We start from the raw sequence: 57,671 nt of genomic DNA, 5'->3' as shown, positions 1-57,671 counted from the left end.
GGTGACGATCGCGCCGGCCTTGCTCTTCTCCAGAAACGGCATGGCCGCGTTCACGAGCCGCACTGTGCCCATCATGTCGGTCGAGAACTCCTTCTGCCAGCTCTCGTCGTCCTGTCCGATCGCAAGCGCGCTGACATTGGCGACGACGACATCGATGCCGCCGAGCTTCGACGCCATATCGCCGACCCAGCTCTTCAGAATCGCGGCGTCGGCGACGTCGACCGCACCACCATAGGCCGCGACGCCCTTGGCCTTGAGCGCGGCGACCGTGCTTTCGACCTCGGCCAGATTGCGCGAGCACACACCGACGTCGGCACCCTCGGCGGCAAAGGTTTCGGCGATCGCCCGGCCGATTCCCTTGGTGCTTCCCGTGACGAGAACTTTGGCGCCCTTGAGTCCCAGATCCATGGTCCGCATCCTTCTTCTTGGTTCAGTAGTTGCTCGCAGCCGTTTTGACCAATCCGCGATAGCTGTGCGGCATGCGCATCGACACCAGATCCTTTCGCCGCACCACATTGGTCGGATAGACGCTGTCGAGATTGGTGGTGTCGACCAGCGCGGTTGCAAGCCCCGTGCCTCCGGTCGCGATCGCCTCCTGCCGCGGGAACGCGAACGTGTCAGGGCCAAACACGCCGCTGAGTCCAGGATAGCCGCGCTTGGGATCGACGACATTGGCGAAGGCAAAAAACAGGTTGTTCTCGCCCGCGCGAACGCGGAAATGATGCCAGTGGAGCGGATCCGGGCCGGTCGGAATCGGCATCGGCTGTTCGACCTCCGTGCCGGCATGCGACGAACTGAAGCGCCCCTTGATGGCGGCAGGACAGACGATGAGATCGCAGCCGCGCAGCGCCAGCACCCGGCCCGCCTCCGGAAACGAGGCGTCGTGGCCAATCAATAGCCCGATGCGGCCGATCGGCGTGTCGACGACGGTCCAGCCTTCTCCGGCCGTTGCCCAGCTTCGCTCATCGGCGGTGAGATGCGTCTTGCGATAGACCGAGATGTCCCCATCCGGCGTGACAAGGCAGGCGCTGTTGTAGAGCACGTCCCCGGCGCGCTCTGCGAGGCCACAGACCAGATAGAGACCCAGCTCCGCGGCGAGTGCCTTGAGGCGATCGGTCGCCCGGCCAGGTATTGGCTGCGCCGATGCCGCGGGATCGCCGAGACCGGTCACTGCAAGCTCCGGGAACACGACGAGATCCGCGCCTTCCGCGCGGGCCTTGCGCGCAAGTGCTGCGATCTCCGTGAAGTTCAGGTCGACGTCATCGCGAGGCGAAAATTGCGCGACACTGACCTGCGACGTCTTTCCGGCTGGCCATGGCTCGTGGCCGTAGAGGCCGAAGAAATCACGCGGGTTCCAGCTGAAGGTGTCGGTCAAGAGCTCCGGATAGAGGTCCGGCCGGCGTTGCGCGAAGACGGCCTCCCCAAGCACGCGGCGCGCGCGTGCGGTGTCGAGATCGATCTCCGACAGCAGCACGCCGTCACCCTTGTCGAGCACGGCGATCACCTGCCCGTCCGGTGCGATCACGCAGCTCCCGCCGCTGAACTGCACCGTGCGCTCGAGCCCCCACCGGTTGCTCTCGATGACATAGCAGCCGTTCTCGAAGGCGCGGCTGATCCAGTAAGGCGCGGGCGTACGCTCCGCCAGCCAGTTCGAGATGTGGCAGATGACATCCGCACCGCCCAGCGCCATCAGCCGCGCGGTTTCGACGAAATGGATGTCCATGCAGATCAGCAAAGCGATGCGCCCGATCGGGGTCTCGAACACCTGGTTGTGCAGGTCGCCGGCCGCGGCCCATTTCGGCTCGGAAATGTAGGGATGCGTCTTGCGGTGACGGCCGACGATGCCGTCAGGCCCGATCAGGACGGCAGTGTTGAAATAGATGTTGTCCTCGTCGACCTCGGGCATGCCGACCACGATGTAGCAGTCATGCTTGCGCGCGAGCGCCGCGAAGCGGCTCGTGGTCGGTCCCGGGATGGTCTCGACGAACGGCGCAATCTCGGCACGATCGAACCAGCAATAGCCGGTCGTTCCCATCTCCGGCGTGACGATGAGCTTTGCACCGGCCGCCGCCGCCTGCTCGCAGAGCTCGAGCAGGCGCGCGATGTTGCGCGCCTTCTCGAACATGGTCGGCTCGAACTGAACGGCGGCGACCTTGTGAATGGTGGACATTCCGATCGGCCTCAGGCGAGATAGGACTTCTTGATGGAGGCGCCCAACGTGTATTTGGGATCGACCATGTTGCCCAGCCTGACGCGGCCGGCCTGGGTCAGCAGCATGTAGGCGTCGATCTCGTCGAAGCCGTAATCGGCCGCCATCCAGCGGCAGAGCTCGCGATAGGCGATGCGGGCCGCATCCTCCATCGGCCGGGCCGAGCCGATCGTCATGATGACGTCCTTCGTTTCCAGCCGCGGCCAGGCGATGGTCCAGTTCTTGATGAGGTCGACCTGCACCGTGGTCACGGTCGGATGCTCGATGGCGACGCCGCAGAGCTCGCCATCGCCCTGCGCGGCATGGCAATCGCCGAGATAGAGCAGCGCGCCCTTGGTGTTGACCGGCAGGTAGATGACGGCGCCGACGCCGACATCCGGCAGGTCCATGTTGCCGCCGTAATAGTCCGGAACGAGCGAGGAGATCGCCTCGATCTCCGGCGAGGTGCCGATGGTGCCGATGAAGGGCTCATAGGGCAGCGTGATCTTGTCGTTCCACTTGGTGCCGGTCTTGGCGTCGATCTCCAGCTTCTTGACGCGCTCGGGCAGCGCCGGATTGAGCAGCGCCGTGTTGCCCGTGCTGACCAGGCCACCAAACTCCGGCATGATCACCGTGGTGCCGCGCGGCTGCGGCCCGCGCGGCACGATGCTCTCGATATAGACCGCGAGCGTATCGCCCTTCTCGGCGCCATTGACGTGGATCGGCCCGTTCTGCGGATTGAGGAACGGGAAGTTGAGAATCTTCGACGGGCTGTCGGTCTCCTTCTTGATGGCGCCCTCGAACGCATCATGGGTCTCTGCGGAAACGACGGCGCCGGGATCGACGGTCAGCACCGGCTTCACATAGGGGCCATAGACATAGTGGTACTTGCCCTGCTCGCTCTCCGTGATGGTGTACGTCGTGCCGCGCTCGCCTTTGGCGAGGCCTTTGCGGGCCATGATGGAGTCTTTCTGCCAGGACATTTTCTTTTCTCCTTCTGTCGTTGGCGTGAGTCTTCAAACCGCGAGATGACGGCGCATCTCGGCCGCGTCGTCGAGTGCCGCGCGGTCGAGATTGGCGACGATGCGGCCCTTGTCCATGACGTAGCAGCGCTGCGCCATGGCTCGGATCATGTCGAGATTTTGCTCGACCAGGATGATGGTCACTCCGGTCCTGTGGTTGAGCTCGACCATGTTGCGCGCGATGTCCTGGACGATGTTGGGCTGAATGCCCTCCGAAGGCTCGTCGAGCAGGATCAGGTTGGGATCGGCGATCAGCACGCGTCCGATCGCGAGCTGCTGCTGCTGGCCGCCGGACATGGTGCCGGCGCGCTGATGCCAGCGCTCTCTAAGGATCGGAAAGGCCTCGACGATCCTGCGCCGGCCGGCTTCCGGAATGCCGCCGCCCTTGATCGCGGCGCCGACGGCGACGTTCTCGCCGACCGTTAGGCGCGGAAACACGTCGCGCCCCTGCGGCACATAGCCCATGCCGAGGCGCGCCCGCTTGTGCGCGGGAAGAGACTCCACCGCCTCGCCGCGATAGACGATCGAGCCGCTCATCGCCGGCACGAGCCCGATCAGGCTCTTCATTAGCGTGGACTTGCCAACGCCGTTGCGACCGATGACGGCGACGATCTCCCCTTCCCGTACCTCGATCTCGAGCCCCTGGAGCACGGGCTTACCGCCATAGCCGGCACGCAGGGCCAGGGTCGACAGGATCACTTCCTTGCGCGGCTGATCAAGCATGGGCCTGCCCCAGATAGATCGCCGCCACGCGTTCGTCGGCCACGATCTCGTCGATCGAGCCCTGCGCGAATACTTGGCCAAGATGCAGCACGGTGACGCGGTGCGCAACCTGCCGGACGAAGGCCATGTCGTGCTCGATCGCCAGCACCGTCATGCCGTCGGCATTGAGCCGCTGCACCATCTCGCCGGTCATGTGGGTTTCCTCGGGCGACATGCCTGCCGTGGGTTCGTCCAGCAGCAGCAGGCGCGGCTTCAAGCTGACCGCCATGCCGATCTCGAGCCATTGTTTCTGGCCATGGCTGAGATTGCCGGCGATCTGCGCCTGTTCGGACTCCAACCCGAGGAAGGCCAGAAGCCGCCCGATCTCCGCTTCGAGCTCCCTCCCGCGATGCCGGCTCTGCAGCGCGATCTCGAGATTCTGGCGGACCGACAGGCCCTTGAAGACGCCGGGCACCTGGAATTTGACCGAGAGGCCACGGTGGATCCGCGCAAAGGATTTCAGCGCCGTGATGTTCTCTCCGGCGAAGAGAATGTCGCCGCTGCCGGGATGATGCTCGCCTAGGATCAGGCGGAACAGCGTGCTCTTGCCGGCGCCGTTCGGGCCGATCAGGCAATGGATCTCGCCCGCGCGCAGCGTGAGGTCCACGGAGTTGGTGACGTGCAGTCCGCCGAAATGCTTGTTCAGCTTGCGCAATTCGAGCAGCGACATCAACCGGCCCTCTGCGTCAGGCGGGTGGCGATGCGGCCAAGCCAGTTCATCACCCCGAGCACGAGACCGTTGGGAGCGATCAGCACCGTGAGCACCAGCAGAACGCCCATGAAGACCAGCGCGTATTGGCTGCCGTAGATCGTCAGCGCCTGGAACGCGGCGAGCACCACCAGCGTGCCGATCACGGTCGATGTCAAATCGCTGCGGCCGCCGACTGCGACCCATATCAGCGGCAGTGCCGCGGCCGTCATGCCCATGCTCGACGGCGTGATGTACTGCCCCCAGACGGTGTAGAGCACGCCGGAGAGCCCTGCGAGCGCGGCGCCGATGACGAAGGTGATGAGCTGGTATTTGCGGATGTCGTAGCCCAGCATCTCCGCCCTTTCAGGATTCTCGCGGATCGCGACGATGACGTTGCCGAACGACGAATTCATCAGGATACGCAAGGCCAGATAGACGAAGACCAGAAGGCCGAGCACGAGGTAGTAGAGCCCGACATCGGCGAACAGCACGATGGGCTCGCCCGGCCAGGGGATGGTCAGCGGCGGCATCGCGCTCATGCCGTTGAAGCCGTTCAGCCGCGCAGTCCCGATATGCCATTCCGGCCCCGCGGTCTGTGCCATGAAGCGTTCCAGCATCAAGGTGACGGCGAGCGTGACGATGCCGAGGAAGACGCCGGCGATACGGCCGAAGAACATGAAGTAACCGAGCAGGACCGCGAACAGCGCGGCGATCGCCACCGCCGCGACCAGCGCCACCAGCGTGAAGCCGTAGGCCGAGCCGAAATTGATGGTGAGGATGCCGTAGCCGTAGCCCGCAATCCCGAAAAAGGCGGTCTGGCCGAAGGAAAGCGAGCCGCCATAGCCCCAGATCAGGCACAGGCTGAGCGCGATGAACACCCAGACGAAGAAATAGACGGTGTTACCGACCGTGTAGCCGTCGCTGAACAGCGGATAAGCGAGTGCGACGGCGAGCACGAGTGCGAACAGGCCCCAGAAGGCCGGACCACGACCAGCGGTCTGCGGCCCTTCGAGACGGCGAAACATTGCGAGAAGACCGGTCACGACGCCATCACTCCGTCAGGTGCGCTCGCGCAGCACGAAGCCGGAGATGCCTTTCGGCAGCACCCGGACCACGATGATGACGGCGACCAGCAGGCCGATCTGACCGAACAGCTGCCCCTGCCAGGACGTCATCGCCGACTTCACCACCGCAAGCACGGTGCCGGCCGGCGCGGTGCCGAGGAAGACGTCGGCGCCGCCGATCACGACGGTGACGAAGGCCTCCATGATGAAGGTCGCCCCCATGGTCGGCACCAGCGTCATGGTCGGCGCGTAGAGACCGCCGGCAAGGCCGGCGAGCCCTGCCCCGCAAGCGAAAGTGAGGCTGTAGATCAGGCGGGTGTCGACGCCGAGCGCCGCCGCCATGTGCGGCACTTGAATGGTCGCGCGCGCCAGCACGCCGAACCGCGTCCAGTTGAACAGCGCATAGAGCGCGGCGAGCACGCCGAGGGCGGCGCAAAACAGCACGATGCGGTAGATCGAATAGGAGTAATCGCCGACCTGGAAGCTGCCGAACGGCGTGCCGACGCCGGCCATGGTCGAGCCGACCATGATCAGCGTGCCCTGCGTCGCGATCAGGCTGAGTCCCCAGGTCGCGACGATGGTGTCGAGCGGCCGGTCGTAGAGATGACGGATCACCGCGAGCTCGACCACGACGCCGACCAGCGCCGACACGAGGGTGCCGGCCAAAATTCCCAGCGGCAGCGGCAGGCCGGCATGCACGGTCGCAGCGGTGACGTAGGCGCCGCACATGATGAATTCGCCATGGGCGAGATTGATCACGCCCATCATGCCGAAGATCACCGCAAGCCCGCAGGCCGAGAGCACCAGGAACGCGAAGGCATCGCCGAATTGGTAGAGCGCCGAGAAGACGTGGGTCGCAATGTCCATGAATCAACCAGGATGTGGGAGGATGCGGCCTCGCCGCCGCGGGCAATCGGTGATCGCCCCGGCGCACCGGCAACGCCGGAGGCGTGCCGGAAGCCCCGGAGCGATCGGCCGCCGGTCAGGGTTTCGGCGGCGGATTCGACGGCGTGTACTGGGCCATCGGATCCTTCTTGGTGAGATCGCAGCCGGCCTCACCCAGCCAGTACGGCTTGATGTCCTCCCAGACCTTTGGGAAGGAGATCGAGTGATCGGCGCCGACCTTGGCGAGATAGATCGTGTGCGACATGTGCTGGCTCTTGGGATCGATGCAGACCTTGCCCTCCGGCGCGTCCATGCAGACGTCGCCCAGCGCGATCACCTTTCGGATCTCCTCGCGCTTGGTCGATTTCGCGCGCTCCACCATCTGCTTGTAGAGATAGACCGCGAGATACGAGTTCTCCGCCTCCTGGTTCACATAGGGCTCGCTCGGGAACTTGGCCTTGAACTTGGCGTAGAACTCCTTGCTCTTGGGCGAGTCGATCTCCTCGATGTAGTTGGTGGTGACGAACATATCCTTCAGGCTCGGCGGCTTGAAGCGCTTGTGCTCGTAGCCCTGCCCGACGTTGACCGAGGACGCCATCGGCAAGTTGACGTTTGCGGAGGCCGCCTGCTCGTAATAGGAGGCCTGCGCGGTGCCGACCAGCAGCGTGACCACGAAGTCGGGCTTGGCCTTCTGGATATTTTGGATGCTCTGGGAGAACTGCGACACACCGAGCGGGATGAACTCCTCGCCGGCCATCTTGCCGCCGTTCTCCTTGACGATCTTGCGCACCCACTCCGCCGAGATCTGGCCGAAATTGTAGTCGGCGGCGAGCGTGTAGACGTTCTTGCCGTACTTCTCCATCATGTAGGGGATGAGCGTGGAGAACTGCTGCTCGGGCACGGCGCCGGTCACGATCATGTGGCCGTCGCAGACGCCGCCTTCATACTGGTTGTTGTAGAAGGCGAAGCCGTTGAACTGGTCGACGATCGGGCGATATGCCTCGCGCGAGGCCGAGGAGAAGCCCGCAAATACGACGTCGACCTTGTCGCGCTGGAGCACGCGCCGCATGAACTCCTGATAGCGGGTGTTGTCGGACTGGGTGTCGTAAGCGACCAGCTCCAGCGGCCGGCCCATGATGCCGCCGGCCTTGTTGATCTCGTCGGCGGCGAGCTGGATGGCGTGGACCTTGCCGATCGTCGCCGCGGCGAAGTCGCCGGACTGATCCTCCAGCACGCCGAGCTTGATGGGGTTTTCCGCCGCGAGCGCCGGGTGCGACCCGAGGGATGATCCGAGGACAAGCGTCCCCGTGAGGGCTGCGGCGCGCAGCCCCCGCAATACAGACTTGCTCATTTTGCTTCTCCTAGATGGCCTGCTTCTTGCCGCCTTGCAGCGTGATGCCGGTCGTGCGGCCGGACGTATCGGGCGGCTTCGCCCGCCTGCTTAGAAACTCCTCGCAATAGAGTTCCATGTTCTGCCGCGCGTGCATGCTGTCGCGACGGAGCTGGGAATAGGCACCTTCCTCGTCGAGGCCGTCCTGCTGCATCAGCAGGATGACGGCCCGGATCACCGCGCGGCGGCCGCGGCGGCGCTCCTCGAGGTCCTGCAGGCGCTCGTACATTTCGGCGCGCAGCAGGAACTGGTTGATGCCCATGAACAGAGAGGTGTAGACCGCGCCGCCATGCACCGGCTTGCGCAGGAACGAAGTGGCGCCGAGATTGACCAGCGCCTTCAGCCGGCTCGGCGCCTCGACGCCGACGAGACCGATCACCGGCACCGGAGGCAGCCGCGAGGCTGGGTTGACCTCGATCGCGACCGCGCCTTCGAGATCGCCGTCGACGAACAGGATGTCGCGATCGGCCTGGAGACACGCAACATCGATCTGTGCACGACCGTCGATGATTTCCGGATATTCCGTGGAAACGCCGAGCTTGGCCAGTGTCGTTTCGAGGGTGCTTTCCCAGCCTCCTCGCCTGGTGACGACGATGGCACGGCCGCCCTTGAAATTCTGCAGCAGTCGAGAGCTCATGATTGCACCACCTTCAAAAGCGGAGAGCGCATTGCGCTGGCAAAGCGCGGCGACGACTGAACGAGATAGGGATCCGGCGCGATCGGCTCGCGGGATTCCAGCAGCACTTCGAACTGGCCGCTGCCGGTCGACCGGCCGATCCGAGGCGTGAGCCAGGCGTGGAAAGTTTGGCGGTCAATGCGGACCTCGCCTTGCGGCGCGTGCAGTCGCTGGTCTGCCACGGCGGCGCGTACCGTGCGGGCGTCGTCGGTGCCGGCCTGCGACAAGGCTGCTCCGAGCAGCTTGACGGCGATGTAAGACGCTTCGGCGTCTGCCGACGAGACAGGTCCGTCCGGAAAGGACGTGGTGTAGGCGCGAATGAAGGCGCCGTTTTCCGCAGAGGTCAGCGAAGAAAAATAGACGCTTGACGATAGATGTCCATCGATCGCATCCGGGCCGATCTCCGGCAATTCCGGTTCCGACAGCGTACAGCTCGCGACCGGGATTTCTCCAGCCTGATCGATGCCGCGCGCGCGGCAGGCGGCCCGAAACGCCCGGAAGAAGGCATAAGCGCTGGTGCCGATTAAATTGTTGAACACGAAGTCGGGGCGCTGGTCGATGATTGCCGCGATTACCTGGTCGACCTCGGTATCGCCGACCGAGAGGTAACGTTCGGCGAGCACGGTGCCGCCGCGCGCAGTCAATGCCTCTCGGAAGATGCGATTGTTTTCCCAGGCCCAGATGTAGTTGGAGCCGACGCAGAAGGCGCGCGAACCAAGGCGGGATGCCAGGTAGTCGACGAGTGGCAGCACATGCTGGTTCGGCGCGGCGCCGGTATAGATGACGTTATCGGAACTCTCGAATCCCTCGTAGTGAGACGGATACCACAGCAGTCCGTCGAGCTTCTCGAAGCACGGGATCACCTCCTTGCGGCTCGATGAGGTGTAGCAGCCGACCACATGGCGGATGCCGGATCCGAGAAGCTCGAGGCTGAGCGAACGATAGCGCGCGAGGTCACCGGACGGATCGACGACGACCGGCTCCAGCGCAATGTCGCCACCACTCGCGTTGATCTCGCGAAAGGCGAGCAGCGCCCCGTTCAGCATCGAACGCGCGACAACGCTATAGGACCCCGTCGTCGAGAGCATTACGCCGATCCGATATTTCGTCCGCGCCATCACTCGTCCCAAAATAAAAAAGGCGCCCATCGGCCGTTAAGCCGAGGGCGCCCTCGCCGCCAACCGAGCACGCAAAACCCGCGTGATGTTGGAAATGGTTGAAGCTCGCTGCGTTGACGGGCTGAACTGCCCAACGCTCGCGTAGCACGGTCGTTGAGATCGGTTACGAAGTCAAGCGCGTTATTGCAGCGAAAGCTGCCGCGATTCGTATCGTGTTGCAGCAAAACTGTGCAGCCGAGCGCGGCACCGCCGCGATGCAGCGGAGACATCAGGGCACGCCGGATGTCCTGTTTTCAGGCCTGGCGCGTGAACCTGGCGATGGACCAAACCAAGCCGATGCATTGGCACTTCCCAACACGAACGACAGGCGTCGCTGCTGGCTGTCGGATTCGTCGGAGAGTGAATTCCAGCCGACAGAGCGTCATCTGGCATCAAGCAGGCCCGGCACGATCTCATCCTCAGTCTCAGGTTCATGCGCCGCCGGCATTTAAGAATTTGGTAACGATACGCACATGGTTGAACGCATTAATGCAAATCGCACGCTGCCGGTGTCCGACCCGTAACGACCTTGCTATAAGCGCAGCTACGGCTCGATCGACGCTCGCGAATGACCTGGTTTCCCCGATTGCTCATGAACAAGCTTAGCAACACGTTCGACATCGTCATCGAGCAGTCGTTCGACTTTCTGTCTCCGGAATATGCAGAGCTGTTTGATCGCTCGGCTGCCACTGCTTTCCAGCATCCGATCTGGCTGCATAGCCTCTACACCAGGCTCGCGCCGGAAGCGGTTGCAACAGCTCTGGTCGTCGTGGTCCGCTACCGCGCGTCGGGGGCCCTTGCGATGGTGCTGCCCCTGCTCCGGATCCGGCGTGGTCCGATACGAACCGTCGAGTTCGCCGACCTTCGCGTTTCCGACTATCTGGCGCCGGTTTGTAGTCCAGAGGTGTTTTCGCAACTGCTCGACGACGCCGCTGCATGCGCGCAGATAAGGCGTCTTGTCCGCCCGTTCGATCTGCTCCGAATGGCCAAGCTGCCTGACGCCCGCCTTCCGATCGAAAACCTTCTGGCCACGTCCCGCCGCGTATCGATGGACACCAATGCCTACGCCACGGTTCTCGTTGCACCGTTCGAGCAATGGCAGGCTCGCGCGATGGATCGCTCCTATCAGAAGGAGCTCGCAAAGAAATATCGTCAGCTCCAGAAGAAAGGCGCGCTGAGCTTCTCATGCTGCGGCGACAGCGCCTCCGTGCTCGATGCGATGGACGTCATGAGGAAGTTTCGCGGCCCACGCTTTCACGCACAGGGCGACGGGGATCTGCTGCAGCGCCCCGAATACTACGGCTTCTATTCCGACGTCGCCCTTCGTGGCCTGGGCTCCTTTGTCCGCCTCTATGCCATGAAGATGGACGGCGAAGTGATTGCCGCCGTGCTCGGGCTGTGTCATCGGGGCAGCTTCCTCATCATCATGAGCGCCTTCGACATCGCCGGTTACAAGAGCCAGTCCCTCGGCGCGCTGACGTTCGAGCAAGTGGCGCGGGATTGTATCCAGCGCGGAGATCAGATGCTCGATTTCACGATCGGCGACGAGCCATACAAGAAATTGTTCGGCGGGCAGCCTTCGCCGATGTGGGAGGTCACGCAGGTCGGCAGCACCATCGGCGCCATCGCCCTCTTCGCGCTGAAGCAGGCGCCTTGGCTCAAGCTGGCGGCCAAGCGGCTATCGGATTTGAGGCTCCAGCCCGCCCGCCCCCCAACTCCCACGCGCTGACCGACGCCAGGCGCAGGGGCGCAGAACCTCAAGCGCGCAAGGCGCCGCGGACACGCCCGAGCCAGCCCGGATGCATCTGATCGACGCGATGTGCCAGACTGCGCCGCAGGAAATGCAACCGTCGCCGAACGTCCCAGCCGATATCGTTGCGGGATGTCAGCGCCTGGCGGAACCGCGCCATCTTCAGCGACTGCTGGTCCGCCGCGATCTTGTCGCGGTCGGAATAGAACTGCGAGATCTTCTCTCGGCCCATGCCTGCGGTCATGAGCCACCGCGGCACGTATTCGGTGCAAAGACGGTCGACGTCCATCAGCAGGCGGGCGACGCCCGTGCCGGCGGCGGGACAATTGGTCTGGAACGCATCGCCGATGAGCACGACGCCGGGCTGGAGATGTCCCTCGACGACGGTCAGATCCATCACCCAATTCTGGACCCGGTCGGTCACGCGGAAATCGCCGAGGTAGGATTGCAGTCCCGGCAGCAGGCGCAAAACGGTTGCTTCCGGTTCGCGACGCAACTCGCGCATGATCGGATCGGTCGGATCGCGGAACATGAAGAGATTGGCCCGCATGCCGGCACGAACGGGAAACAGGCTGAGATAGTCGATGCCATCGGCCGTACGTTCGCCGTAGCAGGTCAACGCCTCGAAATCGAACGGGCTACGGTCCTTGCGAGCGATCGTGAAGCCGAACGAAACCGAATGGCGCTCGGCCAGCACGCGCCGCCTGATGCCGAGCTTGTAACCCAGGACTCCCGCCATGCCCGTGGCGAGGACAACGAGGCGAGCCGTCACGCGCCGTCCGGAGGCCAGCTCGAGATGCTGGACGTCGTCGCTGTTGCTGATCGCTGTGACCTCGTCGACGATCAGGCTGGATGGATCGGGTATCTGGCTGCGCGCCATGGCGACGAGATCGGCATAGGGAAATCCGTAAGCCTGGCCGACGCTGACATCGACCACTTTGCCCTCCCGGATATTGAGCACCCGATCATATCGGCAAGCGACACCGTCGAGCGCGCTGAGGAAGTCCAGCTTGCGGAGCAACTCCAGCTGATGGCCGCCGATCTTTTCGACCCGGAACTCGTCCGGATAGACCGCCCGCTTGTCGACGAGAGCAACGCGATGCCCTGCCCGCGCCAGCACGGCCGCCGCAAGCGATCCCGCAAGGCCGCCGCCGACAATAGCGATGTCCGAGACGATCGTTGCGGTCTCGCCCCCATCGATCGGTTCGGTCACGGTTCTATCCGTCGTCATGGCTCCTGCTCCCAGGTTAACGGCGCTTCCAGTGCAATTCTCTCGCCTGATGTCGCATCGCAGGGCCAGGTGCGAACATTTCCGAAGATTGAGGTTAACGACCGGAAGCGCCGGGCCCGCCGCCGCCATCGCGGCACGCGTCTTGCTCGGGATGCTCTGCAAATTCCGGATTCCGACGTCTCGGCGGCCGATCCCCGCGAGCCATTCCGCACTCAAACGGCTGATCTCGCCTTCTTCGGTCGTCGATGCGGCGCTATGCCGTCAGTCGCGCGAGCCGGATTTGCACTGTTTGGGACAATGGGGACGGCGATGTTCCAGAGTGAAGCAACCTGCGTAACCGCGATATCGTCGCGACCGGCAAGATCTTGCAAGCCGTCCATTAACACTCACGATTTTTCGGCATGCTAGGCTGGCGCCGGTATCGGAACATGTCCCCCTCCATGATCGACTCCATCCTCCAGTTCATGCGGCGCGATGTCACGCGCGGTGTTGTCGGGACCATCCTCCTCAAGGTTGGCAGCGGCGTGCTGGCGTTTGCATTGTTCTCGCTGGCGGCACGGACGATGTCGCCTGATGGCTTCGGCATCTTTGCGACCTGGCTTTCGGTGGCCCAGATCGCAGCCGTCGTGGGACTGGTCGGCCAGGAATCCCTGCTGGTGCGATTCCTGAACGAGTATCAGGTCGGCGAAAGGCCGGACCTTACCAAAGGCGTCCTCCTATCAAGCTTGAAGATCGCCTCGGTCGCAATGCTGATCGTGATCGGCGGGATCGCCGTCGCGGCGAGCGTGAGAGGCGACTGGTGGCTGCTGATCCTTGCGGTGTCAGCCTACACGGCCGTCAATGCCGGAGTGATGCTCGGAAGCCAGATCGCACGCTCGCTGGTCAGCATTCTCATGGGCGAAGGAAATCGCGAGTTCTTCTGGCGGGTCATCGTCGTTCTGTTCCTGCTCACCATGCTGCTCGGGCATCGGCAACTCGATCCCGCCGAGTTGTTCGCGGTGATGACAATGGCCATGTCGGCGGGCCTGGTTGCACAGATCGTTTCGATCGCGCGAGTGCTGCCGGATTTGCGCGGTACGCCGGCGCGCTCCGAGACGGCCCGCTGGCGATCGAGCGCCCTTCACTTCTGGCTCGCATCCATCCTTGAAGTCGCCAACCAGTATTTCGACGTCATTCTGGTCTACTGGATGCTGGATCCGGCGACTGCAGGAATCTACTTTGCCGCCTCGCGCCTCGCCAACATCTTCGCCATGCTGTCCGCAGCGCTGTACACGTTCGGCGCGCGCCGGCTTCCTTCGCTGTACTTCAGCAAGAACCAAAAGGAGTTCGAGCGGACTTTGCAGTTGATGGCGGAAGTGACCGCGCTTTGCGTCATCGCCGGTCTCGCCACGATCTGGATCGGCGGCCCCTATCTTCTCAACCTGTTCGGACCTCATTTCACCGCGCAGCACTCGGTCTTGATCGTGCTCGCAATCGGAACGGCCATCCAGGCGGCAGGCGGCCCGTCTGCTGCGATCCTGCAGCTGACCGGTCATGAACGAATCTATGTCCCCGTCGTTGCCGCCAACGTCGCGCTGCGGCTCGCGGGATTTCTCGTTCTCATTCCCTGGCTCGGCGTGCTCGGCGCGGCGATCTCGGCGACCGTGTCGCTCGCGCTCGCAACCATTGCCCTGAACGTCCTCTGCCGCCGGCGAACCGGGGTGGATCCTTCCGTTCTCGTGCTCTTGCGCTTCTCTGCATCGAGGCGCGGCACCTATGCAGTCCGCAGTGCGGACTCGCGTGACTAGGTGTCATCGCGCCGTCGCTCGGGTCCGCAGTCACGCGCCCGCAGCGCGCAAGGCCGATTGGTTAACGCGCCCGCTGTGCGCCATCCGGGAACCAGCGGAAATGCTGCGCGAACGACGTCGTAGCCATAGCCTCGCATTAACTCCGTTTGTTGCTAGTCGGTGTCCACGCGATGCCCGCATGATAGGTACGGAGTTAAGAAGGTGAAGATTTCGTTTCTTTAGCGGGTCGGGATCCGTGCTCCACTATCAGCCGAACAAGGACTTGGGCAAGACGAGCGCGACGGCACCCGCGCGGCTGGACAGCGGCGGGCCGAAGCTGCACGTGCTTCTTGCCCAAACCCAGGCCGAGAACGCCGGCGCGCAAGAGATCTCCCGGCTTCTCGGCGCCGGGCTGACCGCTCGCGGCTACCGGGTCACCAATCTATTCTTCTTCCGCAAATCGGACTCCTTCGATGAGCCGCCCGATACGCTCTACTGCGCGCCGAGCCGGCCGGGCAATCCGGGGGCGCTGCTGCGGATGCTGTGGACGCTCGGCCGCCATATCCGGACCACCAGGCCCGACGCCGTCCTGACATTCCAGCATTTCGGCAATGTCATCGGCGCTGGCGTCACGCGCCTCGTCAGCCGTGCACCGGTCGTCGCAAATCAGGTCTCATCCGCGCTGTCGATGAGCTGGCCGATCCGCTCCGCCGACATCGCCATGGGCAGCCTCGGCTTCTTTGACTGCATCACGCTCAATTCGCAGGACATGCAGCGCGAATATTCGCGCTACCCCGCGGCCTACCGGTCGCGCATGGTGCATGTGCCGCACGGCTTCGACGACAAGGCCCTCACCCTGTCGAAGGAGGCTGCACGACATCAATTCAATCTGCCGCCGGATCGCATATTGCTTGGCTGCGCAGCAAGGCTGCATCCGCACAAGCGGCTCGATTTGGCGATACGTCTGCTGCCGGATCAACCGTCCTGGCACCTTGCGCTCGCCGGCCAGGGAGCCGACGAGACCCGGCTGAGGCAGCTCGCGCATGACTTGAACGTCTCGGACCGACTACATTTGCTCGGGGAAATCGCCCCCAGCCGGATGGCGGCGTTCCTGGCCTGTCTGGACGTGTTCGTATTTCCGACACAAGCCGAAACCTTCGGTTTGGCTGCGGTGGAGGCCGCGAACGCCGGGGTTCCCTCCGTCGTGACCGATCTTCCCGTCCTGCGCGAAGTGTTGTCCTACGAAGGAAGACCGACTGCACTCTTCGTCGACGCCTCCGATCATGCAAAGCTCTCCGCAGCCGTCTCCAAGATGCTGACGGACAAACCGCTGAGCGACGAGCTGCGACAAAATGCCAAGGGCCTGAGATTGCGCTATTCGGTAGATGCCATGGTGGAGGAATACGTTCGAATTCTCAACCAGGTCATTTGACCTGATACGTTGAAATAGATTGGCTCGACATGATCATCGAGTTTCGCTGTGAACGCGAGTATGCGCGGCAGTGGATGGGCCGCGAGACGCTGACGATCGACGGCCGGGACGTTCCGGTTCAAATCGTATGGGTGCCAACGGCGGAGCCGCGGCCCGCGGGTCTCGACGCCCTGTTCGAGCTCGAACGCGTGGTGTTGCACAAGGGCAAACATAGCGGCGCCGGCAAGCTGAGCATCATTCCGGAACGGACGCAGGTTCGTACCGAGACGGCCGACGTGATCGTCGATTTTACGAGCGCCGCGCGGGATCCGAACTGCTCTGCCCGGCTGTATCTTCGGCCGCTGTTCAACGGAATTGCGGGCGAGAATGCCGCGCTCGCCGCCATTCTCGCCGGCGACCTGCCCGTGATCGACATCGTTAACGAGATCGACGGTTCAATCCTCGACCGCGGCCATCCATCCGGAGAAATTGCCGCGGGCCTCAGCGGCGCGTTCGAAACGGTCATGGCGCGGACGCTGACCATGATGGCAGCGATCCTGTCGGGAAGGCCGCGCATCGTGCCGCAGCTGGCGCGCCCCGCTGGAAGTGGCCCGCGCCGCGGACCCGCTGGCTACGTCGCGCGAGGCCTCGCCGTATCGATCGCGAAGGAGATCTATCGCCTCTGCTGCTATGCCCCGCATTGGCATGTCGGATGGCGCTTCAATGACGGCGCCGGCGTCTGGCAGACCGGAGATCTGTCGGGTCCAAGCTGGAACGTTCTGGGAGATCCTGGAAACCACTTCTACGCCGATCCCTTTCCCATCACGTGGCAGGGACGGACATTCGTCTTCTTCGAGGATCTCGATCACCGTATCGAAAAAGGCATCATTTCGGCGATCGAGTTCAACGACACGGGGCCGATCGGCGAGGTGATACCGGTGCTGGAGGAGCCCTGGCACCTCTCCTATCCGTTTCTGATCGAGGACGGTGGCGAGCTGTGGATGATCCCGGAGAGCTCGATCCGCGGGGACGTCGCCCTCTACAAATGCATTCGGTTTCCGGACAAATGGGAGCGATACGCAACGCTCCTTTCCGGCCTCGAGCTGGCCGACGTCACGATCACGCGGCACAACGGCCTGCATTATCTGTTTGGCGCCTGGCGCGACGGAACGGGTGGCTATTCGGATTCGCTGGCGATCTATTACGCCGATCGCCTCTTGGGGCCCTGGCTGCCCCACGCCAGCAATCCGGTCTTGATCGACCGCGCCAGCACGCGGCCGGCGGGGAATTTCGTCACCCTCGATGACAAATTGTGGCGACCGGTCCAGGACTGTACCGACGGATACGGCGCAGCGCTCGCCCTGGCGGAGGTGGTCGAACTGTCGCCCACGGCGTTCAAGCAGATCGTCCGCCACTCCTTGAAGCCGGGACCGGCATGGCCTGGCAGGAAGCTGCATACCTTGAACCGCTGCGGCCGGCTCGAGGTGATCGACGGATCGCGTGTCCAACCCAAGACCAGTGCCTTCGCGAGCAGAATTCCAGCAGCCGTGTTGCCCGCACGAACCAATCCCTCCACCGCCCGCTAGCGCGGGTGACTGAAGAGATCCGTCGTGGCGTCGTCGACCGCGATGTCGACCAGCGCGGGACCGCGTGAGGCCAACGCTTCGCTCAAGATGCGGTCGACATCACCGACATCGCTCACGCGCCACCCCACGCAACCCATTCCCCTGGCGAGCGCCACGAAATCGAGCCCGGGCAGGTCGATTCCGGGCGGGCGATGTGCCTGCATGAGCCGGCTGAAAGCACGCATCGCGCCATAGCCCGAATTGTTCATGATCACGAAGGTGATCGGCAGAGCGCGTTGCGCGGCGGTCCAGATCGCCTGAACGCAATACATCGCCGACCCGTCGCCGATCAGGGCGACGATGCGGCGGCCGGGCCGCGCCAATGCCACGCCGACCGAGGCCGGCAGGCTGTAACCAAGCCCGCCGCTCGCCATGGTGTAGAAACTGTCCGCGCCCGGCCGCGGCAGGAAGCGTTGGATGGCGGGACGATGCGACGGCGCCTCCTCGACCACGATCGCGTCGCGCGGCATCAGCGCGGACAGCCGGCTCAGCGCATAGGCCGGCGGAATCGGATTTTGTGCAGCAGGCGAGGCAGGCTGCGCCCGCGCGGCGGGCACCTCGCGCTCCGCGGCGTCCGGCAGCGCCGAAGACAGCGCAGCGAGCGCCTTGGGGAGCGTGCTGATGATGGTGTCACCGACGGCCGCGGAGGCGGCCTCGGTCGGATCGTCGGTGATCTGCCAGACCGGCGGTCCGTCATCGAGCAATTCGCATGGCCCTTCGACATGGAAGGTGAACACTGGCGCGCCGATCACAACGATCAGATCGGCGCCACGCAGGGCGCCGGCCAACCCTTCCGGCGCTGCCGGAAGGAAGCCCGCGAATTGCGGATGCAATTCCGGAAAGCTCGAGCGGCTCGACATCGGACTTGCCCACACGGCCGCCCTCGCCTGCTCGGCGACCGCGACCATCGCCTCGACACAGCCATTGCGATCGATCTCGGGCCCGACGACAAAGACAGGTCTGTTGGCCGCTGCAATCGCTGCGCCGAGCCGGACGATCGCCGCCGGATCGGGCGCAAACTCCGTTGCAATGTGGCGGACCGGCGGCGCGACTGCCGGCCGTGCCCAATCATCCGATGGCACCGACACGAATGTCGGGCCGCGCGGATGCTGCATGGCGGTGAGGAAGGCCTGCGCGATGGCCGCCGGGACATCCTCGGGCCGCGCGGGTTGCGCGCTCCATTTCACATAAGGCTTTGGAAATTGCTCGGCATCCTCGGCAAAGAGATAAGGCCGCATCCTGAGCAGGCTGCGCGCCTGCTGCCCCGCAGTCACGACCATCGGCGTCTTGTTGCGGAATGCGGTGTAGAGATTGCCGAGCGCGTGGCCGAGCCCGGCCGCCGAGTGCAGGTTGACGAAGGCGGGCCGGCCCGTCGCCTGCGCATAACCATCGGCCATGCCGACGACGCAGCCTTCCTGCAAGCCGAGCACGTAGTCGATGTCGTCAGGCCAGTCGCCGAGAAACGCAAGCTCGGTCGAGCCTGGGTTGCCGAAGACGCGATCGACGCCGAAGGAGCGAAGCACACCGAGGGTCGCTTCCCGAACCGAGAGAACTTTCGCATTCATGAACTGACGTCCTGGTAGGCTTCGCTTGCCGGCTTAGAACGGATAGTGCTGCGGCTGCGTCTCGATGGTGATCCAGCGCAGATCGGTGAACTCGGCGATCCCGGCCTGCCCGCCGAACCGGCCGTAGCCCGATCCTTTCACGCCGCCGAAGGGCATCTGCGCTTCGTCGTGCACGGTCGGTCCGTTGACGTGACAGATGCCGCTTTCGATACGCTGGGCCACCGTCAGCGCCCGCGCGACGTCGCGGCCGAACACAGCGGCCGAGAGGCCGTATTCGGTGTCGTTCGCGAGCCGCACGGCCTCGTCCACGCCACGTGCGCGGATCACCGAGACGACGGGGCCAAAGCTCTCCTCGGCGTAGATGCGCATGCCGGGCGCGACACGGTCGAGCACGGTTGCCGGAACGACCGTACCGGCGCGGTCTCCCCCTGCGAGCTTGACCGCGCCCTTGCCGATGGCGTCGTCGATCAGCGCGATGACATGCTTGGCCGGCGCTTCGTCGATCATCGAGCCGACCACCACCGGGCCTGAGCGCGGGTCACCGGCCGGAAGCGCGCTCGCCTTCTTCGCGAGCTTCTCGACGAAGGACGCGGCCACCGCCTCGTCGACGATCACCCGCTCGGTCGACATGCAGACCTGGCCCTGGTTGATGAAGGCGCCGAACGCCACCGCCGCGACGGCAGCATCGAGGTCGGCATCGTCGAGCACGACCAGCGGTGCCTTGCCGCCGAGCTCGAGCAGCACCGGCTTGAGGTGGCGTCCGGCGAGCTCGGCGATGACGCGGCCGACGCGGGTCGAGCCGGTGAAGTTGATCCGCCGCACCGCAGGATTGGCGATGAGGCGTTCGACCAATGCGGGGGCATCGGCCGGCGCATTGGTGACGACGTTCACGACGCCGGGCGGGAAGCCGGCATCCCTGAACACCTCGCCGACGAGCCGATGTGTTCCCGGGCAGATCTCGGACGCCTTGAGCACGACGGTGTTGCCGCAAGCGAGCGGCGTCGCCACGGCGCGGACGCCGAGAATGATCGGGGCATTCCACGGCGCGATGCCGAGGCACACGCCGGCCGGTTGGCGAACGGACATCGCAATGCATCCCGGCTTGTCCGACGGGATCACCTCGCCGGCGATCTGCGTCGTCAGCGATGCCGCCTCGCGCAGCATGCCGGATGCGAGCTTGACGTTGAAGGCCGACCAGACCTCTGTCGTGCCGATCTCGGTCATCATGATCTTGATGAAGGCGTCGCGCTTGGCATCGAGCGTATCAGCCGCTTTCAGCAGCAGCGCACGCCGCGCGTTCGGGCCGAGCGCCGACCATGCGGGAAACGCCGCGGCAGCCGCCGCCACCGCGGCATCGGCGTCGGACACCGTTGCGGCGACCGCGCGACTTGCGACCTCCTGCGAGAGCGGATTGCGCCGCTCGAACACCTTGCCGCTGGAAGCGGCCCGGTCCTGCCCGTTGATGAGAAGACTGACGTCCATGAGAACCTCCCTGATGTTTGTGGCTTGGCTCAGCCGAGCAGCCGCGACTTGCTGGTTTCGTGCGCGAAGCCGAGCGCGATCATCGCCGCGAGCGCGAGCGCGACGTAGTATCCGGTGATCGCGTAAGTGGAGCCCGTCTGCGCAAACAGGCTGGTGGCGACGAGCGGCGCGATGCCGCCGCCGAGCACCGTCCCGAGCTGCTTGCCGATCGACACACCGGTGAAGCGGATGCGGGTCGGAAACAGCTCCGGGAAATAGCTTCCTTCCGTGCTGAACATCAGCGGATGGATGATGCCCGCGGCGAGGATCACCGCGCCCGTCACCAGCAGCGTGTCGCGGCTCGCGACCACGCCGTAGAATGCAAACATCGAGGCTGCTGCGAGCATGACGCCGGCCAGGAACAGGCGCTTCCGCCCGATCCGGTCGGACCAGGCGCCGATCAGGGGCATGGCCACCAGCCCGACGAGATTGGCGAACAGCACGGCCTGCGTGATCACGTCCTTCTGGACCCCGAGCTGGCGCGTCGCGAAGGAGATGGTGAAGATGGCCGTCAGGTAGAAGTAGGACGTCTGCGCCATCTCGGCGAAGAACACGATGAGAATCGGCCGCCAATGTCCCCTGATCGCCTCGACGGCCGGCACCGTTTCGGACTCTCCCGCATTGCGGAACGTCGCGCTCTCCTCGATGCGCCAGCGCATGTAGACCCCGAGCGCCACCAGCACTGCGCTGATCAGGAATGGAACGCGCCACCCCCATGACAAAAGGTCCGCCTCCGGTAGTCGCGAGATCGCGAGCGCCGCAAACGAGGCGAGCACGACGCCGACGGGGCCCGCAGCCTGGATCACCGCGGCCGAGAAGCCACGCCGGTGGCCGGGCGCCGTCTCGATCGCCATGAGGATCGCCGCGGTCGACTCGCCGCCGAGCGCAAAGCCCTGGAGGAAGCGCAGCACGACGAGCGCGATGGTCGCGGCCACGCCGGCACTGGCGTAGGTCGGCAACAATCCGATCGACATGGTCGCGAGCCCCATCAGGAGCAGCGTGGACAACAGTACGGATCTTCGGCCCACGCGATCGCCGAAATGGCCGAACACGAGCCCGCCGAGCGGGCGTGCCAGAAATCCGACGGCGAACGTCGCAAACACCGCAATGCTCGCTGTGAGCTGGTCGAATTTCGGAAAGAACAGCTGATCAAACACCAACGGCGCGATCAGGCCATAGATGAAGAAGTCGTACCATTCGATCGCGGTGCCGATGGTGCCGGCGATCAGAATGCGCCGACGGCTGCTCGCGGTCTGCTCGGCAGGGGCGACGGTAACAGCATGATCGCCGTAGTCCTCGAATGCTCTTGTGGTCACGGTTTCTCCTCCGGTGTCATTGTCGTCTTGTTGTTATTGGCCGCGCCGCCGCACTGAGTGCGGCGGCGGAAATCGTTCAGCTTGCCAGACGCGCGCCGTCGCTCGCGCCGTGTCCGAGCGCGCGGGCAAGGACGCGTCCGATCGTCCCGGCCTGGGGCGCGCTGCCGCGCCAGGCCACGATCTGGTCGGGGCGTATCAAGGCGAGGTCTGCCTCATAGAGGTCGCGCAAGGATGCCGGTAGCGTGACGAGCTTCACGTCGACGCCGAGCTTGTGGACGGCATCGGTGACCGCCGCGCGAGCCGACGCCACCTCGCTGAACTGAAGCAACGTCCATTCGAATCCGAACAGGTCGTACAGGGACACGCCGTCGTCCAGCCACGCATGCGGTGCGCGGCCGCCGGGAGAGGCACTCGGGATGTAGACGTTCGCAGCATCCGGCGGCGGCTGGCTGCCATCGGAGACGATGATCGGCGAGCCGTCGTAGCGCCCGCCAAAGGTGACGCCGGGGATGTTGAACTCGGCACGGGCATGCTGATCAAGGTAGATGCCCGCGATCCGCCGCGCCTCGTGGCCCTCGTCCGTGGCGTCCTCGATCTCCGGCGCGGGCGCGAACAGACCGAGGGAGTCGGCAAAGCGCCGCGCATAATCGGTGTTGCGGAGCGCCACCGGACGCCGCTCGACCTCGTAGCTGTCGAGCAGTGCCGCCGGGCTCGTGCCCTTGACGACGCTTGCGAGCTTCCAGCCGAGATTGACCGCATCCTCGATCGCAGTGTTGTAGCCGAGCCCGCCGGTCGGCGTGAACAGGTGCGCCGCATCGCCGCCGAGGAACACCCTGCCCCGCTGCATGCCGTTCGCCACCAGCGCGTGACCGGCGGTCCAGGTCAGGAACGACAACACCTCGCAATCGATCTGCGCGCCGCAGGCGCGCTGGAATGCAGCTTTGGCCTCGTTGACCGTGATCGCACTCTCGTCTTCGCCCGGCCTAAGCTGCGTGTGGAACGCGAATTCGTCGCGTCCGTTCACCGATGCCATGAAAGCGCGGCGGTCGCCGTTGAAGCAATTGTACATCCACGCCTTGGCGTGCGGGACGCTGGCGTAGAACTCAGGTGAACGAAGATAGACCGCCAGCATGCGGCCGCCCATGAAGTCACGCTGCGTTCCCGTCTCGCCGCCGTAGTTGATCCCCAGCGATTGGCGAACCATCGAGCGCGGCCCGTCAGCGCCGACCAGGAAGTCGGCCCGGACCTGAAAGCAGCTGCCATCGTCGAGGCGTTCGATCTCGCCAACGACGCCGTCATCGCTTTCGGTGTAGCCGATCAGCCGGTGACCGTAGTTGAGCTTGATTCCGGCGAGCCGTTCGGCGTGACGGCGCAGCACGGCCTCCACATATTTCTGCGAGACCCGATGCGGCAGCTCCGCCGCGCTCCAGGAGCCCGACATGCCCCTAATCAGTTCGCCCGCGCGCGACGATGACGGCAATGCAAAGCGCGCCAGCTCGTAAGCGGTATAGCGCGTGAAATAGGCAACGTCGGTTGGGTAGTCTGCCGGCAGACCTTCCCGCCTGATCTCGTCCGCAAATCCCAGCCGCCGATAGTGCTCCATCGAGCGCGCCTGCGTCGCATTGGCTTGCGGATTGAATGCCGTGCCCGGCTTTTCATCGACCAGGATCGCGGACACGCCGCGCCGGCCGAGCTCGTTGGCCAGCATCAGCCCGCAGGGCCCCCCGCCCACGATGAGCACGGCGGCCGTCAGACGTGTTTCCAAGACGCTTCTCCCTACCAGCATTATCTTGCATGGTAAGGTTGCCTGACGATATCGTCAAGTCACCTGACTAATTGGTGTTATCGAGCGTGTCGAACTTCGCGCCATAGACCGCGAGCCCCTTCAGGATCGCGTCCATCGTCGTCTTGCCGAGCTCCGCGCGCATCTCCTGCTCGGCGATGTCGACGGCATCGCGGAACGCATCCAGCCATTTTCGCCCGGCCGGGGTGAACATGACGATGCGCGCGCGCCGGTCGGTCGGATCGGCGATGCGGTCGACGAGACCGAGCTCGGCGCATTGATCGACCAGCTCGCCCATCGCCTGCTTGCTCATGGACGCCCGGCGGGCGAGCTCGGTGAGCCGCGTCCCCTCCACGTCGAGATTGCGGGTCAGACTGACATGGGCAATGCGCGTCTCGTCGTGCCCCTTTTCGCTCATCAATTCGAGCACGCGGCCTTCGAAGCGCCGCACGGCGTTGTTGAGCAGGCGGCCGATATTGGCATGCCGCCACGCGGTGCCGGATGTCCTGGATTTCACGAGATTTGCTTTCCGAGTCGACCGATCGAGATCGTGCGAGGCTAGCACAACGGGCAGCCCGCCGCGCTCGAACGGCCGATCAGCGCACCTGCGTTGGCGGCGGGCGGCGTCGATCAAAACGCCGCCTGTCGTCTCGTGTTTCGCGCGCCCTGGCGGACCGCGACTTACTGGGAGCGATCCGAGGTCCAGCCCTTGTACTCGGCGACGTTGTCCCTGGTCACGAGCTTGGACGGCAGGAGCTCGACGGTCGAGGCCGGCTTCTGGCCGTTGAGAATGCCGACACCGACCTGCACGGCCCGCCGCGCCATGAAGAACGGGTCCTGCGACGCCGAGGCCTGGATCTGCGGCGACTGCGGATCTTTCAGCGCGGCCTCGATATCAGGCGCGCCGTCGACCGCTGTGATCACGATGCCGCTGCGGCTCTGCTGGCGCGCCGCAAGGTCGGTGCCGATCGCCTGCGGATCGTTGATGGCGAAGATGGCGTCGATCTTGGGGAAGCGGGTCAGATAGCCCTGCGCGACGGTGAGACCGCCTTCGCGCGAGCCCTTGCCGTCCTGGTCGCTGGACAACACCTTGATGCCGGCATTTTTCGCGAACACGTTCTTGCAGCCGACGACGCGATCGATCACGGCGGAGACCTGCGGCCCGTTCTCGATGATGACGTCACCCTTGCCGCCCAGCTTGTCGACGATGTACTGGCAGGAGATCTCGCCGGCCTGCACGTTGTTCGTGGTCACGGTGGCGTCGGCGCCTTCGGCCGCGGTGTCGACGGCGACGACGACGATGCCCGCGCCTTGCGCCTTCTTGATCGCCGGCCCGATCGCCTTGGGATCGCCGGGGTTGAGCAGGATCAGGTCGACGCCGGCGGCAATGAAGTTGTCGATCTGGGTAACCTGCTTGCCCAGATCGTATTCGAAACCGACCGCCGTGATCTTCACGTTGGGGTTGGTCTTCTTGGCCTCGAACTCGGCCCCCTTCGAGAGCGCAACGAAGAACGGGTTACCCATCGATCCCAGCGAGACGCCGATCGACTTGAGCTCCTTGGCAAAGGATGGCGCGGTGCTTAAGGCAAGCGCCATCGCGGCGCCGGCGAGCATGATCGTCTTCAACATTGGCTTCCTCCCTGGTCTGTCTTCATGTCGGGCACGGCAGACCAGTGGCCGCACCGGAAACTTTCACGTTCTGGCCGAACCTTGCAGCCGGTAACGATCCAGCGCCACGGCGCCGATGATCACGAGGCCCTTGATCACATATTGCCAGATGTCGGACACACCGATGAGGATGAGGCCGTTCGACAGCACGGCGATGATCAGCGCGCCGACCAGGGTACCCCAGATCGAGCCGATGCCGCCGACGAACGAGGTGCCGCCGAGGATCACGGCGGTGATGGCGTCGAGCTCGTAGGACTGGCCGAGCTGGAGGCCGTTGGCCGCATAGAGCCGCGCCGCCTGCATGGCGCCGCCGAGCCCGGCGAAAAGCCCGGAGACGCCGTAGACGAAGATCAGCACAGCCCAGACCTTGATGCCGGCAAGCCGTGCCGCGCTCTCATTGCCGCCCACCGCATAGATGTGCACGCCGAGCACGGTCCGGCGCAGCACCAGCCACGAGACGAGGATGACGAGCAAGGCGATCACCGAGAGCCACGGGATCGAGGCCACGCCGGGAACCAGCGTCAGCGAGCCATTGCCGATGAAGGCATAGGGAATGGATGGATTGAACACGGTGGTGTCGGCCCCGAGCAGTCGCGCCAAACCGCGCACCGCGGTGAGAGAGCCGAGCGTGACGATGAAAGGCGGCAGGCGCAAGAGCGCAATCAGCGCGCCGTTGACGACGCCGAAGCCAAGGCCCGTGAGCAGCGCGGCCGGCAGCCACAGCATCCCGAGCTCCGGCAGCTTGGAGAGCGTCAGTCCGGCCATCGCGGACGCCGCCAGGATCGAGCCGACCGAGAGGTCGATGCCGCCGGTAAGGATGACGAAGGTCATGCCTGCGGCGAGCACCGTGTTCACCGCGGCCTGCTGCAGCACGATGCCGAGATTTTGGCCGGTGAAGAAGCGGCCCTCGGACAACACGTGGAAGCCGATGCAGAGGATCAGCAGCACCGGCAGCATGCCAAGCGCGCTGATCAGCACCCTCATCCGCTGGCGCCTCGTCTCCGCGGCAGCGCCGTTGGTCGTCGTCACAGCGGGCTTGGCCTCCGAAGCAGCATTGTCAGGCATCGAGATGTTCCGTCCCCGTAGCTAGCGTCATGATGTCTTCCTGGTTCAACGGCGAATTCGGGCCGCGAGTGACCTCGCCGGCGATGTGCCCGCTACGCATCACGACGACGCGGTCGCAGATGCCGATGATCTCGGGCAGATCGGACGAGATGACGAGGATCGCGGTGCCGGCCTTGGCCAGATTGTCGACGATCGAATAGATCTCGGACTTGGCGCCGACGTCGACGCCGCGCGTCGGCTCATCGAGGATCAGGACCTTGGGCGCAATGGCGAGAAGGCGCGACAGCAGCACCTTCTGCTGGTTGCCGCCGGAGAGACCACCGGCGGGGACGCCAACATTGGCGGCGCGGATGCTGAGCCCTGCGAACGCCCGGTCGGCGCGCTCGCGCGCCTTGTCGCGATCCAGCACCCAGCCGAGCTTCGCATCGCGCCCGAGCACGGCGAGATTGATGTTGTCCAGGCACGACATGTCGAGAAACAGGCCGAGCGCCTTCCTGTCTTCCGTCAGATAGGCGATGCCGGCCTCGAGCGCCTCGCCCGGCGTGCGGATATCGACCGGACGACCCTCCAGCTCGAGCCGGCCGGAGGTTTTGGGCGTCGCACCGATGATGAGATGCGCAAGCTCGGTGCGGCCGGCGCCGATCAGGCCGGCGAGCCCGACCACCTCGCCTGCATGCACGGTGAGCGAGCAGCCCTTGACGCGCTGGCCATCGGCCATGTCGATCGCTGCGAGCACGGGGTGCCCCCGCCCCGCCTCCGGATCGTGATCCTTCTTGTAGAACGAGGAGACGTCGCGCCCGACCATCAGCCGGACGATGGTGTCGGCGCGGATGTCCGGCTTGTCGAGCGAGCCGACCAGCCGGCCGTCGCGCAGCACAGTGACGCGGTCGCCGAGCGCGTAGACCTCGTCCATGCGATGCGAGATGTAGATGATGGCAAGCCCCTCGGCACGAAGCTGGCGGATCAGCGCGAACAGCCGCTCGCTTTCGGCAGCCGACAACGACGTGGTCGGCTCGTCCATGATCAGGATCTTTGATCTGGCGTGCAGCGCACGCGCGATCTCGACCAGTTGTCGTTGGCCCATGGACAGATTCGCCACCAGTGTGGATGGCAGGAAGTCCGCGCCCAGTCTCGTCAAAATGGGGCCGACACCCTCGCGCATCGTCCCGCGCGCCAGCAGACCCGATCGCGATATTTCCCGGCCGAGATAGATATTCTCGGCCACAGTGAGATTGGGAGCGAGCGACAGCTCCTGATAAATGATGGAGATGCCCGCAGCGCGGCCGCCGAGCGGGCCTTCGATCCGCACCGCCCTGCCCTCGATGCGGATCTCGCCGCCGGGATCAGGCCTGTAAGCGCCGGACAGGATCTTCATCAGCGTCGACTTGCCGGCGCCGTTCTCGCCCATCAGGGCATGAATTTCGCCGGCATAGACGGTGAGATCGACGGCCCGCAGCGCCTTGATGCCGAAGAAGGATTTTGAGACCCCGCGCATCTCGAGGATCGGATCGTTCATCGTGCCTCCCGGCGCACAATGCGTTTCCCACCCGCGTCTCAAGCTTCTTGTCAGCGCGGTTTGGTCATTAAACAAAAGCGGGTGACGCAGGGCAATACCGAAGGCGAGTATACCGAAGTATGCAAACCAGATTGAGCCAGCTAGTGGCGCGGCCGATACAGTTCGCGCCAGGCGGGAAGCCGTTCGGCGTAGGCATCGACCAGTGCAGCGTCGGGCTCGAACGTTTCGATGCGCTGCGGCCGCGTGCATACGTCACCGATTGCCTCACGCGTGACAGCAAGCCGCCCCAATCTTGCCGCACCGAATGCTGCACCGGTTTCACCTCCGGCAAAGCGATGGACCGGAACGTTCAGCACGTTGGCCAGCACCGCGAGCCAGAACCGGGACCGTGAACCGCCGCCAATGACATCGGCTTCCGCAATCGCAATGCCGGCATCGGCGAGCGCGTCGCGGCAATCGGCGAGCGCGAAGGCAACGCCTTCGAGCACAGCCTGCACGATCGTCCCGCGATCGGTGCCGTGGCTCAGACCGTCGAGCATGCCGCGCACGGCGGGATCATCGTGCGGCGTCCGCTCGCCCGCGAGATACGGCAGGAAGCTCACCGGCGACGGTGCCTGCGGGCGCGAGCCAAGCGGCGCCAGCAACTCGGTCTCGGCAACGCCGAACAGGCGCGCGGCCCAGGCCAGGCACGAGGCGGCCGAGAGGATCGCGCCGGCTTGAATCCACATCGCCGGAATGGCGTGGCAGAACGTGTGTACGACGCGATCGGGGTTGGCGGCTATTCTGTTGGTCGGCGCCAGCAGGGCACCGGAAGTTCCCAGCGATATGAACGCGGTTCCCGGCCGGATCGCGCCAATGCCGACGGCACCGGCCGGATTGTCGCCGGCACCGCCCGCGATCACCGGCGGCCTGGCCATGCCCCAGCGCTGTGCAAGCTCGCTGCGCAACGTTGTTGCGGGCGCGCATCCCTCGACCAGGCGCGGCATGTGATCGCGCGACAGGCCGGTCGCGGCCAATGCAGCATCCGACCAGTCCCGGCGCGCGGCGTCGAGCCACAGCGATCCCGATGCGTCCGAGACATCCTCGATGGCCTCGCCTGATAGCACCAGGCGCAGATAGGCCTTCGGGAGCAGAACGAGCCCCACTGCCGCAAAGATCTCAGGCTCGTGCGTCGCGATCCAGAGCAGCTTTGGCGCGGTGAATCCCGGCATCGCCTTGTTGCCCGTCACCGCACGCAAGGCAGGCCAACGCCGCTCCAGGACACGACACTCGGCGGCGGAGCGTCCGTCGTTCCAGAGGATGCAGGGCCGCAGCGGCTTTCCGCTCGCATCGAGCAGCGTGGCGCCATGCATCTGGCCGGACAGTCCAATGCCTTCGACCGCCGCCAACTCTTTTCCATGCGACGCCTTCAGGGCATCCAGCGTGGCAAAGGTCGCATCGATCCACTGCGCGGGGGCCTGCTCGTGATAGCCAGGAAATGGCGAGGCGGTTGCGAGCGGCCGGCTCTCGCTTGCAATCACGCACTGCGCATCGTCGACCAGAACGGTCTTGACCGCCGAGGTGCCGAGATCGATGCCGAGATACATGGATGCTTCCCGATTATTTCGCTGCGTCGATCCAGATTCCCGGTTCCGAATGCTCGCGGATGTGGCTGACCAGGAAGTCCGAAAAGACCCTGATCTTGGCCGGCAACCTGACGCGGTTTTGATAGGCGATGTTCATGGTCAGCAACGGCAGCTGCCAGTCCCTCAGGACGGGCACCAGCCGGCCGGCCGCGATATCGCCCTGGACGATGTAGAGCGGCTGGATCAGGATTCCGAGCCCCGCGCGCGCTGCACCACAGATGATCTGGCCGTCATTGCTGTCGAGCGTCGGCGCGATCCGAACCGTCTGCGTCGTGCCGCCCTTGCTCAGCCGCAGCGAATACGGATCATTGGCGAGATTGTAGATCAGCATGTTATGCCGGGCGAGATCGGCGGGATGCTCCGGCCGGCCGTGCTTCTCCAGATAGGAGGGAGCGGCCGCGAGCACGCGATGCATCTGGCCGATGCGACGGACGATGATGTTGGAATCCGGCTCGTGCTCCCGCGTGCGAATCGCAACGTCGATGCCGGCTTCGATAAAATCAGGGTAGCGGTTTGCGCTGATGATCTGCACGCTGAGATTGGGATAGAGCGCGCGGAAGGCGGGCAGCATCGGCGCGAGGTAGATCATCGCGAAGGACAGCGAGCTCGTGACGCGCAGCATGCCTTTGGGCGACAGCGCGCGATCGGAGACGGCGTCCTCGGCCTCGGCGAGCTCGTTCAAGAGCGGGCTGCAACGCTGCAGGAGCTCCTGCCCTGCTTCGGTCAGCCATTGCCGGCGCGTGTTGCGCTCGATCAGCCGGACCGCAAGCCGGTCCTCCAGCGCACTGAGATGACGGCTCGCGGCCGCGTTCGACATCCGCAGGATTTCGGCAGCTTTGGAAAGGCTGCCGAGTTCAGCGGTTTTAGAGAAGACCTCGAGTTGGAGCAGCCGGTCCATTTTTGCAGAATGAGGAAAAGAGACTTACAAATTTTGACCTTTATTTCCGATTTCTGCAAGGCAAAATGCCGCCAACAAACACCGTAGCAGGCGAGGAAATCAGGAAATGTCGGGCCCGATCAGGCACATCGTGATGTGGCGGCTGCGCGGGGAGACGCCTGCGGAGCGCTCCGCCGCCCGCGTGAAGGTCAAGACCCTGTTCGAGGGCCTCAAGGGCCGGATTGACGGCCTCACCCATATCGAGGTCGGCATGGACGTCAGCGCTGTCGACTACGCCTGCGACGTGGTGCTGTTCTCCGAATTCAAGGACCAGGCGGCGCTTGCCGCCTATGCCAACCACCCGGAACATCTGCGCGTGCGCGAGGCGCTGGGCGACTTGCGGATCGGGCGCTTCCAGGTCGATTATCCCATCAAAGAGACCGGCGCATGATCGGTTCGTTCACCTTTGAAAACCTGCCCTGCCGCGTCGTGTTCGGCAGCGGAACGCTTGCCTCCGCCAAGGCCGAGGTCGAGCGTCTCGGCGGCAAGCGCGCGCTGGTGCTGACGACGCCGCAGCAGGAGGCGCAAGGCAAGAGCCTTGGGACAGCGCTCGGGCCGCTCTATGCCGGCATCTTTCCAGGCGCCACCATGCACACGCCGGTCGAGGTCACGAAACGGGCGCTCGCCGCGATGAAGGCATGCGGGGCCGACTGTGTCGTGTCGCTCGGCGGTGGCTCGACCACGGGACTCGGCAAGGCTTTGGCCTTGCGCACCGGCGTCAACCAGCTCTGCATCCCCACCACCTATGCCGGCTCGGAGATGACGCCGATCGTCGGCCAGACCGAGAACGGCCTGAAGACCACGGTGCGCGACGCGGCGATACTACCCGAGACGGTGATTTACGATGTCGATCTCACCCTGACTCTGCCGGCGAGCCTCGCCGCGACATCAGGCATCAACGCGATCGCGCATGCGGTGGAAGCGCTGTATGCGCGCGACGCCAATCCGGTGACATCGCTGATGGCTGAGGAAGGCATCCGCGCGCTGGCGCGCGCCCTGCCCGCCATCGCCGCGAAAAGCGAAGACCGCGAGGCCCGCACCGAAGCGCTCTACGGCGCCTGGCTGTGTGGCGTCTGCCTCGGCACCGTCGGCATGGCGCTGCATCACAAGCTCTGTCACACGCTCGGCGGCACTTTTGACCTGCCGCACGCCGAAACGCACACCATCGTGCTGCCGCACGCGCTGGCCTACAATGCTCCGGCCGTGCCCGATGCAATGGCGCGCATCTCCCGGGCGATCGGCGCCGCCGACGCATCGCAAGGGCTGTACGACCTTGCGAAGCGGCTGGGTGCAAAGCTTGCGCTGCGCGATATCGGCATGCCCGAGAGTGGCATCGACAAGGCGGCCGACCTCGCCGTCACCAATGCCTACTGGAATCCGCGTCCGCTTGAGCGAAACGCCATCCGCGACCTGATTGCACGCGCCTGGGCCGGCGAGCCGCCGGGCGCCATCAAAGCGGCGGCGTGAGGCGATGCGGCGCACCCTGATCAAATCCGCCATCGTCATCAGCATGGATGACGCGATTGGCGATTTCGGCACCGGCGACCTGCTGGTCGAGGGCAATCGCATCGTCGACGTGCGCCCGTCGATCGACCTCGGCAGCGGCGCCGCCGAGACCGAGATCGTCGACGGCGCGGGCCGCATCGTCATCCCCGGTCTGATCAACGCGCATATGCACACCTGGCAGACTGGCTTGCGCGGCTTTGCCGCGAACTGGACGCTGCTCGAATATTTCCGCCGCATGCATGCGGGCCTTGCCACCGTGTTCCGGCCCGAGGACATCTATATCGCGACGCTGGTCGGCGCGCTGAACCAGATCAATTGCGGCACCACCACGCTGGTCGACTGGTGCCACAACAATCCGACGCCCGATCACACCGACGCTGCCGTCCGCGGCCTGATCGAGAGCGGCATTCGCGCCGCATTCTTCCACGGCTCACCCAAACCGGAGCCGAAGCCGGGCGAACCGCATTTCTCGGAAGTGCCGCATCCGCGCCGCGAGGTCGAGCGGCTGCTGGCAGGCCCCCTCGCCGACCGCGACGGGCTCGTCACGCTCGGGCTCGCCATCCTCGGTCCGCACTATTCGACGCTCGACGTCGCCATGCACGATTTCCGCCTGGCGCGGGAGCTCAAGCTGATCGCTTCGATGCACCAAGGCGGCGGCCCGGCCAAGACGCCTGGTGGTTGGGAGAAGCTGATCGAGGCCGGGCTTGTCGGTGCCGGCATCAACATCGTTCATGGCAATGATCTGCCCGATGAACTGCTCGACCGGCTGATCGATCTCGGCGTGTCCTTCTCAGTGACGCCCGAGAACGAGATGATCCAGGGCCACGGTTTTCCGATCACCGGGCGGCTCCTGAAGCGCGGCGTGCGGCCGACGATCGGCATCGACCTGGAATCCGTCCTGGCCGGCGATCTTCTCTCCGCCGCCCGTGTCGCGCTGTCGATGCAGCGGGCGCTCGACAATGCCGAGTCGCGACAAGCCAGCGGGACTATTCCGGCGACGACCACGATTCCCGTCCGCGAGGCGCTGCGCTGGATCACGACCGAGGGCGCCCGCATGCTCGGCCGCGAACACCAGATCGGCTCGCTGACGCCGGGCAAGCTGGCCGACCTCGTCATCATCAACGCCTCCGACCTGAACCTCGTCCCGGTGCACGATCCCGTCGCGACCGTCGTGATGCAGACGAGCCTTGCCAATATCGAAGCCGTCATGATCGGCGGCGCGTGGAAGAAGCGGAATGGGCGGCTGCTGGTCGAAGGACTGGAGACAAAAAAGGAGCTGCTGGCACAATCCGGCCGGCGGCTGGTGCAAGACATCGAACGACAGGGACGCGCCGCCTGAGGGCGCCAACGGACAACAACAATGACAAACGCTGCGAAGAATGTTGCTTTCATTGGGATCGGCAAGATGGGTCTGCCGATGTCGGTGCTCGTCGCCAAGGCTGGTTTTGCCGTCACCGCGTTCGACCAGAGCACGGCGCGGATCAACGAGGCACGTGCGCAAGGTATTGCGATTGCCGCATCGCCGGGCGAGGCCGTGAGCGGCAAGGCGGCAGTCGTCACGTCCCTGCCCGATGACGCAGCCCTGCGCGGCGCGCTGCTCGGTCCTACCGGCCTCATCGCCGCGATGACGCCCGGAGTTGTCTTGATCGAGACCAGCACCGTGAGCGTCGAAGCTTCGACCGAAGTTGCGGCCGCAGCGCAGGCACGCGGCATTGCCTATCTTCGCTCGCCGGTGTCCGGCAATGCCAGCATCGTGCACACGGGCGCGCTGACCTGCTTCGTGTCGGGACCGAAGGACGCCTTTGAAAGCGCAAAGCCGCTGTTCGCCGCCTTCACCCGCGCGCAGACCTATCTTGGGCCCGCCGAGGAAGCGCGCTACGCAAAGCTCTCGGTCAATCTGATGATCGCGGTGTCGGCGGCGATGATGGCGGAGAGCCTGGCGCTGGCGCGCAAGGGTGGCATCGCCTGGCACGACATCTTGAAGGTGCTAGACGACAGCGCCGTGGCGTCGCCGATGGTGAAGTACAAGACCGCACCGCTGCGCACGCGGGATTTCGAGTCCACCTTCTCCTGCAAGCAGATGGCCAAGGATCTCGATCTGATCCTGGGGGCCGGCCACGCGGTCGGCGTACCGCTTCAGCTCGCGGCCCAAGTGCGCGAGACCTATGGCTCGCTGGTCGCGCAAGGCGACGGCGAGGCCGACTTCATCGCGACCGTCAAGCATCTGGAACGGCTGTCCGGCCTCGGCGAACCGAAGCTGTGATCAACGGAGGCACCCATGCGTAACTTCAACGAGAACACGATCACGGACGCGGTGCTGGAGCGGATCGCGGGCGCAACCGATCCGCGAATCAAAGAGGTCAGCGAGGCGCTGGTGCGCCACCTTCATGCCTTCGTGCGCGAGGTGCGGCCGACCCAGAGGGAATGGGAATATGGCATCGATTTCCTGACCCGCACCGGGCACATGTGCGACGACAAGCGCCAGGAATTCATCCTGCTGTCGGACACGCTCGGCGTTTCCATGCTGGTCGATGCCATCAATCACCCGGTGCCGGAGGGCGCGACCGAGACCACGGTGCTCGGCCCGTTCTTCGTCCAGGCCGCGCCGGAGAAGGATAGCGGCGCGGACATCTCCGGCCCGATGGAAGGCGATCCGATGCTGGTCACCGGCTCGGTCTCGACGGTGGACGGCAAGCCGCTGGCGGGCGCCATCGTCGACGTCTGGCATTCCGACGACGACGGCTATTATGACGTGCAGCAGCTCGACGCCATCGGCGATCTCGCGATGCGCGCCCGCTTCCACACCGATGCCAATGGCCGTTTCCATTTCTGGTCGATCAAGCCCGCCGCTTACCCCATTCCGCATGACGGCCCGGTCGGCGACATGCTGGAGGCGCAGGGACGCCATCCCTGGCGTCCCGCCCATGTGCATTTCATGATCTCTGCGCCCGGCTTCGAGCAGCTCGTGACTCACGTGTTCGTTGCCGGCGATCAGTATCTCGACAGCGACGTGGTGTTCGGCGTCAAGGACAGCCTGATCCGCGAATTCACCAGACATCCCGCCGGCCGTGCGCCGGATGGTCGCATGGTGGAGAACGACTATTTTCATCTCAACTACGATTTCGGCCTGAAGCAGGTTGCGAGCAGCGCAAGAGCCGCCTAAGCCGAACGACAACGCAGCGGACCGGCAAGAGTCCGCGATCGGGGGCAGACAGGGAGCAAGGATGGGACCGCGGGTCAGCACGAGCATATTGGCCGATCGCCTCACCGGCATGATCGGCCCGCGCGCGAGCGTTGCGCGCGGCGTGCTCGATCAGCATGGGCAGAGCGAGTCGTACTACCGGAGCCTGCCGCCCGACATCGTCGTCTTTCCCGAGACGACGCAGGAAGTGGCCGAGATCGTGAAGCTGTGCGCGAGCGCGGGCATGCCGATCATCCCGTTCGGCGCCGGCACCTCGCTCGAAGGCAATGCGGCCGCGGTCGCGGGCGGCGTCTGCTTCGACTTCGCGCGCATGAACAAGGTGCTCAGCGTGCACGACAGCGACATGGATGTCGTGGTGCAGCCCGGCATCACGCGCAAGCAGCTCAATGCGGAGCTGCGCAACACCGGCCTGTTCTTCCCGATCGACCCCGGCGCCGATGCCTCGATCGGCGGCATGACCTCGACGCGCGCCTCCGGCACCATGGCCGTGCGCTACGGCACCATGAAGGACAACGTCATGGCGCTGGAGGTGGTGCTGGCCGACGGCCGCGTGATCCGCACCGGAAAGCGTGCGCGCAAATCGGCCGCCGGCTACGACCTGACACGCATGTTCGTCGGCGCCGAGGGAACGCTTGGCGTCATCACCGAGATCACGCTGAAGGTGCATCCCGTGCCGCAGGCAATCTCGGCGGCCGTCTGCAGCTTCGACACACTGCACGACGCCGTCGATACCGCGATCTCCGTGATCCAGTCGGCGATCCCCGTGGCGCGCATCGAGCTCGTCGACGACGTCATGATGCGCGGCATCAATGCCTACGCAAAGCTCGGCTATCGCGAGGCGCCCACTTTGTTCTTCGAATTCCATGGCTCCGAGTCCTCGGTCGCCGAACAGGCCGAGGCAGCGCAGGCGATCGCCGCCGAGCATGGCGGCCATGGCTTTGCCTGGGCCAAGGCAGCGGAAGACCGCAGCCGGCTCTGGCACGCCCGCGACAACACGCTCTATGCCGGCCTCGGCCTCCGGCCCGGCGCACGCGCTGTCATCACCGATGTCTGCGTGCCGATCTCGCGGCTGGCAGAATGCCTGACCGAGACGCGGCGCGACGCGGATGCGCACGGCTTTATCGCACCGATCGTCGGCCATGTCGGCGACGGCAATTTCCACATGCTGATCCTGATCGACCCGGCGAAGCCCGACGAGGCCGAAGGCGCCAAGGCGCTGCAGGCCCGCATGGTCGCCCGCGCCATCGCCATGGACGGCACCTGCACCGGCGAGCATGGCATCGGGCTCGGAAAGATCGATTATCTCGCCGATGAGCTCGGCGAGGCCGTGGATGTGATGCGATCGATCAAGACAGCGCTAGACCCGAACGGACTGATGAATCCCGGCAAGATCTTTGCGAAGGGAGCCAAGGCATGAGCGACGCGCTCCCGATCGAGGTCACCTCGCCCACCCCGCTGTTCGAGCTACGTGGCATCAGCAAGGAGTTTCCCGGCGTCAAGGCGCTGGATGACGTGTCCTTTGCCGTCTACCCCGGCGAAGTCCATATGCTGCTGGGCGAGAACGGCGCAGGCAAGTCGAGCTTGATGAAGGTGCTCTGCGGTGCCTACCGCGCCGATGCCGGGGAGTTCTATTACAACGGCGAAAGGGTCGCGATCTCCTCGACCGCGGATGCGCAGAAGCTCGGCATTGCCGTGATCTTCCAGGAATTCTCGCTGGTCCCCTATCTCGACATCGCCCAGAACATCTTCTTAGGGCGCGAGCCGAAGGGCCGCATCCCCGGCACCATCGACCGCCGCAGGATATTGGCCGACGCCAGGCGCGTGCTCGACACCATCGGCTTCGATATCGATCCCTCCACCACCGTCGACAAGCTCGGCGTCGCCCAGCAGCAGATGGTCGAGATCGCGAAGGCGATCAGCCAGAACGCCCGCATCCTCGTCATGGACGAGCCGACGGCGGCGCTGTCCGACCGCGAGACCGAGCTGCTGTTCGCGCTGATTGCGCGGCTGAAGGCCGATGGCGTTTCCATCGTCTACATCTCCCACCGAATGGCCGAAGTGTTCGCACTCGGCGACCGCATCACCGTGCTGCGCGACGGCCGCCGCATCGATGGTGTCCGGCCCGCCGACGTCACGCCGGACCAGCTGGTGCGCATGATGGTCGGCCGCAACGTCGACATGACCTATCCGCGCCATTTCGCCGACAAGCCCGGGGACGTGCTGCTCGAGGTCAAGGGCCTAGCGGCCCCAACCGGTATCTCCGACATCAACATCGAGGTGCGCCGGGGCGAGATCGTCGGCCTCTGCGGCCTGGTCGGCTCCGGTCGCAGCGAGGTCGCGCGCGCCATCTTCGGCGCTGATCCCGTGACGTCGGGCGAGATCATCTTCGACGGCAAGAGCATTTCCGGCGAGCCGGACCTCGCCGCCCGCCGCGGCATCGCGCTGATCCCGGAGAGCCGCAAAAGCGAAGGCCTCGCCCTGCTGCGCTCGGTGAGCGACAATCTCGTCGTGTCAGCGCTGCGAAAGCTGTTCCCGAGCGGGCTGTTCGACCAGCGCAGTGCGCAGCGTACGTCGGATGCCCTGATCCGCCAGTTGAGGATCGCAACACCGAGTGCACGGCAGACCGTCGGCCTGCTCTCCGGCGGCAACCAGCAGAAAGTGGTGATCGGCAAATGGCTGGCGGCCGGCTCAAAACTCTTCATCTTCGACGAGCCGACACGGGGAATCGATATCGGCGCCAAGTCGGAGATCTTTGCCCTGATCGACCGCCTCGTGGCCGAAGGTGCGGCGGCCCTGATGATCTCGTCCGAGCAGGTCGAGATCTGCCATGTCTGCGACCGCGCCTATGTGATGCGCGAGGGGCGCATCGCCGGGCACCTGACGCACAACGAATTGACCGAGGAGAACATCGTGCGACTGGGGATGCATCATGCGTGAGGCCGCGGTCGTCGCTCAACCCAATCCATTGCAACGCATTCCCGGCGTTGCCATCGTCCTGGTGCTGCTGATCGCGCTGTTCAGCGTGATCGCGCCCGGCTTCCTGTCGGTCGCCAACCTCTCCAACGTGCTGGTGCAGTCGACCATCCTGACCATGCTCGCGCTGCCGATGACCCTGATCATCATGACCGAGGGGCTGGACTTGTCGATGGGCGCGGTGCTGACCCTCACCTCGCTCTGCGTCGCCATTGTGTCGCTCGCCACGAAATCGATGTTGCTGGGTTTGGGTGCCGGCCTGCTGGTCGGCGCGGCCTTCGGCGTCGCCAATGGCTGGCTGGTCGCCATCCTCGGCATTCCCCCCTTCGTCGCGACGCTCGGCACGCTCGGCATGGCGCAGGGCCTGTCGCTGATCGTCAGCGACGGCCAGAGCGTGGTCGGCATTCCCCACAGCGTGCGCGACATCTACTCGGCGACACTTCTCGGTGTACCCGTTCCGATCGTGATGGCGCTGGTGACCTATGCGGCCTTTCACGGCCTGCTCTATCACACCCGCTTCGGCACCTACATCTTCGCACTCGGCGGCAACCGCGAGGCGCTGCGCTATGCCGGCCTGTCGCCGAACCGGCTCTTGATCGCGGTCTACGCGATCGGCGGCGCCATGGCCGGCATCGCCGGCCTGTTGATGACCGCGCGGATGAACTCCGGCCATCCCACCGCCGGCCTCGGTCTCGAATTCGATGCGATCGCCGCCGTCGCCGTCGGCGGCACCTCGTTCGAGCGCGGCAATGGCTGGCTGCTTGGCACCTTGCTCGGCGTCCTCTCCGTCGGCGTGCTCCGCAACGGGCTGAACCTGATCTCGCTGCCGTCCTCGGTGCAGGTCGCCAGCGTCGGCGTGCTCGTCATCGTCGCACTGTTCCTCGACGGCCTCAGGAGCCGCGCATGACCGATATCAGCAAGGAAATCATTGCGCCGCCCCGCTCGTTCCTGTCGCAGGACGCGATCCAGCTGTTCTATCGCCTGCTCGCGGCGCTCTTGATCTGCGCGGTGCTCGCCGTGCTCAGCGATTCCTTCCTGAGCCTCGGCAACATCCTCAACGTGCTGAGGCAGGCGAGCCTGACCTTCTTCATCGCCTCCGGCCTGACGCTAGTGGTGCTGACCGCCGGACTCGATCTCTCGGTTGGCGCCAATGTCGCACTGTCCGCTTGTATTGCCGGCACCGTGATCCACAAGACCGGCTCGCCGGCACTCGGCATCCTCACCGGGCTTGCCTGCGGCGGCATCGTCGGCCTCCTCAACGGCATCATGGTCACCGCGCTGCGCATCCCCTCCTTCATCGCCACCTACGGCATGCTCTGGGTGCTGAACGGCCTCACCTATTGGTACATGGCGGGCGAGACCCTTCACGGCTTCCCGGCCGGCTTCCGCCAGATCGGCAGCGGCTATCTGTTCGGCCTGCCGATCCCGGTCTATCTGCTGCTGGTGTTCCTCGGGATCGGGACGTTCTTCGCGCAGCGCACGATCTGGGGCCAGGAGATCTATGCGATCGGTGCCAATCCGGTCGCAGCGCGGCTCTCCGGCATCCCGGTCGCGCGGCGCCTGCTGCTGGTCTACGCGGTCTCCGGCACCATGGCGGGGCTCGCCTCGATCATCTTCCTGTCACGGCTCAATTCGGCCGAGGCCGACATCGGTGAAAGCCTGACGCTGCCGGCGATCGCGGCCGTGCTGATCGGCGGCACCTCGCTGTTCGGCGGCGTCGGCACCGTGTTCGGCACCTTCATCGGCGCGCTGATCCTGACGCTGGTGCTGAACGGCATGAACCTCTTGTCGGTCAGCGCCAATTGGCAGCCGCTCGTCACCGGCATCATCGTCATTCTCGCGGTCTGGCTCGACATGAAGACCCGCCGCCGCGCGCAATGAGCACTTAGAGTTCCAACAAGCAAAACGAGGGATGGAGGCAATATGAAACAAAGACTTGGCTATCTGGCGCTGCCGCTGCTGATCGCGGCTGTGTTCAGCACTGGGGCGCGTGCCGATGGCGAGACCATCGCCGTCTTCACCAAGAACCAGACCAACCCGTTCTTCCAGACGGTGCGGGTCGGCGCCGACAACATGGCGAAGACGCTGAACGCCAAGACGCTGCAATACATCCCGACCAAGCCGGACTCGATCCCCGAGCAGCTCAGCCAGATCGAGGACGTCGTGGTGAAGAAGCCGAGCGCCATTGTCTTCACACCCGTCGACTACAAGGCGATGGTGCCGGGCGTCGAGAAGATCAACGAAGCCAAGATCCCCGTCGTCAACATCACCGACCGCTCAGCCGGCGGCAAGTTCCTCTCCTTCGTCGGCGCCGACGATTACAGCCTTGGGCTGGAGACCGCGCGCTTCCTGCTCAAGACATTGGGCGGCAAGGGCAACATCGTCATCATCGAGGGCGTCAAGGGCTCGCTGACCAATGTCGACCGCGTCCGCGGCTTCAACGACGCGCTGAAGGAGACCCCCGGCGCCAAGCTGCTGGCCTCGCAGCCGGGCAACTATCAGCGGCTCCAGGCGCTCCAGGTCATGGAGAACCTGATGCAGTCGAATTCGCAGATCGACGGTGTGCTCGCCGCCAACGATGCCATGGCGGTCGGCGCGATCGAGGCGCTCGACGGCGCCAATCGCAAGGCCCAGGTGATCGGCATCAACGGCACCAAGGAGGCGATCGACGCGATCAAGTCCGGCAAGCTGCTCGCGAGCGGCGACTACAACGGTTTTGCGCAAGGCTGCCTCGGCACCATGATGGCGATCCGCTCCTTGCGCAATCAGCCTGTTATCAGCGAGATCGTGCTGAAGCCGACCGTCATCACCAAGGACAATTACGGGCCGTTCGACGTGCCGCTGGAGCGGCGGACCTGCCCGACCTTCGAGGAGGCCGGCAAGCTCGGCGCGAAGTAGATCACCCGATCACGTCAAGTCCGGACGGCCGCAGCTCGCGGCCGTCCCAAGAAACGGAGTTACCATGCTGTTCGCCATTCACGCCCTCGACCGCACCGGCGCGCTGCCGACGCGGCTTGCCAATTACGATGCCCACAAGGCTTTCCTCAGCGACACCTCGCGCTTCGGCGTCAAGATCGTGATGTCGGGGCCGCTGGTCTCCGACGACGGCCAGACGATGATCGGCAGCCTGTTCCTGATCGAGGCACCGGGCCGCGCCGAGGTCGAGGCCTTCAACCGCGCCGATCCCTTTGCCGCGGCCGGCATCTGGGACAAGGTCACGATCACGGGCTTCCTGCGCCGGCAAGGCTAAAGCCCCTACGGCGGCTCCTCGAGGTGACAGGCCACCCACTGCTCGGCTCCGGTCGAGCGCAGCGTCGGCTCCTCCGTCCGGCAGCGGTCGAAGACGAACGGGCAACGGGTGTGGAAGCGGCAGCCCTTCGGCGGGTTGATCGGGCTCGGCACGTCGCCCCTGAGAATGATGGGATTGCGCTGGGCTCCGGGCTCCGGCAGCGGCACCGCCGAGAGCAGCGCCTTGGTGTAGGGATGCCTTGGCGCGGCAAAGATCTCGCGGCGCGGCGCCACCTCGACGATCTTGCCGAGATACATCACCGCGACGCGATGGGTCATGTGCTCGACGATGGCGAGGTCGTGGCTGATGAACAGCAGCGCGAGGCCGAACTCGCGCTGGAGATCCTGCAACAGATTGACGATCTGCGCCTTGACCGAGACGTCGAGCGCGGAGACCGCCTCGTCGCACACGATCAGCTCGGGCTCGGCCGCAAGCGCCCGCGCGATACCGATGCGCTGGCGCTGGCCGCCGGAGAACTCGTGCGGCCTGCGGTTCAGCGCCTCACGCGGCAGACGCACGGTGTCCATCAGTGCGGTGACGCGAACCTCGAGATCTTCTGCGGATTTGGCGAGGCCGAAATTGCGGATCGGCTCGGCGAGAATATCGCGCACGCGCATGCGCGGATTGAGGCTGGAGAACGGATCCTGGAACACCACCTGCACGCGGCGGCGCATCTGGCGCATCGTGCTTGGTGCGGCATCGTCGATGCGCTGGCCGTCGAGGATCACCTGGCCTGCGGTGATGTCGAACAGCCGCAGGATGGCGCGGCCGACTGTCGACTTGCCGCAACCGGACTCCCCAACCAGCGACAGCGTCTCGCCGCGCGCGATCTCGAAGGAGACGCCGTCCACCGCATAGACGAATTCGGACTTGCGGCCGAACAGGCCGGTCTTGACCGGAAAATGCTTCTTGAGGTCGTTGACCTGGAGCAGCGGAGGGCTCATGCCGCGACGGCTCCCTTGGCGGCGTAATGACAGGCGGCGACGTGGCGCGGGCCCTTCTCTTCGAGCCCCGGCGCATATTGGCGGCAGAGATCGGTCGCCAGCGCACAGCGGCCGGCGAAGACGCAGCCGACAATGGGCTTGCGTAGGTCAGGCACTTGACCCGGAATCTCGGCGAGCCGCGTTGCGGTCCCGGCGAGCGAGGAGCCGAGCTTCGGCACCGCGCCAAGCAGGCCTTGCGTATAGGGATGGCGCGGCGAACGGAACAGCTCGGCGACAGGCGCCTCCTCGACCTTGCGGCCGGCATACATCACCATGACGCGTTCGGCGATTTCGGCGACGACACCGAGATCGTGGGTGATCAGGATGATGGCGGCGCCGACCCGGCGCTTCAGATCCAGCATCAGCTTCAGGATCTGCGCCTGGATGGTCACGTCGAGCGCCGTGGTCGGCTCGTCGGCGATCAGCAGTTTTGGATTACAGGCCAGCGCGACGGCGATCATGACGCGCTGGCGCATACCGCCGGAGAGCTGGTGCGGATATTCGCGCACGCGCCGCTTCGGCTCTGGAATGCCGACCAGCGTCAGCATCTCGATCGCGTGCGCTTCGGCGGCGTGCTTGTCGAGGCCCTGATGGATCATCAAGGTCTCGCGGATCTGGCGGCCGACGGTAAGGACCGGGTTGAGGCTGGTCATCGGCTCCTGGAAGATCATCGAGATGTCGTTGCCGCGGATGGCGCGCATCTCGCGATCGGACAGTTGCAGCAGGTCCCTGCCGGCAAAGCGGATCGCGCCGGCGATCCTGCCCGGCGGCTCCGGGATCAGCCGCATCAGCGACATCGACGTCACCGACTTGCCGCAGCCGGACTCGCCGACGATGGCCAGCGTCTCGCCCTCGTTGACATGAAAGGACACCCCATCGACCGCGCGATTGATGCCGCCGGGTGTGCGGAAATGGGTCTGGAGGTTCTCGACTTCGAGCAGCGCCATCGCGATCAGCCTCGATCCATCAGAGGCTCTTGGCCATGCGCGGGTCGAGCGCATCGCGAAGGCCGTCGCCGAGCAAATTCACGGCGAGCACAGTGACGGACAGGAACGCCGCCGGGAAAAACACGATGTAGGGCTTGACCTGCCACAGCGCCCGGCCCTCGGCCATGATGTTGCCCCAGGACGGAATGGTCGGTGGCGTCCCGGCGCCGATGAAGGACAGGATCGCCTCGGTGATCATGGCGCTGGCGCAGATATAGGTTGCCTGCACCAGCATCGGCGCCACCGTGTTGGGCAGGATGTGGCGCAAAATGATCATCGGCGTGCGCGTGCCGCAGGCAACCGCCGCGTCCACATAGGGCTGCTCGCGCAGCGACAGCACCACGCTGCGCACGAGGCGCGAGACGCGCGGTATCTCGGCGACGGTAATGGCCAGGATGACGTTGCCGACGCTGCCGCGCGTCAGCGCCATCAGCGCGATCGCCAGCAGGATCGGCGGGAGCGACATCAAGCCGTCCATGAACCGCATCAGGATGCCGTCGGCCCAGCGGATGAACCCGGAGACCATGCCGATGGCAAGGCCCGCCGCCGACGCGAAGATCGCGACCGACAGGCCGACCGTGAGCGAGACCCGCGCACCAAACAACACGCGTGAATAGATGTCGCGGCCGAGCACGTCGGTGCCGAACCAGAAATCGGCCGACGGCGCCCGTGTGCGCTTGGCGGGCGCGAGCGCGGTCGGATCGACCGTTCCGAGATGAGGTGCAAAGACTGCGATCAGCACGAGCGTCAGCAGCAGCGCGCCGCCGATGGCGACCGTCGGATGGCCGCGCAACAGACCGATGAAGCCACGCCGTATCCTGACCGGCCGGAGGATCTCCGGCAATTGCGGCGCGAGGACGAGGCCGGCGGGAAGCGATTGCGGGTTGAGGGTCGTATCGGTCAATAGCGGATCCTCGGGTCAACGAGCGTGTAGACGACGTCGATCATCAGATTGACGAGGACGTAGACGAAGCTGAACAGCAGCACGATGCCCTGGATCACCGGGTAGTCGCGGCGCAGGATCGCATCGATCGTGAGACGGCCGAGGCCAGGGATCGCGAACACGCTCTCGGTGACGACCGCGCCGCCGATCAGGAGCGCGATGCCGATCCCGATCACGGTGACGATCGGTACCGCCGCGTTCTTCAGCGCGTGAATGAACAGGATGCCGCCCTGCCCGAGTCCCTTGGCCTTGGCGGTGCGGATGTAGTCCTGCTGCAGCACTTCGAGCATGGCCGCCCGCGTGATGCGCGCCACCAGCGCGATGTAGACGCAGCCGAGCGCAACCGCCGGCAGGATCAGGTTCTCGAGCCACGGCCAGAAACCTTGCGTGAGCGGCGTATAGCCCTGCACCGGCAGCCATTCCAGCTCGAGCGCGAAGATGTAGGCGAGCATGTAGCCCACCACGAAGACGGGTAGCGAGAAGCCGAACACGGCAAAGCCCATGATGACGCGATCGATCAGGCTGCCGGCCTTCCACGCCGCCACCACGCCGAGCGGCACCGCCACCACGATCGTGAGCAGCAGGGTGACGATCATCAGCGACAGCGTCGGTCCGAGACGCTGCCCGATCATCGCCGAGACCGGCAGGTTGGTGAAGATCGAGGTGCCGAGATCGCCATGCAGGATGCGCCAGACCCAGCTTCCGAACTGGACCAGGAACGGACGGTCGAGGCCGAGGCTTTGGCGGATGCGCTCCACATCCTCCGGGCTCGCCTGGTCGCCCGCGATCACCACGGCCGGATCACCCGGCGCGATGTAGAGCAGGCTGAACACGAACAGCGCGACGATCGCCATGACTGGCAAGGTCGCGACGATGCGACGGAGGATGTAGGAGAGCATCTGGCCTCAGCGCACGATCATGCAGACTTCGACACGCCCCAGAAGAACGGCAGCGGCCCCTTGGTGATGCCGGAGACGTTCTTGCGCCAGGCGGTGTAGCTCAGGAAGAAGCCCGTCGGCGCGTAGACGACGTCATCGAGCGCCGCCTTGTTGAGGCGGCCGATGGCGGCCTTCTCCTCGTCGAGGTTCTTGGCCTCGAACCAGGACGTGACCTCCTTCTCGGTGCCGGGGCTGTTGGGCCAGCCGAACCAGGCCTTGTCGCCGTTGGCGCGAATGGCGGTGTAGGGGGCGGGATTGATGCAGTCCGCGCCCGCGTGCCAGGTGTGGAACATGTTCCAACCGCCTTGTCCCGGCGGCGTCTTCTGCGCGCGGCGGGAGCCGACCGTGCCCCAGTCGGTGGCGACGAAGTCGACATTCATGCCAAGCTTCTTCAGTAGGTCCGCGGTGACGTCACCTTGCGCCTTCGTGATCGGCTGGTCCTGCGCCACGAGGCACGTCACCGGCTGGCCGGAATAGCCGCTCTCGGCGAGCAGCTTCTTGGCCGCATCGAAGTCGCGCTTGCCCTTCAGGATCTCGCCGCCGACTTCGCTGTAGAGCGGCGTATCCGGCGTGAAGAAGCCGGGCAGCGGCTTCCACAGCGCGGTGTCGTCGCCGACGATCGCGCGCATATAGTCTTCCTGGCTGAGCGCCATCAGCACCGCACGCCGCGCCCGCACGTCGTTGAACGGCGCGAACAGATGGTTCATGCGGAACGAGCCGATATTGCCGAGGGGATCGCCGATGTCGACGCTGATATTCTTGTTCTTCTTCAGGACTGGAACGAGGTCAGCGATCGGGCTCTCCCACCAGTCGACCTCGCCGTTCTGCAACGCGGCGGCTGCGGTGGCCGGATCCGGCATCACGATCCATTCCACGCGATCGACCAGGATCTGCTTGCCGCCCGCGAGCCAGGATGCCTTCTCCTGCCGCGGCACGTAGTCGGTGAACTTCTCGAACACCGCCTTCGCGCCCGGCACCCATTCGCCCTTGGCAAACTTCATCGGCCCGGAGCCGACATAGTCGGTGATCTGCTTGAACGGATCGGTCTGCGCGATGCGCTCCGGCATGATGAAGCCGCACGGCGAGTTGTTCTTGGCCAGCGCGTAGAGCATCTTCGGGAAGGGCTGCTTGAGCACCCATTTGAAGGTGCGGTCGTCGACGGCGGTCAACTCCTGCTGCAGCGCCTTGATCATCAGCCCCATCGGATCGCGCGCCGCCCAACGCGTCAGGCTCGCGACGACGTCCTTGCTCCGCACCGGCTCGCCGTCATGGAACTTGAGGCCCGGCCGCAGCTTGAACGTCCAGGTCGTGCCATCGTCGGTCACTTCCTCGGACTCGACCATCTGCCGCTGCGGCTGAAGCTGTGCGTCGATGCCGTAAAGCGTGTCCCAGACCATCGCGGCCGCATTGCGCACGACATATTGCGTGCCCCAGATCGGGTCGAAATTGGCGAGATTGGCCTGAGGCACGAAACGCAGGGTGCGTGCCGCCGCACCCTGGCCGATCGCCGGGGCCGACAGGCCACCCGTCAACGCCAGACCGCCCGCGCCGGCCAGTCCCTTCAATACGGTCCTGCGATCCATGAAGTCCTCCCAGTAATGCCGTGATGCCAGCTGTTCATTGGCAAAGGGCAAGTGAAACCGAGCCCATTTGCAAGCAAATGGTATGCCACTAAATGCACCTTCGCCAGCGGGATCTCACCTTCATTCCGGCCATGCGGGCTCAGAGCGCGGCCGCCAGCGTCGGCCCGGTCTCGATGTGAGGGATCGCCTCGACCAATTTGCGCGTGTAGTCAGTCTTGGGATTATCGAACAGCGCCCTGCTCTCGCCCTGCTCCACGATGCCGCCATTGCGCAGCACGATGGTGCGATCGCACAGCATGCGCACCACGTTGAGATCGTGGCTGACGAACAGCAGCGCGATGTCGTTCTCGCGCCGTAGGCGGTCGAGGAGCTGCAGCACCACCGCCTGAACCGAGACGTCGAGCGCGGCGGTCGGCTCGTCCAGCACCAGCAGCCGCGGCCGGCAGGCGATGGCGCGGGCGATGCCGACGCGGGCCTTCTGCCCGCCGGAGAGCTGGTGCGGAAACCGCGGCAACAGATCCAGCGGCAATCCCACGCGCTGTGCGCATTCTTCCACCCGTTTACGCAATGCGTCACCCGCGCGCATACCGTCGAGCCGCATCAAGGGATGGGCAATACAATCGAACGCCGTAAAGCGCGGGTTGAGGCTCTCGTTCGGATCCTGAAAGACCATCTGAATGTTCTTGCGCAGCGGCGAGCGATGAAAATCGCGCGCCGCGACGTGGCCGATCGAATGGCCGTCGAACACGATGTCGCCTTCGCTGGGATCGATCAGGCGGCAAATCATGCGCGATGTCGTGCTCTTGCCCGAGCCGGACTCGCCGACCAGACCAACGCTCTCGCCGCCGGCCATCGTCATGGAGAAATCCGCAACCGCGGCAGAACCCTGGTCGAAGCGCTTCGCGAGCTTCCGCACTTCCAGGAGCGGCGGCGTGCCGTGCGCGAGCGCAGGGCGGGGCTTGCCGAGAACGGCTGTATAACGCTCTCTCTCCTCCTCTGTCACGAGATCTTCGATCCGTGACGTCGCCGTCGGCGATGCCGCAACCAGGCGCCTCGTATAGGCGTGCTGCGGCGCGCTAAAGAGCGTGCTGGGGCTCGCCTCCTCGACGATGCGGCCGCGCTCCATCACGGCGATGCGGCGGCAATAGCGCGCCGCGAGGCCGAGGTCATGCGTGATCAGGATCGTCGCCATGCCGCGCGCGGCGGCAATGTCTGCCAAGAGATCCATCACCACCTTCTGGGTGGTGACGTCGAGCCCGGTGGTCGGCTCATCGGCGATCAACAGCGCAGGATTGCACGAGATCGCGATCGCGATCATGACGCGCTGGCACATGCCGCCGGAGAGTTCGTGCGGATAGGCGTTCATCCGTTGCTCGGGATCCCGGATCTGGACGGCGCGCAGCAAGTCCAGCGCCTCGGCGCGCGCGGCGTCTTTCGAGATACGCTTGTGCGTGAGGATCGCGTCCGCAATCTGCAGGCCGATCGCGCGGATCGGGTTGAGCGCCGCCCGCGGATTCTGGAAGATCATCGACATCGCGGCGCCCTGCAACTGTCGGAGATCATCGCCCCGGAGCTTCGTCACGTCCTGCCCGCGGAACAGGATCCTGCCGCCGGTGACGCGCCCGGCCGCATCGAGCAGCCGCGTCGTCGCAAAGCCGGTGACCGACTTGCCCGAGCCGCTCTCGCCGACAAGGCCGAGCATCTCACCGGCCTTGACCGTGAACGTCACGCCGCGCACGGCCTCGACCATGCCGCGCCGCGTCGAGAACGCGACATGGAGGTCGTCGATCCTGAGCAGGTTCTCGCTCATGTGCGCATCCGGGGATCGAGAATGTCCCGCATCCCATCGCCGAGGAGGTTGAAGCACAGCACCGCCATCATCAGCGCAAGGCCCGGAAAGGCCACCAGCCACCACCGCCCGGTCGAGATGAAGCGCGCGCCTTCAGCGACCATGATGCCCCATTCCGGCGTCGGCGGCTTGACGCCGAGGCCGATGAAGGACAGGCCGGCCGCGTTCAATATCGCCCAGCCGAGATTGAGCGAGATCTGCACCGCCATCGCCGGCAGGATGTTCGGCAGCAGGAAGCGCAGCACCACGGAAAAATGGCTCTCGCCGCAGGCGCGCGCGGCCTCGACCCAGCCGACATTGCGCCGGACGTTCACCTCGGCGCGGGCGAAGCGGATGTAGAAGGGAAGATTGATGATCGCGGTCGCGATCACGATGTTCTCGATCCGGTTGCCCAATGCCGCCACCATCGCCATCGCCAGCACGAACAGCGGAAAGGCCATCATGACGTCGACGAAACGGCCAACGGCGCGATCGAGCCGCCCGCCGGCATAGCCGCAGAACGCGCCGACGACGGCGCCGATCACGAAGGAGATGCCGACCGCGGAGACTGCGATGGCAAGGTCGAGTCGCGCGGCAATGATGAGACGGCTGAGCACGTCGCGGCCGAGTTGATCGGTGCCGGCGAGATGCGCCGCGCTCGGCGGCTGCAATGCCTCCGAGACATTGGAGACCACGGGATCATAGGGCACGATCCAGGGGCCGAAGATTGCGAGCAGGACGAACAGCGTCACCCCAGCCGCGGCCACCGCCGTCAGCGGATTGCCGCGCAGGATCCAGACGGAATGGCGGAGGGTTGCGCTGGTCATTCGATCGACACCCTGGGATCGGCGATGCCGTAGCAGACATCGACCACGAGGTTGACCAGCACAAACAGGCTGGCCATCAGCAGCACGAAGCCCTGCACCGGCGCATAGTCGGAGGACAGCAGCGCATCGAGCGCATAGGAGGCCACGCCCGGCCAGGAGAACACCTTCTCCACCAGCACATTGGCGCCCAGCATGGTCGAGAACACGATGCCGGCGATGGTGATGACGGGAAGGATCGCATTGCGCAGCGCGTAGGTCACGACCACCTTGCGCCAGGACAATCCGACCGAGCGCGCGGTGCGCACGAAATCGCTGCCGAGCGAGACCAGCATCGAGGCGCGCGTGATCCGCGCCAGCGGTGCAATGACGAACAGCGCCATGCTCACCGCCGGCAAGATCAACTGCTTGCAGGCCGCCCACCAGCCCTCAAAATCTCCGGCAAGCAGGAAATCGATCGAGAGGAAGCCGGTGCGCTGCGGCGGCAGCGAGGTGAAGACGTCGATCCGCCCGGTGGGATCAGGAGCAAGCCCGAGCAGATAATAGAAGACGTAGATCAACAGCAGGCCCGAGACGAAGGTTGGCACGCAGACGCCGAGGGCGCAGAACAGCCGGACACCATGATCGACGATTGACCCCGGCCGCAGCGCCGCGATCACGCCGAGCGGCACCGCCGCGATCAGCGCGATCAGGAGCGCGGTGAAGGTGAGCTCCAGCGAAGCCGGCAGCCGCTCGCGCAGGTCCTTCAGCACCGGCTGCCCCGTCATCATGGAGCGGCCGAGATTGCCGTGGCCGATGTCGGAGAGATAGAACACGAGCTGCTCCGGCACCGACTTGTCGAGCCCCATCTGCTTGCGGATCAGCTCGATCTCCTCCTTGCCCGCATTGGGTCCCGAGGCGAAGAACACCGCGGGGTCCCCAGGCAGGACGCGCATCAACAGAAAGGTGAAGACCAGCACGCCGAACAGCGCCGGCAGCGACGACAAGAGCCGCCTGCCCGCCCGCACCACCGTTGCGCCAAGACCGGTCGTCACCTTTCAGAGCCCTCCCTCGTTGACCGTTATCACTTGCGGCTGACGTCGCGATAGTCGACCTGGCGATGGAACTCGTAGGTGTAGCCTTCGATCGATGGCGCCATGACGGCGTCCTGGTTCGGCTGCCACAACATGATCTGTGGCATCAGGTCGAAATGCATCGCGTTGAGCTTGCGGCCGGCCTCCTCGTACTTGGCCTTGTCCGGCTCGAAACGCGCCTCCTGTGCGATCGCCGCAAGGTCGGGATTGTTGATCGAGCTGTAATTCCAACGCTGATTGCCGGTGTAGAAGTTGCGGTAGAAGTAATCGGTCGACGGCAGCCAGGCGACGATGCCCTCGGTGTAGAAGGGCAGCTTCTTCTCGTTGATCTGCGTCGACATCTGCGCGTCCGGCAGCTTCTGAATGTCGACCTTGATGCCGATCTTGCCGAGCGATTCCTTCACGAGGGCCGCCATTGGCTCCGCGGTCGACGACTGGCCGACATTGAAGCTGAACGTGGTCGAGAAGCCTTCCGGAAGTCCTGCAGCCTTCAGGTATTCCCTGGCCTTGTCGAGATCCATTTTCACCGGCTGCTGGAACGGATAGATGCCGTTCAGCGGCTTGCCGTCCGGCCAGGTCGCGCCGAACAGCGGCGCACCGCGGCCGAACAGAGCGGCTTTGAACATGTCATCATAGGGCAGCGCATAAGCGATGGCGCGGCGCACATTCACGTTGTCGAAGGGCGGCATCTGGTTGTTCATCGAGACGTAGGTGATCGCATTGTACTGCGGCGTCGAGATCACCTTGAGCTTGCCCTTGGCCTCCAGTGACTGCACGTCGCTGGCCTGCAGATCGACGACGAGATCGGCATCCCCGCGTTCGACCAGATTGGCGCGGGTCGCCGGCTCCGGCACCGACTGCACGATCACGCGCTTGAAGAACGCGGGCTTGTTGGCCGAGCCGCGATTCCAGCTCTCGTCCCGCTTGAGGATCACCTGCTCGCCCGGTTTGAAGGTCTCGACCACATAGGCGCCACTGCCGGCGGTGTGCTCCTTGAGCCATGCGGTGGCCCAGGGATCATCCGGCGTCGCATGCGCCTTGGCAAGCTTCGAGTTGATGATCATGGGATAGACGGTCGCAAGGTTCGGCAGCGCGAGCTTGTCGGGCTTGGGCAGCGTCACTTCGATGGTGAGGGGATCGATCACCTTGAACTGATCGGCCGACGTCAACGAGCCGGTGAGCAGCTGCGCTTTGCCGAGGATCGGCGCGGTGACGCAGCGATCGAGCGACCATTTCACGTCCTCGGCCGTGACGGGCGAGCCGTCCTGGAATTTCGCATCCTTGCGCAGGCGGAAGGTGAGCTTCAAGCCGTCGGGGCTGACGTCATAGGATTCGGCGAGCTCGCCGGTGATCGTGTCGAGATCGAACACCCATTTGCCGTTGAGCTGCTTGCGGCCGAACGCGACCAGGCGGTCATAGGTGCTCATGCTCAAAGCGAAGGACTCGCGGGTCGAGCCCGGGATGTTGGGATCGAGCGTGTTAACGGATGCGCCGGTGACGTAGCGCAATGTCTCTGCCCTGGTTTGCGCCTGCGACGGCGCGGCGGCGATGAGCAACAGCGCAGTGGTAGCGAGGACTGAGGTCGCCGGCCTGAAAGACACAAAACGCATTGGTTTTTCCCTGAATTTCGAACGAGAACGCCAGCAAGGCAGGTTCAGAAAGAAGCAAGTTGCGCGCCAGTCTCATGGGGCGTTTTTGGGGATGCAACGTCGCGGCGGCGCATGGATGATCACAGCGATTCCTCCGTTTTTCGCGCCGGCCGCGTAACCACGGCCTGCGGCACGTCATAGGCGCTGAGCGAGGCCCAGTGACGCGCGACATCGGCGCGGAACAGGCCGCGCGTCAGGCCGTGGACCAGCTTTGGAACGGCGGTCGTCATCGCATTGATCGACGACCCCGACGGACCGAAGCTCATGGTGGAGGCGATGGCGAAGAGATGGATGTCGGAGATCCAAGGCGTCTGTCCCGGCACACGCTCGGTGAAGGCATAGTCGTCGGCAAGATAGGGAAAGCGGCCGAGCCGTTCGTTGCGCTCGTTTACTGGCGGATGATAGCGATCGGCCCAGGTGGCGATATTGCCGGCGAATTTCGAGAGCTCGCCGCGCCCGGCAAAATCCATGTCGATACCGGTGCCGCAGATGACGAAGTCCGCAATGATCGAACCGCGCGGTGTCTCCAATTCAACGCCGGCGACCGTCTGACGTGCGGCTTCGACCGGCGCGCCCTCGTGCAACGTGAAATTGGCGTGACGCGCGCACCGATCGTAGGTTGCCTGCGGAAAGCCCTCGCGCATTTCGAGGATTTTTCGCATGAAGCGCCAGCGCCAGGCATCGTCGAGATCGCTGAGATGGCGCAGGAAGCCGCGGAAGGTCAGCCAGCGATAGGGCTGGATCACCTGGATCTGGGCGCGGCGGCACAGCAGGTGCACCTCGGAGGCGCCAGCCTCCAGCGCGGTCGCCGCGTTGTCAAAGGCGGAAGCGCCGGCGCCGATCACCGCGACGCGCTTACCGCGCAGGCCTTCGAAATCGATATCGTCGGCGACGGTCGCGACCGAGCTCGCCGGCAAAGGCGCTAGCTGCTCCGGGATCATCCAATCCCCCATGCCCTCCTGTCCCGTCGCCAGCACGATCTTGCGCGCGTGGAACGTCTCGACCTCTTCTTCCCGTTTCACGCGCGCGGCGAGCAGGCCGTCAGGCGCGGGCGCGATCTCCAGCAACTCGCAAGCGTTACGCACGGGCAAGCCGATCGCACGCCGCAGCCAGAGCAGATATTCGGCCCAATGCTCGCGCGCGATCAGGCCAAGCTCCTGCCAGCTGTCCTTTCCGAAGCGCGCTTCGTGCCAGGACTGATAGGTCAGGCTGGGGACATCGAGGTCAGGACCGGTGTAATCCTTCGGGCTGCGCAGCGTCGGCATCCGGGCATAGGTGAGCCAGGGGCCTTCCTTCCCCTCCTCGGCCTTGTCGATCAGCAGGATGTTGCTGACGCGCGAGCGCATCAGGCCGAAGCCGATGGCAATGCCGGACTGGCCGGCACCGACGACGAGGACATCCAGGGCCGGCTTGCCGTCGGGTCCCGTTTTCGGTTCGAGCCACGCGGCGCCGGGATGCGCGATTCGCGCCAGATCGGCGCAAATATCGGCTTCGAGCTGGGTGAGCGCCTCACTCATGCCGCGAGCCAGCCTCCGTCGACCACCATCACCGTGCCCGTCGTGAACGAGGAGGCATCGCTGGCGAGATGCAGCGCCGTCTGCGCGATCTCTTCCGCCGCGCCGAACCGCTTCATGGCGTGGCGGGTGCGCGAGACCTCGCGCACCTCGTCCGGATTGGCGTGACGGGCAAAGCTGCGGCGGAGCATCGGCGTGTCGATCGCGCCCGGCGCAATCGCATTGACGCGGATGCCGTCGGTGGCGAAGTCCACCGCCCTCGTCCGCGTCAGGCTGATAATCGCGCCCTTGGCTGCGATGTAGGCGCTGTTGCCCTTGCCGCCGGCAATCGCGAGCTGCGATGCGAGCGTGATGATCGCGCCGCTCTGCTGCCGCTGCATCTGCGGCACCGCCGCCCGCGCCCACAGCCAGGTGCCTCCGACATTGGCGCGGAACACCGCGTCCCAATCCTCCACGCTCGTGGTCACCACCGTGCCGCCGCAGGAGAAGCCGGCCGCCGCCATGAGGACATCGAGCCGGCCATGCCGCGCGATGACCTCGCCGACAACGGTCTCGGCGAATGCGGCATCGCCGACGTCGCCGACATGCGTCGTGGCCTCGCCCACCAGCTTCAGCGTGTCCTGGAGGCCTGCGGCGTCGCGATCGACCAGGGCGAGACGCGCGCCCTCCTCCGCGAACAGCTTTGCACTGGCACGGCCAATACCCGAGCCAGCGCCGGTGATGATGGCTGTGCGCCCCGTCAGCCGCATTCAGATTGCCTCCCGATGCTGCATCCACCAGCCGCTCATGTGAGCCGCAGACTCGGCGCAGCCAAATCGCGCGCGCCAGCCGAATTCGTCAGCCATCCGCGCCACTGACAACGGTGCCCGATCCGAGCCGTGGAGCTGGATGAAAGTCTTCTCTTCCGGCCTCGCCAGCCGACATTCCAGGCCGGGATGCAACGCTGCAAACGCCTCGCCCCATTGCAACGCGGACCACGCCGCGCCACTGGAGATGTTGTAGAGGCGATGCTGTGGCCTCTCGGCCTCGATCAGCATTGCGACCGCCTCGGCGGCATCGACGGCGTAAATCCAGTCCTTCATCCCCCGCCCCGGCAGCAGCGCCGGTTCGCCGCGCGCGAACTCGGCCAGGATCTGAAACTGGAGGCTCGGCGTGTCGCGCACCTTTCCGATCCGCTCCCAGGGGCCGAACACGGCGCTCAAACGGACGCTGAGACAATCGGCGCCCCGCAGCTCTGCGAGCCGCGCCACAGACCGCTCCGAGGTAAATTTGCTGATCGCGTAGAATGAGACGGGGTCGCAAGGTGTCTCTTCATCCAGGACCTCGTAGCGCTGCCCCGCTGCACCGTAGGCGGAAGCAGAGGACAGATTCACGACCCGCCGGACACCACGGCGAACCGCGGCACCCAGGATCGGAACCTGGGCCATCACGTTGACTTCGAGAATGGCCGAAATGTTGGTCCGTTCGAGCTGGTCTCCAGCCGTTATGGCGGCGCCAAGGACGATGGCATCGAAGCCCTGCTTCAGGAGTGCGTCGATCCGTTCGACGTCGGTAATCTCGCCCTGAACGACCGTCAGCTGCTCCCGATAGTTGGCGAAAGATCGGTCTGCGCCCTCTGGGAGCTGCTTGCGGTCGTACAGCGTCACGTTGTGTCCGCGCGCGAGCAGCGCCTCCGCAACATTGAGGCCGACAAAGCCGGTGCCGCCGAAGATGATGATCTTCATCGCGTGCGATCCACCGTCACAGCAGTTTTGCTCCAAAATTCCGTTCCGGATCCATGTCGGCGACCAGCCGGCCCGTCGGCTTCGCCGCCTCGCCGCCGCTGCGCGCCAGGAATTTGCCGCTGCCGGCGCTCGCGAGACACTTGTTGCCCTCGATGATCACCCGGCCGCGCGAGAGCACCGACACCGGCCAGCCCGTCAGCTTGCGGCCCGCAAACGGCGTATAGCCGGCGAGATCGTGCATCATCTCATCCGCGATGGTGACCTCGCGATTGGGATCCCAGATCGCGATATCGGCGTCGGCCCCGACCGCGATCGAGCCCTTGCGCGGGTGCAGATTGTAGATCTTTGCCGGCGCCGTCGCGGTCAGCTCGACGAACTTTTCCAGGCCCAGCCGGCCCTTCGACACCATCGCGTCGAACAGCAGCGGCAGCCGCAGCTCCAGCCCGGGCAGGCCGTTGGCGACCTGCTTGAAATTGGGGTTGGGCCCGGCGCGCAGCTTGCCGGTCTCGTCATAGCGGTATGGCGCATGATCCGACGAGATGGTCTGGAGATCGCCGAGCGACAGCGCCTGCCACAACGCTTCCTGATCGGAATGGGTGCGCGGCGGCGGGCTGCACATCCACTTGGCGCCCTCGGAGCCCGGCTTGTCGAGATCGCCAGCGGTGAGGAACAGATATTGCGGACAGGTCTCGGCAAACACCTTCAGCCCCTGCCCGCGCGCGTCGCGGATCACCTTGGCGCCCTCGGCGGTCGAGACATGGAAGATCATGATCGGCTGGTCGATCAACGCCGCCATGCCGATCAGCCGGGTGAAGGCCTCAGCTTCCGACACGCGCGCATGACTGACGGCGTGGTATTTCGGCATGGTGTAGCCGCGCGCGAGCAGCCGCTTCACCATCCAGGCGATGATGCCGTGGTTCTCGGCGTGGGCGCACAGCATCGCGCCGGACTGCCGCGCGGCCAGAAGGATGTCGAGCAAGGGCTCGTCATCGACCTTGAGGCGGTCGTAGGTCATGAAGATCTTGATCGAGGCATGCCCCTGCTTCACCAGCGCCGGAATGTGCTCCTCGACCGTCTCCTTGGTCGCGTCCGCAATGATCATGTGAAAGGCGTAGTCGATCACGGCGCCCTTCTTGGCAAGCGCGTGATAGTCCTCCACGACCTGCGGCAGCTTCATGCCGACATGCTGCGCGGCGAATGGGATCACCGTGGTCGTGCCACCGAACGCGGCAGAGACCGTCGCGCTCTCAAAAGTGTCGGCGTTCATGATGCCGGCGGCCGACAGCTGCTCGATATGGGCGTGGCTGTCGACACCGCCCGGCAGCACCAGCTTGCCGCGCGCATCGATCTCGCGCTTGGCCGCCGGAAGCCCGCGGCCGATCGCCGCGATGGTCTCGCCAGAGATTGCGACGTCGGCCTCGAAGACGTCGGTGGTGGTGGCGACGCGGCCGCCGCGGATGATCAGGTCGTAAGCGGGTTCAGTCATGAGGCACTCCGTGATAGGCTCAAGGCACGTAATCGCAATTTCGCAGGAAGACCATGATGTCCCGGCCGCGCATTCTCGTCATCAACCCGAACTCCAACCCCAAGGTCACGCAAGGGCTGGAGGACGCGTTGAAGCCGCTCGATTTCGAGGGCGGGCCGGAGGTGGTCTGCCAGACGCTGGCCGAGGGTCCATTCGGCATTGAAAGCCAGGCGGACGTCGACAGCGTCGCGATGCCGCTGCGCCGGTTGGTGGAAAGCGACAACAGCTCGGCGGCCTTCGTGATCGCCTGCTACAGCGATCCCGGGCTTCAGGTCTGCCGTGAAGGCACCGACCGGCCCGTGTTCGGCATCGCCGAGTGCGGCGTGCTGACGGCGCTGGCCCGCGCCGAGACGTTCGGCGTCATTGCGATCGCGCAGCGCTCGATCCCGCGGCACATGCGCTATCTCAGGCAGCTGGGACTGACGGAACGCCTCGCCGGCGAGCGGCCGCTCAACATGAGCGTCGCCGAGACGGCGTCCGGCGAAGGCACGCTGGCGAAAATGATCGAGATCGGCCG

General features: G+C 65.1%; 50 protein-coding genes (2 of these 50 running past the window's edge). 16 read left to right on the top strand and 34 right to left on the bottom strand.

The genetic code is table 11. From position 1 onward, the window contains the following. The 10 genes from CVM73_RS05180 to CVM73_RS05135 form a co-directional block, all read right to left on the bottom strand. Positions 1 to 408, bottom strand: the 5' portion of a protein-coding gene (locus CVM73_RS05180) for an SDR family NAD(P)-dependent oxidoreductase (RefSeq protein ID WP_100230935.1). The gene continues 354 nt to the left of window position 1, outside the view; the window shows 408 of its 762 coding nt (coding positions 1-408); its start codon is at positions 406 to 408; its stop codon lies off the left edge, out of view. 22 nt (positions 409 to 430) lie between these two features. Beyond that, positions 431 to 2,170 (bottom strand): nitrilase-related carbon-nitrogen hydrolase, encoded by a 1,740-nt coding sequence (locus CVM73_RS05175; protein ID WP_100230934.1) that lies wholly within the window; start codon positions 2,168 to 2,170, stop codon positions 431 to 433. A gap of 11 nt (positions 2,171 to 2,181) precedes the next feature. Next, positions 2,182 to 3,171 carry an acetamidase/formamidase family protein gene (locus CVM73_RS05170; protein ID WP_100230933.1) on the bottom strand — a complete coding sequence of 330 codons (990 nt, stop codon included), beginning with the start codon at positions 3,169 to 3,171 and terminating at the stop codon, positions 2,182 to 2,184. Between the two features lie 33 nt (positions 3,172 to 3,204). Beyond that, positions 3,205 to 3,933 carry an ABC transporter ATP-binding protein gene (locus tag CVM73_RS05165; protein WP_100230932.1) on the bottom strand — a complete coding sequence of 243 codons (729 nt, stop codon included), beginning with the start codon at positions 3,931 to 3,933 and terminating at the stop codon, positions 3,205 to 3,207. After that, positions 3,926 to 4,642 (bottom strand): ABC transporter ATP-binding protein, encoded by a 717-nt coding sequence (locus CVM73_RS05160; RefSeq protein WP_100230931.1) that lies wholly within the window; start codon positions 4,640 to 4,642, stop codon positions 3,926 to 3,928. The genes CVM73_RS05165 and CVM73_RS05160 overlap by 8 nt, the downstream gene beginning before the upstream one ends. Beyond that, positions 4,642 to 5,688: a branched-chain amino acid ABC transporter permease gene (locus tag CVM73_RS05155; RefSeq protein ID WP_430641288.1), complete on the bottom strand. Its 1,047-nt coding sequence runs from the start codon at positions 5,686 to 5,688 to the stop codon at positions 4,642 to 4,644. Before CVM73_RS05155 ends, CVM73_RS05160 begins: the two co-directional genes overlap by 1 nt. Before the next feature lie 33 nt (positions 5,689 to 5,721). Then, a complete protein-coding gene (locus CVM73_RS05150; RefSeq protein ID WP_100230929.1) occupies positions 5,722 to 6,594 on the bottom strand; it encodes an ABC transporter permease subunit in 873 nt (290 codons plus the stop codon). Positions 6,595 to 6,709: 115 nt separating this feature from the next. Continuing rightward, on the bottom strand, positions 6,710 to 7,963 hold the full coding sequence (locus CVM73_RS05145; protein ID WP_100230928.1) for an urea ABC transporter substrate-binding protein: 1,254 nt from the start codon (positions 7,961 to 7,963) through the stop codon (positions 6,710 to 6,712). Between the two features lie 10 nt (positions 7,964 to 7,973). Continuing rightward, entirely contained in the window at positions 7,974 to 8,639 is a 666-nt protein-coding gene (locus CVM73_RS05140) for an ANTAR domain-containing response regulator (protein WP_100230927.1), read from the bottom strand. Then, on the bottom strand, positions 8,636 to 9,796 hold the full coding sequence (locus tag CVM73_RS05135) for a transporter substrate-binding domain-containing protein (protein ID WP_100230926.1): 1,161 nt from the start codon (positions 9,794 to 9,796) through the stop codon (positions 8,636 to 8,638). The genes CVM73_RS05140 and CVM73_RS05135 overlap by 4 nt, the downstream gene beginning before the upstream one ends. Before the next feature lie 631 nt (positions 9,797 to 10,427). Here CVM73_RS05135 and CVM73_RS05130 point away from each other — a divergent pair. After that, entirely contained in the window at positions 10,428 to 11,564 is a 1,137-nt protein-coding gene (locus tag CVM73_RS05130) for a GNAT family N-acetyltransferase (RefSeq protein WP_100230925.1), read from the top strand. A gap of 28 nt (positions 11,565 to 11,592) precedes the next feature. On the opposite strand, the gene CVM73_RS05125 is transcribed toward CVM73_RS05130, so the two are convergent. After that, positions 11,593 to 12,816, bottom strand: a complete 1,224-nt coding sequence (locus tag CVM73_RS05125; protein WP_100230924.1) for an FAD-dependent oxidoreductase — start codon at positions 12,814 to 12,816, stop codon at positions 11,593 to 11,595. Positions 12,817 to 13,256: 440 nt separating this feature from the next. Here CVM73_RS05125 and CVM73_RS05120 point away from each other — a divergent pair, with 440 nt between their 5' ends. The 3 genes from CVM73_RS05120 to CVM73_RS05110 all read left to right on the top strand — a co-directional run bounded on the left by CVM73_RS05120 (position 13,257) and on the right by CVM73_RS05110 (position 17,579). Continuing rightward, positions 13,257 to 14,603 carry an oligosaccharide flippase family protein gene (locus tag CVM73_RS05120; RefSeq protein WP_100231124.1) on the top strand — a complete coding sequence of 449 codons (1,347 nt, stop codon included), beginning with the start codon at positions 13,257 to 13,259 and terminating at the stop codon, positions 14,601 to 14,603. Between the two features lie 235 nt (positions 14,604 to 14,838). Continuing rightward, positions 14,839 to 16,014: a glycosyltransferase family 4 protein gene (locus tag CVM73_RS05115; protein WP_100230923.1), complete on the top strand. Its 1,176-nt coding sequence runs from the start codon at positions 14,839 to 14,841 to the stop codon at positions 16,012 to 16,014. A gap of 29 nt (positions 16,015 to 16,043) precedes the next feature. After that, positions 16,044 to 17,579 (top strand): glucosamine inositolphosphorylceramide transferase family protein, encoded by a 1,536-nt coding sequence (locus CVM73_RS05110; protein WP_100230922.1) that lies wholly within the window; start codon positions 16,044 to 16,046, stop codon positions 17,577 to 17,579. Here CVM73_RS05110 and mdlC read toward each other — a convergent pair. From mdlC to CVM73_RS05060, 10 genes are all read right to left on the bottom strand, one after another. Next, the gene (gene mdlC, locus CVM73_RS05105; protein ID WP_100230921.1) at positions 17,576 to 19,183 is read right to left on the bottom strand and encodes a benzoylformate decarboxylase; all 1,608 of its coding nucleotides are present in this window, start codon (positions 19,181 to 19,183) and stop codon (positions 17,576 to 17,578) included. The genes CVM73_RS05110 and mdlC overlap by 4 nt on opposite strands. Positions 19,184 to 19,216: 33 nt before the next feature. Then, the gene (locus CVM73_RS05100) at positions 19,217 to 20,665 is read right to left on the bottom strand and encodes an aldehyde dehydrogenase (protein ID WP_100230920.1); all 1,449 of its coding nucleotides are present in this window, start codon (positions 20,663 to 20,665) and stop codon (positions 19,217 to 19,219) included. Between the two features lie 29 nt (positions 20,666 to 20,694). Further along, a complete protein-coding gene (locus tag CVM73_RS05095) occupies positions 20,695 to 22,020 on the bottom strand; it encodes an MFS transporter (RefSeq protein WP_100230919.1) in 1,326 nt (441 codons plus the stop codon). Between the two features lie 76 nt (positions 22,021 to 22,096). After that, positions 22,097 to 23,806, bottom strand: a complete 1,710-nt coding sequence (locus CVM73_RS05090) for an FAD-dependent oxidoreductase (RefSeq protein WP_100230918.1) — start codon at positions 23,804 to 23,806, stop codon at positions 22,097 to 22,099. 46 nt (positions 23,807 to 23,852) lie between these two features. Beyond that, positions 23,853 to 24,320, bottom strand: coding sequence for a MarR family winged helix-turn-helix transcriptional regulator (locus CVM73_RS05085; RefSeq protein WP_100230917.1), 468 nt, complete (start codon positions 24,318 to 24,320; stop codon positions 23,853 to 23,855). Between the two features lie 164 nt (positions 24,321 to 24,484). Beyond that, the gene (locus CVM73_RS05080; RefSeq protein WP_100230916.1) at positions 24,485 to 25,432 is read right to left on the bottom strand and encodes an ABC transporter substrate-binding protein; all 948 of its coding nucleotides are present in this window, start codon (positions 25,430 to 25,432) and stop codon (positions 24,485 to 24,487) included. A gap of 63 nt (positions 25,433 to 25,495) precedes the next feature. Beyond that, positions 25,496 to 26,536 (bottom strand): ABC transporter permease subunit, encoded by a 1,041-nt coding sequence (locus CVM73_RS05075; protein WP_100230915.1) that lies wholly within the window; start codon positions 26,534 to 26,536, stop codon positions 25,496 to 25,498. Further along, positions 26,529 to 28,052, bottom strand: coding sequence for a sugar ABC transporter ATP-binding protein (locus CVM73_RS05070; RefSeq protein ID WP_100230914.1), 1,524 nt, complete (start codon positions 28,050 to 28,052; stop codon positions 26,529 to 26,531). Before CVM73_RS05070 ends, CVM73_RS05075 begins: the two co-directional genes overlap by 8 nt. Positions 28,053 to 28,192: 140 nt before the next feature. Next, a complete protein-coding gene (xylB, locus tag CVM73_RS05065) occupies positions 28,193 to 29,638 on the bottom strand; it encodes a xylulokinase (protein WP_100230913.1) in 1,446 nt (481 codons plus the stop codon). Positions 29,639 to 29,651: 13 nt separating this feature from the next. Further along, positions 29,652 to 30,575, bottom strand: a complete 924-nt coding sequence (locus CVM73_RS05060; protein ID WP_100230912.1) for a LysR family transcriptional regulator — start codon at positions 30,573 to 30,575, stop codon at positions 29,652 to 29,654. Positions 30,576 to 30,681: 106 nt separating this feature from the next. Here CVM73_RS05060 and CVM73_RS05055 point away from each other — a divergent pair, with 106 nt between their 5' ends. From CVM73_RS05055 to CVM73_RS05005, 11 genes are all read left to right on the top strand, one after another. Next, the gene (locus CVM73_RS05055; protein WP_100230911.1) at positions 30,682 to 31,005 is read left to right on the top strand and encodes a Dabb family protein; all 324 of its coding nucleotides are present in this window, start codon (positions 30,682 to 30,684) and stop codon (positions 31,003 to 31,005) included. Continuing rightward, complete coding sequence (locus CVM73_RS05050; RefSeq protein ID WP_100230910.1) at positions 31,002 to 32,081, top strand: maleylacetate reductase; 1,080 nt, start codon at positions 31,002 to 31,004, stop codon at positions 32,079 to 32,081. The genes CVM73_RS05055 and CVM73_RS05050 overlap by 4 nt, the downstream gene beginning before the upstream one ends. 4 nt (positions 32,082 to 32,085) lie before the next feature. Beyond that, the gene (locus tag CVM73_RS05045) at positions 32,086 to 33,459 is read left to right on the top strand and encodes an amidohydrolase family protein (protein ID WP_100230909.1); all 1,374 of its coding nucleotides are present in this window, start codon (positions 32,086 to 32,088) and stop codon (positions 33,457 to 33,459) included. Positions 33,460 to 33,480: 21 nt separating this feature from the next. Beyond that, positions 33,481 to 34,383, top strand: coding sequence for an NAD(P)-dependent oxidoreductase (locus tag CVM73_RS05040; RefSeq protein WP_100230908.1), 903 nt, complete (start codon positions 33,481 to 33,483; stop codon positions 34,381 to 34,383). Between the two features lie 15 nt (positions 34,384 to 34,398). Beyond that, on the top strand, positions 34,399 to 35,283 hold the full coding sequence (locus CVM73_RS05035) for an intradiol ring-cleavage dioxygenase (protein WP_100230907.1): 885 nt from the start codon (positions 34,399 to 34,401) through the stop codon (positions 35,281 to 35,283). 61 nt (positions 35,284 to 35,344) lie between these two features. Next, entirely contained in the window at positions 35,345 to 36,739 is a 1,395-nt protein-coding gene (locus tag CVM73_RS05030; RefSeq protein WP_100230906.1) for an FAD-linked oxidase C-terminal domain-containing protein, read from the top strand. Next, a complete protein-coding gene (locus CVM73_RS05025) occupies positions 36,736 to 38,259 on the top strand; it encodes a sugar ABC transporter ATP-binding protein (RefSeq protein ID WP_100230905.1) in 1,524 nt (507 codons plus the stop codon). Before CVM73_RS05030 ends, CVM73_RS05025 begins: the two co-directional genes overlap by 4 nt. Further along, positions 38,252 to 39,202, top strand: a complete 951-nt coding sequence (locus CVM73_RS05020) for an ABC transporter permease (RefSeq protein WP_100230904.1) — start codon at positions 38,252 to 38,254, stop codon at positions 39,200 to 39,202. The genes CVM73_RS05025 and CVM73_RS05020 overlap by 8 nt, the downstream gene beginning before the upstream one ends. Beyond that, positions 39,199 to 40,176 (top strand): ABC transporter permease, encoded by a 978-nt coding sequence (locus CVM73_RS05015; protein ID WP_100230903.1) that lies wholly within the window; start codon positions 39,199 to 39,201, stop codon positions 40,174 to 40,176. The genes CVM73_RS05020 and CVM73_RS05015 overlap by 4 nt, the downstream gene beginning before the upstream one ends. Positions 40,177 to 40,218: 42 nt before the next feature. Next, positions 40,219 to 41,193 carry a sugar ABC transporter substrate-binding protein gene (locus CVM73_RS05010; protein WP_100230902.1) on the top strand — a complete coding sequence of 325 codons (975 nt, stop codon included), beginning with the start codon at positions 40,219 to 40,221 and terminating at the stop codon, positions 41,191 to 41,193. Positions 41,194 to 41,257: 64 nt separating this feature from the next. Further along, complete coding sequence (locus CVM73_RS05005; RefSeq protein ID WP_100230901.1) at positions 41,258 to 41,545, top strand: YciI family protein; 288 nt, start codon at positions 41,258 to 41,260, stop codon at positions 41,543 to 41,545. A gap of 5 nt (positions 41,546 to 41,550) precedes the next feature. Here the strand turns inward: CVM73_RS05005 and CVM73_RS05000 are convergent, their stop codons facing one another. From CVM73_RS05000 to hydA, 13 genes are all read right to left on the bottom strand, one after another. Further along, a complete protein-coding gene (locus CVM73_RS05000; protein ID WP_100230900.1) occupies positions 41,551 to 42,528 on the bottom strand; it encodes an ABC transporter ATP-binding protein in 978 nt (325 codons plus the stop codon). After that, a complete protein-coding gene (locus CVM73_RS04995) occupies positions 42,525 to 43,514 on the bottom strand; it encodes an ABC transporter ATP-binding protein (RefSeq protein ID WP_167406639.1) in 990 nt (329 codons plus the stop codon). Before CVM73_RS04995 ends, CVM73_RS05000 begins: the two co-directional genes overlap by 4 nt. A 19-nt stretch (positions 43,515 to 43,533) precedes the next feature. Beyond that, on the bottom strand, positions 43,534 to 44,457 hold the full coding sequence (locus tag CVM73_RS04990) for an ABC transporter permease (protein WP_100230898.1): 924 nt from the start codon (positions 44,455 to 44,457) through the stop codon (positions 43,534 to 43,536). Further along, complete coding sequence (locus tag CVM73_RS04985) at positions 44,454 to 45,395, bottom strand: ABC transporter permease (protein WP_100230897.1); 942 nt, start codon at positions 45,393 to 45,395, stop codon at positions 44,454 to 44,456. Before CVM73_RS04985 ends, CVM73_RS04990 begins: the two co-directional genes overlap by 4 nt. Positions 45,396 to 45,412: 17 nt before the next feature. Then, positions 45,413 to 47,017 carry an ABC transporter substrate-binding protein gene (locus CVM73_RS04980; RefSeq protein WP_100230896.1) on the bottom strand — a complete coding sequence of 535 codons (1,605 nt, stop codon included), beginning with the start codon at positions 47,015 to 47,017 and terminating at the stop codon, positions 45,413 to 45,415. A 139-nt stretch (positions 47,018 to 47,156) separates the two neighbouring features. Next, a complete protein-coding gene (gene nikE, locus CVM73_RS04975) occupies positions 47,157 to 48,827 on the bottom strand; it encodes a nickel ABC transporter ATP-binding protein NikE (RefSeq protein ID WP_100230895.1) in 1,671 nt (556 codons plus the stop codon). Further along, positions 48,824 to 49,672, bottom strand: coding sequence for an ABC transporter permease (locus CVM73_RS04970; RefSeq protein ID WP_100230894.1), 849 nt, complete (start codon positions 49,670 to 49,672; stop codon positions 48,824 to 48,826). The genes nikE and CVM73_RS04970 overlap by 4 nt, the downstream gene beginning before the upstream one ends. Continuing rightward, positions 49,669 to 50,703, bottom strand: coding sequence for an ABC transporter permease (locus CVM73_RS04965; protein ID WP_100230893.1), 1,035 nt, complete (start codon positions 50,701 to 50,703; stop codon positions 49,669 to 49,671). The genes CVM73_RS04970 and CVM73_RS04965 overlap by 4 nt, the downstream gene beginning before the upstream one ends. Positions 50,704 to 50,732: 29 nt before the next feature. Further along, positions 50,733 to 52,352, bottom strand: coding sequence for an ABC transporter substrate-binding protein (locus CVM73_RS04960; RefSeq protein ID WP_100230892.1), 1,620 nt, complete (start codon positions 52,350 to 52,352; stop codon positions 50,733 to 50,735). 119 nt (positions 52,353 to 52,471) lie between these two features. Beyond that, entirely contained in the window at positions 52,472 to 53,908 is a 1,437-nt protein-coding gene (locus CVM73_RS04955; protein WP_100230891.1) for an NAD(P)-binding domain-containing protein, read from the bottom strand. Then, positions 53,905 to 54,654 carry an SDR family oxidoreductase gene (locus CVM73_RS04950; protein ID WP_100230890.1) on the bottom strand — a complete coding sequence of 250 codons (750 nt, stop codon included), beginning with the start codon at positions 54,652 to 54,654 and terminating at the stop codon, positions 53,905 to 53,907. The genes CVM73_RS04955 and CVM73_RS04950 overlap by 4 nt, the downstream gene beginning before the upstream one ends. After that, complete coding sequence (locus tag CVM73_RS04945; RefSeq protein WP_100230889.1) at positions 54,655 to 55,629, bottom strand: NAD-dependent epimerase/dehydratase family protein; 975 nt, start codon at positions 55,627 to 55,629, stop codon at positions 54,655 to 54,657. A 16-nt stretch (positions 55,630 to 55,645) separates the two neighbouring features. Then, complete coding sequence (hydA, locus tag CVM73_RS04940; RefSeq protein WP_100230888.1) at positions 55,646 to 57,115, bottom strand: dihydropyrimidinase; 1,470 nt, start codon at positions 57,113 to 57,115, stop codon at positions 55,646 to 55,648. Between the two features lie 56 nt (positions 57,116 to 57,171). On the opposite strand from hydA, the gene CVM73_RS04935 reads away from it, so the two are divergent. Beyond that, positions 57,172 to 57,671: the 5' portion of an aspartate/glutamate racemase family protein gene (locus tag CVM73_RS04935; RefSeq protein WP_100231123.1), read on the top strand. Its footprint extends 163 nt past the window's final position; the window shows 500 of its 663 coding nt (coding positions 1-500); it begins with the start codon at positions 57,172 to 57,174; the stop codon falls past the right edge of the window.

The organism is Bradyrhizobium forestalis (assembly GCF_002795245.1).
Classification (GTDB): Bacteria; Pseudomonadota; Alphaproteobacteria; order Rhizobiales; family Xanthobacteraceae; genus Bradyrhizobium; species Bradyrhizobium forestalis.
This window is presented reverse-complemented; position numbering and strand designations above follow the sequence as displayed.

What these genes read in the sequence shown, in the direction of transcription:
- CVM73_RS05050 (WP_100230910.1), top strand. Translation starts at nt 31,002, where the DNA reads ATGATCGGTTCGTTCACCTTTGAAAACCTGCCCTGCCGCGTCGTGTTC.
- CVM73_RS04960 (WP_100230892.1), bottom strand. Translation starts at nt 52,352, where the DNA reads ATGCGTTTTGTGTCTTTCAGGCCGGCGACCTCAGTCCTCGCTACCACT.
- CVM73_RS04970 (WP_100230894.1), bottom strand. Translation starts at nt 49,672, where the DNA reads ATGACCAGCGCAACCCTCCGCCATTCCGTCTGGATCCTGCGCGGCAAT.
- CVM73_RS05100 (WP_100230920.1), bottom strand. Translation starts at nt 20,665, where the DNA reads ATGGACGTCAGTCTTCTCATCAACGGGCAGGACCGGGCCGCTTCCAGC.
- CVM73_RS04955 (WP_100230891.1), bottom strand. Translation starts at nt 53,908, where the DNA reads ATGAGTGAGGCGCTCACCCAGCTCGAAGCCGATATTTGCGCCGATCTG.
- CVM73_RS05075 (WP_100230915.1), bottom strand. Translation starts at nt 26,536, where the DNA reads ATGCCTGACAATGCTGCTTCGGAGGCCAAGCCCGCTGTGACGACGACC.
- nikE (WP_100230895.1), bottom strand. Translation starts at nt 48,827, where the DNA reads ATGAGCGAGAACCTGCTCAGGATCGACGACCTCCATGTCGCGTTCTCG.
- CVM73_RS05150 (WP_100230929.1), bottom strand. Translation starts at nt 6,594, where the DNA reads ATGGACATTGCGACCCACGTCTTCTCGGCGCTCTACCAATTCGGCGAT.
- CVM73_RS05130 (WP_100230925.1), top strand. Translation starts at nt 10,428, where the DNA reads ATGAACAAGCTTAGCAACACGTTCGACATCGTCATCGAGCAGTCGTTC.
- CVM73_RS05120 (WP_100231124.1), top strand. Translation starts at nt 13,257, where the DNA reads ATGATCGACTCCATCCTCCAGTTCATGCGGCGCGATGTCACGCGCGGT.
- CVM73_RS04985 (WP_100230897.1), bottom strand. Translation starts at nt 45,395, where the DNA reads ATGCTCTCCTACATCCTCCGTCGCATCGTCGCGACCTTGCCAGTCATG.
- CVM73_RS05155 (WP_430641288.1), bottom strand. Translation starts at nt 5,688, where the DNA reads ATGTTTCGCCGTCTCGAAGGGCCGCAGACCGCTGGTCGTGGTCCGGCC.
- CVM73_RS05020 (WP_100230904.1), top strand. Translation starts at nt 38,252, where the DNA reads ATGCGTGAGGCCGCGGTCGTCGCTCAACCCAATCCATTGCAACGCATT.
- CVM73_RS05005 (WP_100230901.1), top strand. Translation starts at nt 41,258, where the DNA reads ATGCTGTTCGCCATTCACGCCCTCGACCGCACCGGCGCGCTGCCGACG.
- CVM73_RS05160 (WP_100230931.1), bottom strand. Translation starts at nt 4,642, where the DNA reads ATGTCGCTGCTCGAATTGCGCAAGCTGAACAAGCATTTCGGCGGACTG.
- CVM73_RS04995 (WP_167406639.1), bottom strand. Translation starts at nt 43,514, where the DNA reads ATGGCGCTGCTCGAAGTCGAGAACCTCCAGACCCATTTCCGCACACCC.
- CVM73_RS05010 (WP_100230902.1), top strand. Translation starts at nt 40,219, where the DNA reads ATGAAACAAAGACTTGGCTATCTGGCGCTGCCGCTGCTGATCGCGGCT.
- mdlC (WP_100230921.1), bottom strand. Translation starts at nt 19,183, where the DNA reads ATGAATGCGAAAGTTCTCTCGGTTCGGGAAGCGACCCTCGGTGTGCTT.
- CVM73_RS05110 (WP_100230922.1), top strand. Translation starts at nt 16,044, where the DNA reads ATGATCATCGAGTTTCGCTGTGAACGCGAGTATGCGCGGCAGTGGATG.
- CVM73_RS04980 (WP_100230896.1), bottom strand. Translation starts at nt 47,017, where the DNA reads ATGGATCGCAGGACCGTATTGAAGGGACTGGCCGGCGCGGGCGGTCTG.
- CVM73_RS05015 (WP_100230903.1), top strand. Translation starts at nt 39,199, where the DNA reads ATGACCGATATCAGCAAGGAAATCATTGCGCCGCCCCGCTCGTTCCTG.
- CVM73_RS05000 (WP_100230900.1), bottom strand. Translation starts at nt 42,528, where the DNA reads ATGAGCCCTCCGCTGCTCCAGGTCAACGACCTCAAGAAGCATTTTCCG.
- CVM73_RS05030 (WP_100230906.1), top strand. Translation starts at nt 35,345, where the DNA reads ATGGGACCGCGGGTCAGCACGAGCATATTGGCCGATCGCCTCACCGGC.
- hydA (WP_100230888.1), bottom strand. Translation starts at nt 57,115, where the DNA reads ATGACTGAACCCGCTTACGACCTGATCATCCGCGGCGGCCGCGTCGCC.
- CVM73_RS05080 (WP_100230916.1), bottom strand. Translation starts at nt 25,432, where the DNA reads ATGTTGAAGACGATCATGCTCGCCGGCGCCGCGATGGCGCTTGCCTTA.
- CVM73_RS05090 (WP_100230918.1), bottom strand. Translation starts at nt 23,806, where the DNA reads ATGCTGGTAGGGAGAAGCGTCTTGGAAACACGTCTGACGGCCGCCGTG.
- CVM73_RS05060 (WP_100230912.1), bottom strand. Translation starts at nt 30,575, where the DNA reads ATGGACCGGCTGCTCCAACTCGAGGTCTTCTCTAAAACCGCTGAACTC.
- CVM73_RS05035 (WP_100230907.1), top strand. Translation starts at nt 34,399, where the DNA reads ATGCGTAACTTCAACGAGAACACGATCACGGACGCGGTGCTGGAGCGG.
- CVM73_RS05025 (WP_100230905.1), top strand. Translation starts at nt 36,736, where the DNA reads ATGAGCGACGCGCTCCCGATCGAGGTCACCTCGCCCACCCCGCTGTTC.
- CVM73_RS05165 (WP_100230932.1), bottom strand. Translation starts at nt 3,933, where the DNA reads ATGCTTGATCAGCCGCGCAAGGAAGTGATCCTGTCGACCCTGGCCCTG.
- CVM73_RS04950 (WP_100230890.1), bottom strand. Translation starts at nt 54,654, where the DNA reads ATGCGGCTGACGGGGCGCACAGCCATCATCACCGGCGCTGGCTCGGGT.
- CVM73_RS05135 (WP_100230926.1), bottom strand. Translation starts at nt 9,796, where the DNA reads ATGGCGCGGACGAAATATCGGATCGGCGTAATGCTCTCGACGACGGGG.
- CVM73_RS05170 (WP_100230933.1), bottom strand. Translation starts at nt 3,171, where the DNA reads ATGTCCTGGCAGAAAGACTCCATCATGGCCCGCAAAGGCCTCGCCAAA.
- CVM73_RS05175 (WP_100230934.1), bottom strand. Translation starts at nt 2,170, where the DNA reads ATGTCCACCATTCACAAGGTCGCCGCCGTTCAGTTCGAGCCGACCATG.
- CVM73_RS05045 (WP_100230909.1), top strand. Translation starts at nt 32,086, where the DNA reads ATGCGGCGCACCCTGATCAAATCCGCCATCGTCATCAGCATGGATGAC.
- CVM73_RS05040 (WP_100230908.1), top strand. Translation starts at nt 33,481, where the DNA reads ATGACAAACGCTGCGAAGAATGTTGCTTTCATTGGGATCGGCAAGATG.
- xylB (WP_100230913.1), bottom strand. Translation starts at nt 29,638, where the DNA reads ATGTATCTCGGCATCGATCTCGGCACCTCGGCGGTCAAGACCGTTCTG.
- CVM73_RS05145 (WP_100230928.1), bottom strand. Translation starts at nt 7,963, where the DNA reads ATGAGCAAGTCTGTATTGCGGGGGCTGCGCGCCGCAGCCCTCACGGGG.
- CVM73_RS04945 (WP_100230889.1), bottom strand. Translation starts at nt 55,629, where the DNA reads ATGAAGATCATCATCTTCGGCGGCACCGGCTTTGTCGGCCTCAATGTT.
- CVM73_RS05055 (WP_100230911.1), top strand. Translation starts at nt 30,682, where the DNA reads ATGTCGGGCCCGATCAGGCACATCGTGATGTGGCGGCTGCGCGGGGAG.
- CVM73_RS05125 (WP_100230924.1), bottom strand. Translation starts at nt 12,816, where the DNA reads ATGACGACGGATAGAACCGTGACCGAACCGATCGATGGGGGCGAGACC.
- CVM73_RS05140 (WP_100230927.1), bottom strand. Translation starts at nt 8,639, where the DNA reads ATGAGCTCTCGACTGCTGCAGAATTTCAAGGGCGGCCGTGCCATCGTC.
- CVM73_RS05070 (WP_100230914.1), bottom strand. Translation starts at nt 28,052, where the DNA reads ATGAACGATCCGATCCTCGAGATGCGCGGGGTCTCAAAATCCTTCTTC.